The organism is Actinobacillus pleuropneumoniae (assembly GCF_003290385.1).
In the GTDB taxonomy this organism is placed as follows: domain Bacteria; phylum Pseudomonadota; class Gammaproteobacteria; order Enterobacterales; family Pasteurellaceae; genus Actinobacillus; species Actinobacillus lignieresii.
In genome coordinates, this window is record NZ_CP030753.1 from 1,845,482 (window position 1) to 1,903,152 (window position 57,671).

General features: G+C 40.9%; 56 protein-coding genes and 3 pseudogenes (1 of these 59 cut by a window edge). 12 read left to right on the plus strand and 47 right to left on the minus strand.

Annotated elements, in window-relative coordinates; genetic code table 11:
• Positions 1 to 229: 229 nt before the first annotated feature.
• Complete coding sequence (locus tag DRF63_RS08660; RefSeq protein ID WP_005598914.1) at positions 230 to 772, plus strand: RBBP9/YdeN family alpha/beta hydrolase; 543 nt, start codon at positions 230 to 232, stop codon at positions 770 to 772.
• Positions 773 to 815: 43 nt separating this feature from the next.
• On the opposite strand, the pseudogene DRF63_RS08665 reads toward DRF63_RS08660, so the two are convergent.
• From DRF63_RS08665 to lptM, 3 genes and pseudogenes are all read right to left on the minus strand, one after another.
• Positions 816 to 1,088: pseudogene (locus tag DRF63_RS08665) on the minus strand (NAD(P)H-binding protein); the annotation flags it as partial.
• Positions 1,055 to 1,455, minus strand: a pseudogene (locus tag DRF63_RS08670) (diaminopimelate decarboxylase family protein); the annotation flags it as partial. The pseudogenes DRF63_RS08670 and DRF63_RS08665, both read right to left, overlap by 34 nt.
• A gap of 65 nt (positions 1,456 to 1,520) precedes the next feature.
• Positions 1,521 to 1,634 (minus strand): LPS translocon maturation chaperone LptM, encoded by a 114-nt coding sequence (gene lptM / locus DRF63_RS08675; RefSeq protein WP_039709326.1) that lies wholly within the window; start codon positions 1,632 to 1,634, stop codon positions 1,521 to 1,523.
• Between the two features lie 641 nt (positions 1,635 to 2,275).
• Between lptM and DRF63_RS08680 the strand changes: the two genes are divergently transcribed.
• Entirely contained in the window at positions 2,276 to 2,455 is a 180-nt protein-coding gene (locus DRF63_RS08680; protein WP_039195556.1) for a hypothetical protein, read from the plus strand.
• A gap of 236 nt (positions 2,456 to 2,691) precedes the next feature.
• Here the strand turns inward: DRF63_RS08680 and DRF63_RS08685 are convergent, their stop codons facing one another.
• Genes DRF63_RS08685 through DRF63_RS08700 form a run of 4 tightly spaced genes read right to left on the minus strand, consistent with a single transcriptional unit; the run spans position 2,692 to position 9,908 of the window.
• Positions 2,692 to 3,735: an acyltransferase gene (locus DRF63_RS08685; protein ID WP_005598918.1), complete on the minus strand. Its 1,044-nt coding sequence runs from the start codon at positions 3,733 to 3,735 to the stop codon at positions 2,692 to 2,694.
• Positions 3,736 to 3,785: 50 nt separating this feature from the next.
• Positions 3,786 to 5,006 carry a hypothetical protein gene (locus tag DRF63_RS08690; protein WP_005598919.1) on the minus strand — a complete coding sequence of 407 codons (1,221 nt, stop codon included), beginning with the start codon at positions 5,004 to 5,006 and terminating at the stop codon, positions 3,786 to 3,788.
• Positions 5,007 to 5,041: 35 nt separating this feature from the next.
• Positions 5,042 to 8,785: a CDP-glycerol glycerophosphotransferase family protein gene (locus tag DRF63_RS08695; RefSeq protein ID WP_005598921.1), complete on the minus strand. Its 3,744-nt coding sequence runs from the start codon at positions 8,783 to 8,785 to the stop codon at positions 5,042 to 5,044.
• 10 nt (positions 8,786 to 8,795) lie between these two features.
• On the minus strand, positions 8,796 to 9,908 hold the full coding sequence (locus tag DRF63_RS08700) for a stealth family protein (protein ID WP_005598923.1): 1,113 nt from the start codon (positions 9,906 to 9,908) through the stop codon (positions 8,796 to 8,798).
• Between the two features lie 233 nt (positions 9,909 to 10,141).
• Between DRF63_RS08700 and DRF63_RS08705 the strand changes: the two genes are divergently transcribed.
• From DRF63_RS08705 to DRF63_RS08720, 4 genes are read left to right on the plus strand one after another with little or no spacing between them, the layout of a single operon-like run.
• Positions 10,142 to 11,326, plus strand: coding sequence for a polysaccharide biosynthesis/export family protein (locus DRF63_RS08705; RefSeq protein ID WP_043991904.1), 1,185 nt, complete (start codon positions 10,142 to 10,144; stop codon positions 11,324 to 11,326).
• 25 nt (positions 11,327 to 11,351) lie between these two features.
• On the plus strand, positions 11,352 to 12,509 hold the full coding sequence (locus DRF63_RS08710; RefSeq protein ID WP_005598927.1) for a capsule polysaccharide transporter: 1,158 nt from the start codon (positions 11,352 to 11,354) through the stop codon (positions 12,507 to 12,509).
• The gene (locus tag DRF63_RS08715; RefSeq protein WP_005598930.1) at positions 12,509 to 13,306 is read left to right on the plus strand and encodes an ABC transporter permease; all 798 of its coding nucleotides are present in this window, start codon (positions 12,509 to 12,511) and stop codon (positions 13,304 to 13,306) included. Before DRF63_RS08710 ends, DRF63_RS08715 begins: the two co-directional genes overlap by 1 nt.
• A complete protein-coding gene (locus DRF63_RS08720; RefSeq protein WP_005598933.1) occupies positions 13,303 to 13,953 on the plus strand; it encodes an ABC transporter ATP-binding protein in 651 nt (216 codons plus the stop codon). Before DRF63_RS08715 ends, DRF63_RS08720 begins: the two co-directional genes overlap by 4 nt.
• 58 nt (positions 13,954 to 14,011) lie before the next feature.
• Here DRF63_RS08720 and modF read toward each other — a convergent pair whose 3' ends face one another.
• The 3 genes from modF to DRF63_RS08735 all read right to left on the minus strand — a co-directional run bounded on the left by modF (position 14,012) and on the right by DRF63_RS08735 (position 17,625).
• A complete protein-coding gene (gene modF / locus DRF63_RS08725) occupies positions 14,012 to 15,469 on the minus strand; it encodes a molybdate ABC transporter ATP-binding protein ModF (RefSeq protein ID WP_005598935.1) in 1,458 nt (485 codons plus the stop codon).
• A gap of 92 nt (positions 15,470 to 15,561) precedes the next feature.
• Complete coding sequence (fmt, locus tag DRF63_RS08730) at positions 15,562 to 16,512, minus strand: methionyl-tRNA formyltransferase (protein ID WP_005598937.1); 951 nt, start codon at positions 16,510 to 16,512, stop codon at positions 15,562 to 15,564.
• Positions 16,513 to 16,674: 162 nt separating this feature from the next.
• Positions 16,675 to 17,625 carry a TAXI family TRAP transporter solute-binding subunit gene (locus DRF63_RS08735; RefSeq protein WP_012263301.1) on the minus strand — a complete coding sequence of 317 codons (951 nt, stop codon included), beginning with the start codon at positions 17,623 to 17,625 and terminating at the stop codon, positions 16,675 to 16,677.
• 152 nt (positions 17,626 to 17,777) lie between these two features.
• Here DRF63_RS08735 and DRF63_RS08740 point away from each other — a divergent pair, with 152 nt between their 5' ends.
• The 4 genes from DRF63_RS08740 (at position 17,778) to mscL (ending at position 20,998) form a co-directional block, all read left to right on the plus strand.
• Positions 17,778 to 18,404 (plus strand): YigZ family protein, encoded by a 627-nt coding sequence (locus DRF63_RS08740; RefSeq protein WP_005619629.1) that lies wholly within the window; start codon positions 17,778 to 17,780, stop codon positions 18,402 to 18,404.
• A gap of 80 nt (positions 18,405 to 18,484) precedes the next feature.
• Positions 18,485 to 19,963 carry a TrkH family potassium uptake protein gene (locus tag DRF63_RS08745; protein ID WP_005598944.1) on the plus strand — a complete coding sequence of 493 codons (1,479 nt, stop codon included), beginning with the start codon at positions 18,485 to 18,487 and terminating at the stop codon, positions 19,961 to 19,963.
• Positions 19,964 to 19,977: 14 nt separating this feature from the next.
• Positions 19,978 to 20,505: a menaquinone-dependent protoporphyrinogen IX dehydrogenase gene (gene hemG / locus DRF63_RS08750; RefSeq protein ID WP_005598945.1), complete on the plus strand. Its 528-nt coding sequence runs from the start codon at positions 19,978 to 19,980 to the stop codon at positions 20,503 to 20,505.
• Between the two features lie 103 nt (positions 20,506 to 20,608).
• Positions 20,609 to 20,998 (plus strand): large-conductance mechanosensitive channel protein MscL, encoded by a 390-nt coding sequence (gene mscL, locus DRF63_RS08755; protein WP_005620517.1) that lies wholly within the window; start codon positions 20,609 to 20,611, stop codon positions 20,996 to 20,998.
• Between the two features lie 129 nt (positions 20,999 to 21,127).
• Here the strand turns inward: mscL and lipA are convergent, their stop codons facing one another.
• From lipA to DRF63_RS08820, 13 genes and pseudogenes are all read right to left on the minus strand, one after another.
• A complete protein-coding gene (gene lipA / locus DRF63_RS08760; protein WP_005598949.1) occupies positions 21,128 to 22,120 on the minus strand; it encodes a lipoyl synthase in 993 nt (330 codons plus the stop codon).
• Positions 22,121 to 22,231: 111 nt separating this feature from the next.
• Positions 22,232 to 22,888: a lipoyl(octanoyl) transferase LipB gene (gene lipB / locus DRF63_RS08765; RefSeq protein ID WP_005598951.1), complete on the minus strand. Its 657-nt coding sequence runs from the start codon at positions 22,886 to 22,888 to the stop codon at positions 22,232 to 22,234.
• A 31-nt stretch (positions 22,889 to 22,919) separates the two neighbouring features.
• A complete protein-coding gene (gene ybeD / locus DRF63_RS08770; RefSeq protein ID WP_005598954.1) occupies positions 22,920 to 23,219 on the minus strand; it encodes a DUF493 family protein YbeD in 300 nt (99 codons plus the stop codon).
• Between the two features lie 133 nt (positions 23,220 to 23,352).
• A complete protein-coding gene (locus DRF63_RS08775; RefSeq protein ID WP_005598956.1) occupies positions 23,353 to 24,531 on the minus strand; it encodes a serine hydrolase in 1,179 nt (392 codons plus the stop codon).
• Positions 24,532 to 24,626: 95 nt separating this feature from the next.
• On the minus strand, positions 24,627 to 25,190 hold the full coding sequence (locus DRF63_RS08780) for a septal ring lytic transglycosylase RlpA family protein (protein WP_005620516.1): 564 nt from the start codon (positions 25,188 to 25,190) through the stop codon (positions 24,627 to 24,629).
• A 173-nt stretch (positions 25,191 to 25,363) separates the two neighbouring features.
• On the minus strand, positions 25,364 to 26,488 hold the full coding sequence (gene rodA / locus DRF63_RS08785) for a rod shape-determining protein RodA (RefSeq protein WP_005605551.1): 1,125 nt from the start codon (positions 26,486 to 26,488) through the stop codon (positions 25,364 to 25,366).
• The gene (gene mrdA / locus DRF63_RS08790; protein ID WP_005598963.1) at positions 26,481 to 28,442 is read right to left on the minus strand and encodes a penicillin-binding protein 2; all 1,962 of its coding nucleotides are present in this window, start codon (positions 28,440 to 28,442) and stop codon (positions 26,481 to 26,483) included. Before mrdA ends, rodA begins: the two co-directional genes overlap by 8 nt.
• 81 nt (positions 28,443 to 28,523) lie before the next feature.
• Positions 28,524 to 28,991, minus strand: coding sequence for a 23S rRNA (pseudouridine(1915)-N(3))-methyltransferase RlmH (gene rlmH, locus DRF63_RS08795; RefSeq protein WP_005598965.1), 468 nt, complete (start codon positions 28,989 to 28,991; stop codon positions 28,524 to 28,526).
• Positions 28,992 to 29,013: 22 nt separating this feature from the next.
• Positions 29,014 to 29,328: a ribosome silencing factor gene (gene rsfS / locus DRF63_RS08800; protein WP_005619625.1), complete on the minus strand. Its 315-nt coding sequence runs from the start codon at positions 29,326 to 29,328 to the stop codon at positions 29,014 to 29,016.
• Positions 29,329 to 29,553: 225 nt separating this feature from the next.
• Complete coding sequence (gene mutS, locus DRF63_RS08805; RefSeq protein ID WP_005598969.1) at positions 29,554 to 32,148, minus strand: DNA mismatch repair protein MutS; 2,595 nt, start codon at positions 32,146 to 32,148, stop codon at positions 29,554 to 29,556.
• A 165-nt stretch (positions 32,149 to 32,313) separates the two neighbouring features.
• Positions 32,314 to 33,063: pseudogene (locus tag DRF63_RS08810) on the minus strand (amino acid ABC transporter ATP-binding protein).
• Positions 33,064 to 33,084: 21 nt separating this feature from the next.
• Entirely contained in the window at positions 33,085 to 33,801 is a 717-nt protein-coding gene (locus DRF63_RS08815) for an amino acid ABC transporter permease (protein ID WP_005598975.1), read from the minus strand.
• A gap of 148 nt (positions 33,802 to 33,949) precedes the next feature.
• The gene (locus DRF63_RS08820) at positions 33,950 to 35,248 is read right to left on the minus strand and encodes an L-cysteine desulfidase family protein (protein WP_005598977.1); all 1,299 of its coding nucleotides are present in this window, start codon (positions 35,246 to 35,248) and stop codon (positions 33,950 to 33,952) included.
• Between the two features lie 271 nt (positions 35,249 to 35,519).
• Here DRF63_RS08820 and DRF63_RS08825 point away from each other — a divergent pair, with 271 nt between their 5' ends.
• Positions 35,520 to 36,014 (plus strand): hemerythrin domain-containing protein, encoded by a 495-nt coding sequence (locus tag DRF63_RS08825; RefSeq protein WP_005598980.1) that lies wholly within the window; start codon positions 35,520 to 35,522, stop codon positions 36,012 to 36,014.
• Positions 36,015 to 36,092: 78 nt separating this feature from the next.
• On the opposite strand, the gene DRF63_RS08830 is transcribed toward DRF63_RS08825, so the two are convergent.
• From DRF63_RS08830 to DRF63_RS08915, 18 genes are all read right to left on the minus strand, one after another.
• A complete protein-coding gene (locus DRF63_RS08830) occupies positions 36,093 to 36,422 on the minus strand; it encodes a DMT family transporter (RefSeq protein WP_043991906.1) in 330 nt (109 codons plus the stop codon).
• An 87-nt stretch (positions 36,423 to 36,509) separates the two neighbouring features.
• Positions 36,510 to 36,800, minus strand: coding sequence for a YfcZ/YiiS family protein (locus tag DRF63_RS08835; RefSeq protein ID WP_005598984.1), 291 nt, complete (start codon positions 36,798 to 36,800; stop codon positions 36,510 to 36,512).
• A 153-nt stretch (positions 36,801 to 36,953) separates the two neighbouring features.
• On the minus strand, positions 36,954 to 37,586 hold the full coding sequence (locus DRF63_RS08840; protein WP_005598986.1) for a tellurite resistance TerB family protein: 633 nt from the start codon (positions 37,584 to 37,586) through the stop codon (positions 36,954 to 36,956).
• Between the two features lie 172 nt (positions 37,587 to 37,758).
• A complete protein-coding gene (locus DRF63_RS08845; protein WP_005598989.1) occupies positions 37,759 to 38,052 on the minus strand; it encodes a putative quinol monooxygenase in 294 nt (97 codons plus the stop codon).
• Between the two features lie 15 nt (positions 38,053 to 38,067).
• Entirely contained in the window at positions 38,068 to 38,880 is an 813-nt protein-coding gene (locus DRF63_RS08850; RefSeq protein ID WP_005598991.1) for an urease accessory protein UreD, read from the minus strand.
• A gap of 168 nt (positions 38,881 to 39,048) precedes the next feature.
• Complete coding sequence (gene ureG, locus DRF63_RS08855) at positions 39,049 to 39,684, minus strand: urease accessory protein UreG (protein ID WP_005598992.1); 636 nt, start codon at positions 39,682 to 39,684, stop codon at positions 39,049 to 39,051.
• A gap of 20 nt (positions 39,685 to 39,704) precedes the next feature.
• On the minus strand, positions 39,705 to 40,388 hold the full coding sequence (locus DRF63_RS08860) for an urease accessory protein UreF (protein WP_005598994.1): 684 nt from the start codon (positions 40,386 to 40,388) through the stop codon (positions 39,705 to 39,707).
• Positions 40,389 to 40,399: 11 nt separating this feature from the next.
• Positions 40,400 to 40,963 carry an urease accessory protein UreE gene (gene ureE, locus DRF63_RS08865; RefSeq protein ID WP_042655078.1) on the minus strand — a complete coding sequence of 188 codons (564 nt, stop codon included), beginning with the start codon at positions 40,961 to 40,963 and terminating at the stop codon, positions 40,400 to 40,402.
• Positions 40,964 to 41,093: 130 nt separating this feature from the next.
• Complete coding sequence (locus tag DRF63_RS08870; protein ID WP_043991907.1) at positions 41,094 to 41,711, minus strand: glutathione S-transferase; 618 nt, start codon at positions 41,709 to 41,711, stop codon at positions 41,094 to 41,096.
• A gap of 123 nt (positions 41,712 to 41,834) precedes the next feature.
• On the minus strand, positions 41,835 to 43,553 hold the full coding sequence (gene ureC / locus DRF63_RS08875; protein ID WP_005598999.1) for an urease subunit alpha: 1,719 nt from the start codon (positions 43,551 to 43,553) through the stop codon (positions 41,835 to 41,837).
• 11 nt (positions 43,554 to 43,564) lie between these two features.
• A complete protein-coding gene (ureB, locus tag DRF63_RS08880) occupies positions 43,565 to 43,870 on the minus strand; it encodes an urease subunit beta (protein WP_005599002.1) in 306 nt (101 codons plus the stop codon).
• A 189-nt stretch (positions 43,871 to 44,059) separates the two neighbouring features.
• A complete protein-coding gene (gene ureA / locus DRF63_RS08885) occupies positions 44,060 to 44,362 on the minus strand; it encodes an urease subunit gamma (protein ID WP_005599005.1) in 303 nt (100 codons plus the stop codon).
• A 71-nt stretch (positions 44,363 to 44,433) separates the two neighbouring features.
• Positions 44,434 to 45,336, minus strand: coding sequence for an urea transporter (locus DRF63_RS08890; RefSeq protein WP_005599006.1), 903 nt, complete (start codon positions 45,334 to 45,336; stop codon positions 44,434 to 44,436).
• A gap of 37 nt (positions 45,337 to 45,373) precedes the next feature.
• On the minus strand, positions 45,374 to 46,003 hold the full coding sequence (locus tag DRF63_RS08895) for an energy-coupling factor ABC transporter ATP-binding protein (protein ID WP_005599008.1): 630 nt from the start codon (positions 46,001 to 46,003) through the stop codon (positions 45,374 to 45,376).
• 22 nt (positions 46,004 to 46,025) lie between these two features.
• Positions 46,026 to 46,643 (minus strand): energy-coupling factor transporter transmembrane component T family protein, encoded by a 618-nt coding sequence (locus DRF63_RS08900; protein WP_005599011.1) that lies wholly within the window; start codon positions 46,641 to 46,643, stop codon positions 46,026 to 46,028.
• Between the two features lie 6 nt (positions 46,644 to 46,649).
• A complete protein-coding gene (gene cbiM / locus DRF63_RS08905) occupies positions 46,650 to 47,258 on the minus strand; it encodes a cobalt transporter CbiM (protein ID WP_005599013.1) in 609 nt (202 codons plus the stop codon).
• Positions 47,259 to 47,672 (minus strand): hypothetical protein, encoded by a 414-nt coding sequence (locus DRF63_RS08910; RefSeq protein ID WP_005599015.1) that lies wholly within the window; start codon positions 47,670 to 47,672, stop codon positions 47,259 to 47,261.
• Positions 47,673 to 47,740: 68 nt separating this feature from the next.
• Complete coding sequence (locus DRF63_RS08915; protein WP_005599017.1) at positions 47,741 to 48,427, minus strand: DUF4198 domain-containing protein; 687 nt, start codon at positions 48,425 to 48,427, stop codon at positions 47,741 to 47,743.
• Between the two features lie 201 nt (positions 48,428 to 48,628).
• Between DRF63_RS08915 and DRF63_RS08920 the strand changes: the two genes are divergently transcribed.
• Positions 48,629 to 49,528 (plus strand): LysR family transcriptional regulator, encoded by a 900-nt coding sequence (locus DRF63_RS08920; protein WP_005599019.1) that lies wholly within the window; start codon positions 48,629 to 48,631, stop codon positions 49,526 to 49,528.
• A gap of 78 nt (positions 49,529 to 49,606) precedes the next feature.
• Here DRF63_RS08920 and DRF63_RS08925 read toward each other — a convergent pair whose 3' ends face one another.
• From DRF63_RS08925 to glmS, 6 genes are all read right to left on the minus strand, one after another.
• Positions 49,607 to 50,068 (minus strand): nuclear transport factor 2 family protein, encoded by a 462-nt coding sequence (locus tag DRF63_RS08925; protein WP_005599021.1) that lies wholly within the window; start codon positions 50,066 to 50,068, stop codon positions 49,607 to 49,609.
• A gap of 227 nt (positions 50,069 to 50,295) precedes the next feature.
• A complete protein-coding gene (locus DRF63_RS08930) occupies positions 50,296 to 52,161 on the minus strand; it encodes an SLC13 family permease (RefSeq protein WP_005599022.1) in 1,866 nt (621 codons plus the stop codon).
• 60 nt (positions 52,162 to 52,221) lie between these two features.
• On the minus strand, positions 52,222 to 52,746 hold the full coding sequence (locus DRF63_RS08935; protein WP_005599023.1) for an MltR family transcriptional regulator: 525 nt from the start codon (positions 52,744 to 52,746) through the stop codon (positions 52,222 to 52,224).
• Positions 52,746 to 53,885 (minus strand): mannitol-1-phosphate 5-dehydrogenase, encoded by a 1,140-nt coding sequence (locus DRF63_RS08940; RefSeq protein ID WP_005599024.1) that lies wholly within the window; start codon positions 53,883 to 53,885, stop codon positions 52,746 to 52,748. Before DRF63_RS08940 ends, DRF63_RS08935 begins: the two co-directional genes overlap by 1 nt.
• Positions 53,886 to 53,971: 86 nt before the next feature.
• On the minus strand, positions 53,972 to 55,873 hold the full coding sequence (locus tag DRF63_RS08945; protein WP_005599025.1) for a PTS mannitol transporter subunit IICBA: 1,902 nt from the start codon (positions 55,871 to 55,873) through the stop codon (positions 53,972 to 53,974).
• 303 nt (positions 55,874 to 56,176) lie between these two features.
• Positions 56,177 to 57,671, minus strand: the 3' portion of a protein-coding gene (gene glmS, locus DRF63_RS08950) for a glutamine--fructose-6-phosphate transaminase (isomerizing) (RefSeq protein ID WP_005599026.1). 338 nt of this gene lie beyond the right edge of the window; 1,495 of the gene's 1,833 nt are visible here — the last part of the coding sequence; its start codon lies beyond the right edge, outside the window; the stop codon is at positions 56,177 to 56,179.

Consider the following 57,671-nt stretch of genomic DNA (forward strand, 5'->3'; position numbering starts at 1 on the left):
TGGACACCTCTACTTTATCTCGTTTCAAATAGTAAAATGATATTTCATAAGTTGCGCTTAGTTAGAAATGAAGTCAACTAAACCCATAAAATAAAAGTTTTTTATAATCAATAAGTTATAAAAATTTTTGTCAATTTGTGACGGAGATCTCACTTTTCAAGGCTGATTTTTTAGGCTAAATTAACCGTGAAGCAAACGTTTTCGAAATAAAAATAAAGCAGAGGAAAGAATGAAAAAAGTATATGTAACGCACGGTTATACGGCGAACCCGACAAGAAATTGGTTTCCGTGGCTTAAAAACGAATTGGAAAAATTAGGATGGGAATGTGAATGTTTAGCGATGCCGAATTCCGATCAGCCGAATCCGCAAGCATGGCTGGAACATCACCAAAATACACTTCAATTAGATGAAAATACCTTACTCATCGGACATAGTTTGGGCTGCATTGCGTTACTGAATTATCTTGCGGTAACGCAGCAAAAAGTAAAAACGGCAATTTTTGTTTCCGGCTTTTATGAGAAATTACCAACTTTGCCGGAATTAGATAGCTTTGCAGATTTTTATGCAAATCAGACCGCTTGTTTACCGCAAAAGTCTTACGTCATATCTGCATTAAATGATGTTGTCGTTCCCCATTCGTTCAGCGATCGATTAGCGCAATACTTACAAGCGGATTATATTCGCTTGGCAACGGGCGGGCATTTTATCGATCGAGAGGGAGTAACGGAATTACCGGTTTTATTGGAACTGTTAAAACAAATTTTGAAATAGGCACAAGCGGATGGCTTGTGCCAAAGTGAAAGGGATTGTGAAGTTAGGCACAGACTGAGAAGATTTTATAGTTTGTGTTTTCACTGTTAAGTATGGACAAGACCGCATTGGCTAATGCTTTACGGCTCATATAACTGCCGGGCAGTTCAGCCGCATTTTCAATTAAACGAAAGGTTTCGCCTTCGTCCGTATTCAGCCCGCACGGGCGGAGAATCGTCCAATTTAGCGCACTTTCACGCAGTAGGTTTTCCGCCTGTGTTTTTTCTCGTAACGCTTCTCCCAGTACTTGTTTCCCTCGTTCGTTACGCTTACCCCAAATTTATTTTCTTTTAAACCGGTGGAAATATAAGGGTGAGTATGTGCATCCACATCCGGATTTACACGCAATGAAATCGGTGCGATTTTACCTAATTGACCGGCAACTTCATTAATGCGGTGTAACTCGGCGATGGATTCGATATTAAAACAACGAATGCCGACTTCCAATGCACGTTGAATTTCGCTATGTGATTTTGCCACACCGGAAAATACCACTTTGCTCGGCTCGCCGCCGGCGGCAAGTACACGTTCAAGTTCGCCTTGCGACACAATATCAAAGCCCGAACCGAGGCGTGCCAATGACGCTCAAGCGTAGCACGAGAATAGATATAAGCCGGTGTACCGTATTGATTGATGACTTGTATTTACAAAAAATCGGATAAATCCGACCGCTTGTTATACGTAGATTTTGAATTACCGTGGTTAGCAATTATTTTGTTTGTTGTTGAGCCGGTTGCTGCTCGGGAAAATAGAGCGGGCCTTTTACACCGCAGGCAGCCAACCCGAACGATGCGATTAACACCGCCAAAAGTAATTTTTTCATCATAAATCCTTGAGAGTAAATCGTCCGTTGATTCTAAAACAAATTGCGGTAATGAAAAAGTAAAAAAGCCGTTTCGCCTGTTTTTAAATAATCACCCAACAGCCACGCACGGCAAGCCGTACGTGGTTACGATCAGCCTACGGCTGAGTGAGCCATGCTGTGGCTCCAAATTTCTTTACGATGGCGCTCGTCTTCGACGAATGTTTTTATTTTCCTTATATATCGATCATTCACCTGAATCTATTGAGAGACCAAAGCTATTCGAAAGATCATAGCTTGTTAATATCTAAAGGAAATCCCCCTCTTTAGTAAAGAGGGGATAGGGGAGATTTGGCAGAATTAAATAACGAAGAAAATAACAGCTTAATGTCTAAAAAACGAAAAAATAAATTTGATTAAGATAATGTTAAATTGAGTGGAGTATATAAATATTGAATGGATTTTAAATAAGATTAAATATAAAAGGCTTATTTTAAACAGACAATTTAGACATAATTTCTTATTCTTTGTTCATTAAAAATAGTAATAATGTGGTCTAATTTCAATTATACAAATTAATAATAAAATGAAGTTGCATATTACTTAATCTAAAGTTGTGTGCATTTTAGTCATTGTTGTATTGCTACATTAAGGAGCATTTTATGAAGAAAACATTTTTATCAAAAGCACTTATCGCAATTGCTGCGTGTTCAGTCTTTTTCTCTGCTACTGCTGCAAATGCAGAAGCAGGTAAGTGGAGAAAAACAGGCTTCCACTTTCTCGGATTATATCAATATTGCTATACCGCATATCCTTATGATTGTATGTGGTTACGCCCATAATAAACCCTAATTTTATATAAGAGTATGAATAAAATAAGCGGTCTATTATTGTCTGAGGTGCTTGAATAGGATGATAAACATTGATTTTTCTAGCTTGTAGTAAGCCGCTTATTTTTTCATAAGATATCTTAGTCACATCTGTCGGGATAAATTGATTATTCATAATAACTCACTTTAAGGAGATCATGAGTTATAAAAATTAACTCATGATGTATAATAATTAAAAATATAACCTATTACTCTGTTTCCATAGTATTTTTACAGTAGTTTTTCTGTCTTCTTTCTTCTTCGGAATACACAACCTCTTCGCTCATATTCAAGAGTAATGGTCTTTCCCAAAAAATATCTTTTTTTACCACTTTTGCGGGGGTACCCGCTATAACACAATTATTAGGAAACTTGTTTCGTACAATTGAGCCTGCTCCGATAACTGAGCCGGAGCCTATTGCCGAGCCAGATAAAATTGTTGCTCCATATCCAATCCAAACATGGTCGCCTATTTGAATATCTTTAGACATATTAACTCGTTTGCCTGTGTTTACATCGTAAATTGGATGAGCATCATCAGTACGAATTTGATTATTTGTTGCAAACATACAGTCTTCACCTATAGTTAGTTGAGTATTTTCTGCAACAGTAATATAAACAGGATTTGTGCTACTAGAGTTCTTACCAATTTTTAAGGTGCAGCCAAAACCTAACCGCCAATGCCCTACCATTCTTACATTCTCATCAATTATAATAGTATTATTATTACCTCGGCATTCTATAAATGTATTTTTTAAATTTGCTTTTGGGGAAATAAGAATTTTATTGTTTGATCCTAAAAATTGGAAATGTACGTTGACTAACCCTATAGGTGCTGAAATTTTATTATCCATATCATCATAATAGTCTCCTGAAATAACGTTCTTTTGTTTTGTATTTTGTATTAGGATATTTTTTAGGTAATCTTCGGCATTTTTAACTAAAATATAGAATATCTCACATGATTCATTTAAGGAATAGTTTTCTATATTATGGAAGAATACATTATTTCTTTCTGACAGTCTAAAGTTAGGTATTATTTCATTTATGTCTTTTAATTCTTCTTTATCTCGTCTATATAAATAAATTATTTTGTCTTTAATATTTAAACTTATTGCTAGGTTATATTTATCTTTTGAATGAGGTGAGTTGATTATTTTCTCCCAATAAATGGATTGTTCTTGATATATTTTTATATCATACTCAACTGGTAATTCATTCTTTATCTTTTTATATATTTCTTTAATATTCATTATATTCTCCGTAAAATAAAAGCTAGACTAAGGTTAGCCTAGCTTTATTGTTATTTTTCAAAATAAACAATGTTATTTACTACATGTAATGTACATTTGTTATTCGTCATGATCTTATTTAACTTTGTTGTCAGTGGCAAGCAAGCTGATTTATCCGATAAGTTAATGTTAATATATACACTATATTTACCTGGAGGAATATCAGAAATATCAATACCTTTATATTGATATGTGGTAAACCAACCCTTATCATAAATAACTAGATTTTCTCCATCAAACAGCTCTCTTGTTAATTGCGGTTTATGTGTCTTAGCCAAGTTTTTAACAATATTATTCCTTTCTGATTTAAAAATTAACTGATATTCCACATCAGAATATTCTACCAAATCATAACCTCTTAAGATTGCAACTCCATCAACAAATAGCAAATTATCTTTAATTTCTGCCTTACGTAGATCGATAAATGGCTCTCCAGTTATTTCTTTTGGAGGGAGAGGTTGAATACCAAAGAAATTGACTTCGCCGTTATTAAATCTAGGAGTAGCTTCAGAGGCTAAGGAATAATAAATTCCTAATAATAATGCTGTATGATGAGATTTAATTTGATTATGCTCTCTTGCAAAACAAGAAAATGTTTTTAATAAATTAAAGTTACTGTATTTTCTTAAGTCATTAAGAATAGTTACAATTTCAGTTGGAAATTGAATGTCTGATTCTGATGTTAATAAGTAAATGTTTCGATCTAATTTTTTATCTTGTTTTAACTTTTGAGTAATTAATTTATCTAAATGAGAAACTCTTGTTGGTGTAATTTTTCCCATCATGTGTTCTGCTACGTGTTTCCAATGCTTAACTACATAACTACCTATTTTTGTTTGAGGTACAGTTGCAACGATATTGGCTACAGGCAATTTCAGCCCATAATATAGAGCTGCAGATCCTCCCTTTGAAAACCCTGTAACAGTTATATTATCGAAAGTTAATCCTAATTCATTTACTTTATGATAAATAAATTCCGTAACGGCATCTTCTACGGAAAAAAGCATATTAACACATAAATAATAAGAATACATTCCTTCGAAGTTATCATTAATCCAAATTACATTTGCGGGACAATCGTTTAAGGCATTTCCAAAATCATAATTTCCAGGTGTACTATTTAAAAATCCTGAAAAAACAAAAATTAGATGTTTAAAATCGAATTTATTTTTCTTTTCCTTGTAAATAATAGAAACACCATTACTTGCTTTATATGTTTGCTCTTTTAGCATAAATGTCCTTAAAAGCCCCTTGAGGGGCTATATATTTAGATGAATTTTTCAAAAAAGATAGAAAGATTTTGTTGCTTATTTTTGTTAGGGAAGATAGAAATTATTCCTCTATAACAATATTTAGATAGATCAATATCTTCATATAATAGGGCTGTTTCAGCAATTAATTCCCAATATTCATAGGGATGTTCTTCAGTCGGTTTTATATGATTCTGATAAACATATGCAATATCTCCTAATCTATAATGAGCAAGCATTAATGGATAATTGAATTTTTCTTTATCTTGTAATGCCCAATTGCTAGCATATTTAACTAATTTTTTCCATAACTGATTTTTAACAAGAAAGGAAACATATTCTTTTTTAAAGAAAGTTCGATCTTTAAACTTCTCACTTAGAGAACTTTCTACTAATTTTTCAAATTCCTTAGTGTTATTTCCTTTAAGTAAGGAAAGAGCATATTCCTCTAAACTCTCTGCAGGTAGATTGTCAAGTTCTTTAGCAAAGCATTTATTAAGTTGATCAATACATTTTGTATAATTTCGTCTTGCATATGCTAGGTGTGCTATTTCGATTCGAGACAATGGAAATGCAGCAGAGTGTCTCTCAAATGCAACTAAACAATTATGTGAGGAGGTAAAGTCATTTAATTGACAGTAAGCTCGAGCAAGCAATAGCTCAGGCAAATATAAATCTAAGTCTTTTTTACTTAACTCAGAGAGCTTACTTTCAAGTAATGAGATTACGCTAATCCAATCTTGGTTTGCAAAAGCAACCCAAGCTTTGAAAAGGTACTTTTTATTTTTATCAATAATTTTTGATAACTTATTTGCTGTTTTTTGAGTACCTTTTGCATTATGTAAATAGGCATTAGCTTTTAATGATAATACTAGTAATTGTTCATTTGAAAGTATGATTCCTTTTAAATGATTTAACACATCTTGCCATGCTAATTTTTGAGAACATATAGTGGCTTGTAGGACTGCTTTTTCTTGTTGATTTAATAAAGGAGAAGCTAGTAGTACTTGCATTTTCTCTTTATTGTTTGAAGCTATCACTGCTTCAAATAACACACTCTTAGCAAATGAATGATTAGGTATTTCTGCTAATAAAGCTTCAGCACGAGAGATAACTAAATTCCAGTCTTGAGCTTTGTAAGCAGATTCTAAAGCATTTAAGATAATATTTTTATTAATATCTTTATCCGGCATATCTAAGTTAATAATAGCTTCATAAACACGTTGGCAATTATTCGTATCCCGATATTTAAATGTTTTTTGTATACGAGATTGATAAATATTTATGTAATCATTTTCACCGTTTACGAATTTATCTAGGTGAATAAATAAATCATCTAATGTTTCAGCTACAGGACCAAATCCATCTTTCTCGTATTCAAAGTATCCTTGTTGATATGTATGAATTCCAGATCTAAATTCCTCTTTATCAAATTGGTAATAGATTGTTTGTTTTCCTAGAAATGCCATTTCAAATGCAATAGATGAATAGTCCGTAATCAATAGATTTGATTGTTGGAATAAACTTTGCATACTTTCTCTTGATATTGCACTTTTCCACACATCAATATATTGGGGGATGTTAAACTCATTTAAATATGGTTCAATATTAGGGTGTGGTGCAAAAATAACTTTATATCCTAAATTTTTAATTAAATTTTTTAATTCCTGACTATGTAATAAATTATACCAAGCTTTAGCATAATTTGTTGTCATAAAGGCTTTATTTAGCTCGCGTGTATTGGCTCCTTTTCCAATTTGAGTCCCCATAATATAATGTCGCCATGTAGGTACGATGAGAATTGTCTTAGCTCCTTTTATATTTCCAGATAGTAATTTATCATGGCGAGGAAATCCTGTTAAAAATGTTTCCTTTTTACCAATTTTATATTTATTTAGTTCTTCTACTATTGAGTTATATTCAGGAATAGTCGCCGTAATTACTCCAGATAAATTCTTTTTAGTATTGAACCATTGAGATAAATCATCTTTAGTTATACCATGCTGTAAAAATATAAATTTTTTACTAAAATCATAATTGTCGCCAAAATAATTATTAATATGAGCCTCTAAATGGCTACTAATAATTTTACTTGCTTTTTCTAATCGTCTTTCATATTCAATAGAGCCAAATTCAACTAAATTAAATTTATCTTTTTTCAATCTTTGCCAGTCAATTGAGCTCTTATTCAAAACAAAGTAACATCTTTGCTCAGGATGATGAGTCTGCATATAACGGTAGAAATGTTCAGCATTATCATCTGCTTTTGTTTCTCTATCCATTAAAAGCCAACTGCCATCGGTTAAATATTTAGCTTGCGGTGTAAATGCTGATAAGATTTTATTAATAGAAATACCTTTACTGAAAAGAGTACCTTTAACAGATATTCTCATCATTAGACCATTTAAAGAAATAGTTAAAATATCATCCTCTTTTTCAAAAGGAATCCAGCTTCTTTTTTCATAGGTAAATAATTTCTCATTAAAAGTATTTGTTACTGTTTTTTGGTAAACAGGTAATGTATCTCTACCATTTAACCTAAAGGAATTACAATCATCAAAATAAGTAAAGTAACTAATAAGAATTTGCTTTTTCTCACGGTCAATATTTTCTATATATGCAATTTGAAAAGGAGGTCTTTGATTTTTAAATGCTCCAATCATACCTACTTTATGAAAGAACCAAGCTCCTGCAATATTAAATTGCATAATATTTTCTACATCAATATATTCGAATACTTTATCATAGAGTTGATAAAATTTAGCTTGATCTTTTTCAGATAGGAATCTTATTTTTTCTGGTCTATTTAATAGATATTGAATATACCAATACATATCATAAAGAGCCGTTTTTTGAATGTTATTAGGAACATATGATAGTTTGTTATGGTATTTCTGTAACATTGGAATAAAACCATACTCTAGTACGTTTTTATATTTCTCAGGCTTTTGCCAAGAAGTATCTAAAGTTGAAGTACCATCTTCACGTTTTCGATAAAAATAGACAGGTTTCTTTAAAAATAAAGCATTATAGTGTTGTAATTCGAATAAATAATCAGAAATAAATTTACCATCTTCAAAATTTGGTTTTACTCTATTATCAAATAATAGTTGATTACCTTGTATTACAGAGGTTCTAAAGAAACTTGTTGCTACAGATAAGTTTAAATTATTATTAAGATCTTTAATTGATAAACAATTAACATCTTTTTCAAATCTAAATTTTAAAGGATGTTTATCAGTAATAATTTCTTTCTTTTCCATAAAAAATAATAGATTACATACAATCATTGCAATATTTTTATGTTCTGATAACTTTTTATCTACTTCTAAGAAATAATTTAGGCTAAGAAAATCATCTGGATCAATAAAGGTAACCCATTCTGTTTGTACGTATTTTAGTCCTAAATTACGAGCAGAGGCTTGCCCACCATTTTCTTTATAATAATAGTGGATATTATTTGGATATTTTTTTTGCCATTTTTTGATGATGTTTGCTGATGAATCTTTTGAGCCGTCATCAACTAAGATAATCTGTATGTGTTTTTTAAATGATAAATTTTGTTTAACGATACTATCAAAGAAATCATCAAGATATTTTTCTACATTATATACAGCGGAAACAATCGTAAATTGATGTTTTCCTTCATATTTAACAGGTAAATGTTTTTTTATTTTTATAGAATGTTTGAAATACATATCACTAAAAAACAACTTAGGATCACGCAGTAATTTTCTAAATTTACGTTTTACTTTATTCATTATATTATCCTTAACTGTAATAGGAGTTTAAAAAAGAAAACAATTGATTTTGATAGTTGTTAATACTTTTTTGACTATTAAAATCATTTGCGCAAAATGAATTAGGCTGTTCGCCTATGTTTTTTTTATTTAAAAGTTTTTTATATTGTGTAAGTGCATTTGGAGATCTAATATTAAAATAATAACAAATATCTATTTTAGGCATTGCTTTCCCTTCGAAATACATTAACCAAGGAATAAGAAAGTTTGCAAAATTTAAATCGTTATTTGTTCTTAATTTATTGGGTAAAAATCCAAGAATTTCTTTCTCATAACGCCGCCATGCCAATTCATACATACTTTTTTTCAATGGGATATAAGTGTGTACAAGTGGTGAGTCAATATTTGTATTGTAATATTTGTTTAGTAAGCGAATACTATATTCCGAAGCAGAAAGAGTCGGTGTAATAGTTCCTCTGTTACGCATTTGAGTGAGGCTTTTTTCCGACATAAATATAGAGGCAATACCATTTGCTTGGAAAAAGTGTTCAGCTTGTAGTTCTCGTGCAATAAAAACATCATCATTAAAATAGATAAAATTCTCGCTTAAATTAGGAATTTTATGTAAAAATGCTTCAATAACATGGGAATTAAACGTTGGAAGATATTCTTTATCTATAATATCTTGATGATCGATTAGTGTAATTTTTTCTTGTCTCGTCTCATCCAGCCACTTTGGCTTTTGATTATCTGTTATAATAAATATATGCCTAACCCAAGGCATATATTTAAGTACAGCATGTACTGAATAATATAATTCATTATGATCTTCAAATCGGGCGATATCCGTTGCATATAGAGCGGATTTCGCTTGATAATTTGGTGCATATTGGGAATATTTAGCTTGCCATGAAGGATCAGAACCATCTACCCAAGTAAATACCACATCAATATTAGTTTGTTGCAACGTATTCTTTTGGATAATCTTATCTAATTTTTGGTTTGCTTCTATTAAGTTAGCTTCTTCAGATTCTGAGAAGGGAAGTTCCGTATTTTTTATAGGGTACTTTTTATTTAGAAAATCCCTAAAAAAAATATGTGGATTTTTTAGTAACTTAGAAAATTTTCTATTCATTTTGTTCATTATATTATCAATTATATTTTATGTAAATCTTGGATTATAATGCTTATCTGTTGAACCCTCCTCTCTATTTACTTTCTTTACAAATGATGTTTTTTTATACGCATTATTGCTTTTTTGTAAATTTTTTATATTTAATTTCTCTTGATTAGGTAACTTATTAAAATCAATCTTTATGTGGATTTTAAGACATACCTATATAGTTGTTATTCCTTAATATATTGAAGAGAAATTAGATGAAACTCATCAAACTTAGATTACTCCTTTCTTTGGGGCTGGTTGCTAGTTTGGCTGCCTGCTCAAGCTTACCCACTTCAGGCCCTAGCCATAGTGCGATCTTAGAGGCTAATTCACAAAGTTCGGATAAACCCTTACCGGAAGTAAATGTGGTGGAACTGGATAACGGTTTAGTTCAACAGTTGTATCAAACTCAGCAAAGCCAACAATTTTCCGGATTTTTAGGCACAGTAGGCAGCGCGGGCTATGCCGGTGCGGTCAATGTGGGTGATGTACTTGAAATATCAATTTGGGAAGCTCCGCCGGCGGTGCTGTTTGGCGGTACTTTTAGTTCTGAGGGACAAGGTAGCGGGCATTTAACGCAATTACCGGCACAAATGGTTAATCAAAACGGTACGGTTACCGTGCCGTTCGTGGGTAACATTCGTGTCGCAGGCAAAACACCGGAAGCGATTCAGTCTCAAATTATTGGAGCACTACAGCGCAAAGCGAATCATCCGCAAGCATTAGTCAAAATTGCGAATAATAACTCTGCTGATGTTACGGTTATTCGTCAAGGCAATAGTATTCGTATGCCATTAACCGCTAATAATGAACGTGTATTAGATGCGGTTGCTGCAGTAGGCGGAACAACGGAAAACATTGAAGATGTGACGGTCAAGCTAACCCGTGGTTCTGAAGTAAAAACACTCGCATTCGAAACGTTAATTTCCGATCCGGCACAAAATATTATGTTACGTGCTGGCGATGTTGTTTCACTGCTAAACACACCTTATAGTTTTACCGGTTTAGGTGCGGTGGGTAACAACCAGCAAATGAAATTCTCAAGTAAAGGAATTACGCTTGCCGAAGCTATCGGTAAGATGGGCGGTTTAATTGATACTCGTTCGGATCCGAGAGGGGTTTTCGTATTCCGTCACGTGCCTTTTGCACAATTGAGTTTGGAACAACAAGCACAATGGCAAGCTAAAGGCTACGCTATAGGAATGGATGTACCAACGGTTTATCGTGTGAACTTACTTGAGCCGCAATCCATGTTTTTATTACAGCGTTTCCCAATGCAAGATAAAGATATTGTGTATGTTTCAAATGCGCCGTTGTCTGAATTCCAAAAATTCTTGAGAATGATTTTCTCGATTACTTCGCCGGTTACCAGTACGACCAATGCCGTTCGTGCCTATTAATATATTGAATGTATAAGGACAAAAGATGGAAACACCTATTGCTACCAGTCCAGCAGAAAAACTACAGAAACCGATTAAACAGAAAAAAAGTTGGTTAAAAAAGCTTAATCCGTTATTTTGGGTAACTGTAGCGATTCCGACGGTATTATCAGCCTTTTATTTCGGTTCTGTTGCTTCCGATATTTATATTTCGGAATCAAGCTTCGTTGTAAGATCTCCTAAAAATCAGACCGCTTTAACCGGTGTCGGGGCCTTATTACAAGGTTCCGGATTTTCTCGTGCTCAAGATGATACTTATACCGTACAAGAATATATGCATTCTCGTACGGCATTAGAACAGTTAATGAAAGACCTACCAATACGTGAATACTATGAGAATCAAGGCGATATTATCGCTCGCTTTAATGGATTTGGTTTAAATAATAGTAAAGAAGCGTTTTACAAATATTTCCGAGATCGCTTAAGTGTTGATTTCGATTCTGTATCCGGTATTGCCAGCTTACGTATTCGTGCTTTTAATGCAGAAGAGGGACAACAAATTAATCAAAAATTACTTGCCGAAGGTGAAACACTCATCAACCGTTTAAACGAACGTGCAAGAAAAGATACCATTTCATTTGCGGAACAAGCGGTTAAGGAAGCGGAAAATAATGTAAATGCAACGGCAAGCGACTTAAGTAAATACCGTATCAAAAATAAAATCTTTGATTTACCGGCACAATCCGGCGTACAACTTTCATTAATTTCCAGCTTAAAAAGCGAATTGATTCGTGTAGAAACACAATTGGCTCAATTGCAATCTATTACACCGGACAACCCGCAAGTTGATGCATTGCTTATGCGCCAAAAAAGTTTACGTAAGGAAATCGATGAGCAATCAAAACAGCTTTCCAGTAACAGTAATAGCTCTATTGCTATTCAAACTGCCGATTACCAACGCTTAGTACTTGCAAACGAGCTGGCACAGCAACAATTGACCGCAGCATTAACCTCATTACAAAATACGAAAAATGAAGCGGATCGCCAGCAACTTTATTTAGAAGTAATCAGTCAGCCAAGCAAACCGGACTGGGCGGAAGAGCCTTATCGCTTATATAATATTTTAGCGACATTCTTTATCGGTCTGATGCTTTATGGTGTATTAAGTTTATTAATTGCAAGCGTAAGAGAGCACAAAAACTAATGCAATACGGTGATCAAACAACTTTCCGCCAATCTCTCGCCATTCAAGGGAGAGTAATCGGTGCATTACTCATGCGGGAAATTATTACGCGTTACGGACGAAAAAATTTGGGTTTTTTATGGCTGTTTGTTGAGCCGCTATTACTCACTTTATTTATCGTTTTGATGTGGAAATTTATCCGAGCGGATCGCGTTTCCGATTTAAATATTATTGCTTTTGTGATTACCGGTTATCCAATGGCAATGATGTGGCGTAATGCATCAAACCGCACTATCGGTGCAATTTCCGGTAACTTGAGTCTTCTTTATCATCGTAATGTTCGCGTATTAGATACCTTACTGGCTCGTGTCATACTTGAGGTAGCGGGTGCAACGATTGCCCAAATCATTATTATGGCATTAGTCATTTTATTAGGCTGGATAGAAATGCCGAAAGATACGTTTTATATGGTTATGGCGTGGGTATTAATGGCATTTTTTGCATTAGGATTAGGCTTGATTATTTGTTCTATTGCACAAAAATTTGAAGCATTTGGCAAAATCTGGGGAACATTAAGCTTTGTTCTTTTACCTCTTTCAGGCGCATTTTTCTTTGTGCATGCGCTACCAAGCCAAGCTCAACAATATGCAACCTTAATACCGATGATTCACGGCACGGAAATGTTTCGTCACGGTTATTTTGGCGACAGTGTTATCACATATGAAAGTATAAGCTATCTCGTAATATGTGATGTAGCCATGTTACTTTTTGGGCTCATTATGGTAAAAAACTTCAGTAAAGGAATCGAACCGCAATGATTAGCGTAAAAAATGTGAGTAAAGATTACTATACTCGAAGCGGTAAAAAAACCGTATTGCAAGATATTAATTTTGAGCTGAAAAAAGGCGAGAAAATCGGTATTTTAGGGCGTAACGGTGCAGGGAAATCAACGCTAATCCGTTTGTTAAGTGGTGTTGAGCCGCCAACATCAGGTACTATCGAACGTAATATGTCGATATCTTGGCCGCTCGCTTTCAGCGGGGCGTTCCAAGGCAGTTTAACCGGTATGGATAATTTACGCTTTATTTGCCGTATATATAATGCGGATATTGAATACGTTAAAGCCTTTACCGAAGAATTTTCCGAATTGGGTGATTATTTATATGAGCCGGTTAAGAAATATTCCTCCGGCATGAAAGCCCGACTTGCCTTTGCTTTGTCGCTTTCGGTAGAGTTTGATTGCTACTTAATTGATGAGGTAATTGCGGTAGGTGACTCTCGCTTTGCGGCAAAATGTAAACATGAATTATTTGAAAAGCGCAAAGATCGTTCGATTATTTTGGTTTCGCATAGTCCGTCAGCAATGAAGTCTTATTGCGATAATGCAATGGTATTAGATAAAGGGATTATGTATAAATTTGAGAATATGGACGAGGCTTATAAGTTCTATAATTCAACGCTTTAAAGTCCCACACATCCCCCCTCTTTACTAAAGAGGGGGATTTCCTTTAAAGGTCAAAAACCTAATTTAACGCCGTCTGCACATAACGGTAACCACCGTTAGTTTGCGGAACAAATTCAAATAAATGGGTGATACAATTTGGGGCGTCCGCATCTTGGTGCGAAACAAATAGCAACTGGGTTTGACTATTAGTCACAAGCTGTTCGATAAATTGTTTAACCAATTTGCGGTTTACACCGTCCAAACCTTGCAGCGGTTCGTCTAAAATCAGAATCGGCGGGTGTTTTACCATAGCACGAGTAATCAATAATAACCGTTGTTGCCCCCACGAAAGTGAACGGAACGGTTTTTTCGCCAGATTGGCTAAATGCAAGCGTTCCAGCCATTCCATTGCTTTTAGCTGTAAGGCACTCGGTACTTGTTGATAAACGCCGATTGAATCAAAAAAGCCGGATAAAATCACGTCTAACGCAGAGCAATTCACCCGATAATCCATATGTAATTGGCTGCTCACATAGCCGATATTTTTCTTTATATCCCAAATCGTTTCGCCCGAACCACGCTGACGACCGAATAAATGCACATAATTAGCGTAAGATTGCGGATGATCGCCGGCAATAATAGAAAGTAAGGTCGATTTTCCTGCTCCGTTCGGGCCTTTAATCCACCAATGTTGTTTTGGGGCAACCGTCCAAGTTAGATCATCAATAATCGTTTTTTCGCCGTAACGGATCATTACGTTTTTCAGTTCAAACGGATTAGTATTCGGTGGGAGTTGAATCAGCGGTGTGGCACTCTCCGGCAACGGTGCATTCACATTCTGTTCTGCAAATTTTAGCTGAGAATAGACCGCTTGTTGTTCAATCTCTTGACGTTCGCCTTGTAAAATCAGTTGTAAGTTATCCAGTAAAGCAATATGTGTGGCACAGTCGGGAATATCATTAAAACGGTTGGAAATCAGTACCACCGCCATTTGCTTACCGAGTTGTGCCATCACTTCCTGCCAATAAGTGACCGAGGCTTGGTCTAACCCTTCAAAAGGCTCATCTAAAATCAATAAATCCGGTTCGCTGACTAACATTTGGCAAAATAACACTTTGCGGCTTTCGCCGGTGGAGAGCTGAATAAACGGGCGATCTAATAACGGCTGGATACGTAATTTAGCCGCATATTCCTCGCATAATTGCGTTCTTTCGCTACCGTTTAAGATAATTTGACGGGCGGTTAAACCGAAATCATCCGGTGAAACCATATCGTTGTTACGGTGTTTAAAGATTTGCTCGATGATTTTTTGTTGCTGCTCGAAGGAAAGTAAAGCGATATGCTGGAAACTATTTTGATATTCACCCGAATATAACGAAAGTGAATTATGTAGCGCTTGGGCGAAAGCGGTTTTGCCCGAGCCGTTACCGCCGACAATCACCCAGAAATCGTGAGTATTGATTTCCAGTGATTCAATCGAGAGTTTATTGTGTTGAGCAAGGGAAAATAAGGCGTTCTGGATGTTGATATTTGGCATGTTGTGTTCCTGTTATGACGGAAAACACAACGCCAATGGAATAATGATTAGGCGTGTGCGTTATGTTTTCCGTATCCGATAGTTTTTATTTGTTAGAGTTGTTTTCCCACTGCAAACCAATCGGCACGCCCGTTAAGGAAGTCTTGTACGGACATCGGTTTTTTGCCGGAAGGTTGTAACTGAGTAATATTTAACACGCCTTCTTGTGTTGCAATTTGAATCCCGTTTTTATCCGCTTGTAAGACCGTACCTGCCGCTTTAGCTTGATGCGGTAACACATTCGCTTGATACACTTTCACGCTTTGCTCTACACCGTCCACCTCTAATGTGAGAAAGCTAATAGGCCATGGGTTAAATGCACGAATATTACGTTCCAGCTGACAAGCGGTTAAATTCCAGTCTAATTTTGCTTCTTCTTTTGAAAGTTTTTCCGCATAGTTGGAAAGCGCTTCATCTTGTTTTTCCGCTTTAAACGCTTGGCTTTCTAACCCGTTTAACACCTCTAATAACGCCGGCGGTGCAAGTTCGGCTAATTTGGCATATAACGAAGCGGAGGTTTCGTCTGCGGCAATCGGTGTGGTAACTTTATGTAACATATCGCCGGTATCTAAGCCGATATCCATTTGCATAATGGTCACGCCGGTTTCCTGATCGCCCGCCCAAATCGAGCGTTGAATCGGTGCCGCTCCACGCCAGCGTGGTAACAGCGAACCGTGCACATTTAAACAACCGTATTTCGGCGCATTCAGTACCGCTTCCGGTAAGATTAAACCGTAAGCCACTACAACCATTACATCGGCATTCAGTGCTTTTAATTCCGCTTGTGCGTCTTCTTTACGTAAAGATTTTGGTTGATATACCGGAATATTATGTTGTTCGGCTAATTGTTTAACCGGGCTGGCTTGCAGTTTTTTACCTCTGCCGGCAGGTTTGTCCGGTTGGGTATAAACTGCAATCACATTATGTTCTGAATCTAATAATGCTTGTAAGTGTTGTGCGGCAAAATCAGGTGTGCCGGCAAAAATAATATTAAGTTTTGACATAATTTTTCGTTGATAAGTGAATGGATAATGGAATTGTAACAGAAGAAATACGGCAACTGTGTTTGGTGATAAAGATTTTTAATCGCGAAATACGCAGGTTACATAGAAGATAGCGCCCGTCAAAGACAAGCGCCATCAAGGAAATATGTTCAGAGAAGGTAATTACAACCAACCACGCTCTTTATAATATTTCACAGCACCGGAATGGAGCGGAGCGGATAGCGCATTTTTGACCATTTCCGTTTCGGATAAATGAGCAAATGCCGGATGTGATTTTTTAAAGCGATCAAAGTTTTCAAATACCGCTTTTACTACTCGGTAAACCTGTTCTTCACTCACATCGCTTGATGTGACTAAAGTTGCATAAACCCCGAAAGAATCGACCGCTTGTTCGACATTTTTATAAACTTTAGCCGGAATTGTCGCTTTTGCGTAATAGCCTTGCTCCGCCACCAGTTTACCGACCACTTCATCAGCCACCGGAATCAAGCGAATATCGCAACTGTTGGCGGTTTCTTTGAGTGCGGCATTTGGGTGACCGACATTATAACTAATCGCATCCACATCTTTTTCGCATAATGCGTTACCCATTTCAGCCGGCGTGAGTTTTAACACTTCTTTGAAATTCGCTTCCGTCCAACCTTTGGTTTTTAGTAACACGTTCATCGTTGCTTGCGTACCGGAGCCATCCACGCCGACATTCACTTTTTTACCTTGTAAATCATCGACCGATTGAATAGCGGAATCATTGCGTACTACTAAGGTAAACGGCTCGGGATAAATCGAGAAAATCGCACGTAGTTTGTCGTTCTTTTTGCCTTCAAACGAACTGGTGCCATGGTAAGCGTGATACTGCCAATCCGACTGGACAATCCCCATATCTAACTGACCGTTGGCAATTTTATTCAGATTATCAACCGAGGCATCGCTGGCAAGCGGTTTACAAGCGGTGTGATTTTCACTGCGATTGACAAATTGGCAAATCGCATTGCCGGTCACAAAATAAAGTCCGCTGTCACTACCGGTACCTAATTTTAGCGGTGTCGGTTCGGCTTGAACGATACCGGCGAGTAACAGACCGCTCAAAAGGGAAAGTTTATAAGATATTTTCATAGAGAACCCCTCAAAATAACATTGTGTTTGCGCTTTGAAGATATACTTTTTCGTACAATATATGCAACTTTTTTCTACATTTTTTATAAACAAGCGGTCTATTTTTGCAAATTCGGGTATCATCATCAATTTATGCAGCATTCGGCGAAGTTATGGAATATTTTATCCCGCAAGAAACCGTCATTTTTGAAGAAGAAATTAAGAAAAGCCGCTTTATTACCTATCTTTGCCACACGGACGGGATGGAACAGGCAAAAGCCTTTTGGGCTGAAATCAAAGCATTACATCCGCACGCACGCCACTGGTGCTGGGCGACGGTTGCCGGCACGCCGACCGATTCGCAACAATACGGTTTCTCGGATGACGGCGAGCCGTCGGGAACCGCCGGTAAACCGATGTTAAATTATTTACTCGGTTCGGGATTAGGAGAAATTACCGCTGTTGTCGTGCGTTATTACGGCGGTATTCTGTTAGGTACGGGAGGTTTGGTCAAAGCCTACGGCGGCGGCGTACAACAAGCCTTGTTACAAGTTGAGAAACAACGTAAGGTATTACGCCAAAATTACCGTCTTGTGTGTGAATACGATCAATTTAATACGCTGCAACATTTAATCGCCGAACATGATATTGTGTTGCTCGAACAGCAATTTAGCGAAAAAATTCACTTAACTTTAGCAGTCAATCCGAACGAACTTGAACGCTTTAGCCAACAAATTACTCAACGTTTTGCCGGAAAACTTGTTCTAATCGATGCTGAAAACCTTGCGAATCATTCATAACAAGCGACTTTTTTGCTAAAATCTCACGACATTTAACCGCTTACTCTCGGGCAAAAGAACCCGATTCATCTGAGGTCTTTGTGCAATTCTTATCAATTCTTCGTATTGTCGGCATTCTTGTGATGAGCTTTTCATTTACGATGCTCTTACCTGCCTTCGTCGCGCTTATTTATGGCGACGGCGGCGGACGGGAATTCCTACAATCGTTTTTACTGACGTTTAGCGTCGGGACTCTACTCTGGTGGTTTAGCCGTAACCAAAAAAATGAACTGCGCTCGCGAGAAGGTTTTTTAATCGTGGTACTGTTCTGGGTGGTATTAGGTTCGCTCGGGGCGGTGCCGTTTATTATTTTAGAACATCCCGATCTGAATTTTAGCGAATCGATTTTCGAATCTTTTTCCGGGCTGACCACAACCGGTGCGACCGTGATTACCGGTTTAGACGATTTGCCGAAAGCGATTCTTTTTTACCGCCAATTTTTACAATGGCTAGGCGGTATGGGGATCATCGTATTGGCGATTGCGATTATTCCGCTTATCGGTTTAGGTAAACTCTACCGTGCGGAAATGCCGGGGCCGTTAAAAGACCAAAAAATGCGCCCTCGTATCGCCGAAATCTCTAAATTGCTGTGGCAAATTTACCTTAGCTTAACCGTTTTATGCGCACTTGCGTTTAAAATTGCGGGAATGAGTTGGTTTGATGCGATTTGTCATAGCTTTGCCACTATTTCGATTGGCGGTTTTTCTACGCACGACGCCAGCATCGGTTATTTTGACAGCATTGTGATTAATAGCATTACCGCCGTATTTTTACTGATTTCATCAATTAACTTCGGCTTACATTTTGCCTTAATCGATCAATTGAAAGATAAAAATAACAAACAAACCGGCAATATATTCAAACGACTCTATTGGAAAGACTATGAGTTTCGTTCATTTGCCGTGATCCAATTAAGCCTGTTTTTGATTTGTTTTGCCATTTTAAGTATTTATAACTATTTTGATAATGCCGAAATCACCTTCCAACACGCGTTGTTTCAATCGGTATCGATTTCAACCACCGCAGGTTTTACCACCAATGATTTTAGCCAATGGCCGTCTTTTTTACCGATCTTATTAGTGATGGCATCCTTTATCGGCGGTTGTGCCGGCTCGACCGGCGGCGGATTAAAAGTGATTCGGGTAATGTTGTTATACTTACAAGCAAACCGAGAAATTCACCGTTTCGTCCACCCTAATTCGGTTAAACCGATCAAACTCGGTGCGCATATTTTCTCGGAGCGTATCGAAGAAGGTATTTGGGCTTTCTTTTCCGCTTATATTTTTGTGTTCGTAATGTGTTGGTTCGGCACCATTGCCTTCGGTATGGAAACGTTTGACGCCTTTAATGCGGTGGTTGCATCACTGAACAATCTCGGCCCTGCCTTAGGTAACGTCAGCAGTAACTTTACCCAAGTGCCGGACGGTGCCAAATGGGTACTCACTATCGCGATGGTATGCGGGCGTTTAGAAGTGTTTACTCTCTTAGTTATTTTAAGTCCGGTATTCTGGAAAGATTAACATGGAATAAATCAATGAAAACTCTCATTCTCTATTTTACGACCGACGGTCAAACCAAACGTATTGCGGAAAAAATAGCGCAAGAAATCACTCACGAAACGGAACTGCTTTCTCTACAAACGCAAGCGGTCGATTTTGCCGAAAAATTGGCAAACGCCGATCAAATTGTTATCGGCGCATCAATTCGTTACGGCCATTTCAATGACTTGGTCTATCAGTTTATCGAACGACATCATCAAGTGTTAAATCAAAAACCTTCCGCATTTTTTAGCGTAAATTTAACCGCTCGCAAAGCGAATCGCAAAACGCCGGAAACCAATGTTTATACCCGTAAGTTTCTCGCTAAAATTAAGTGGAAACCGACTCAAGTGGAAGTGATTGCCGGTGCGTTGTTATATCCTCGCTATACGTTATTCGACCGTCTGTGTATCCAGTTAATTATGAAACTGACTAAAGGCGAAACGGATGCGAGTAAAGAATACGAATACACCGATTGGCAACAAGTCAGCCGATTCGGTCAAAGACTGAACGAAGTGGAATAGTGTAAATTTAGTTAAAAGTGTTAATAGGATATTACCGTTTGTTTTATAATTAACCGATTAATGCCTAATAGTGGGTATAAATTTCAATGAAAAAGGAAAAGCAATGAGCATTTTAAAAGAATTCCGTGAATTTGCGGTAAAAGGTAACGTAGTCGATATGGCTGTCGGTGTGATCATCGGCGGTGCATTCGGTAAAATCGTCTCTTCATTAGTCAGCGATGTAGTAATGCCGCCTATCGGTTGGTTAATCGGCGGCGTAGATTTTAAAGATCTCGCTATCGAAATCGCACCGGCAAAAGAAGGTGCCGAAGCGGTAATGTTAAAATACGGTGCGTTTATTCAAAACGTATTTGATTTCTTAATTATCGCTATCGCCGTATTCGGTATGGTAAAAGTAATCAACAAAATTAAAAAACCGGCGGAAGCCGCACCGGCTGAACCGACAGCGGAAGAAAAATTATTAACTGAAATTCGTGATTTATTGAAAAAATAATTCGAATAAAAAAGAGGGAGCGGAAGCTCGCCTTACCTAAGGAAAATAAATGGCGAGCTTATGCTCGCCATTTTGCTATCAACTTATACGAAAAGAGAAAGCGGTCGGCTTTCTCTTTCTTTTTGCAATTTATTTGACTAATTCGCCTTTCGCTTGTAAATCGGCGTGATAGGAAGAACGTACAAACGGACCGCAAGCGGCATGCTCAAAGCCCATTCTTTCCGCTTCGCTACGGAACATATCAAATTCTTCCGGCGGTACATAACGTTCCACTTTTAAATGGTGACGGCTAGGTTGTAAATATTGACCGATCGTCAGCATGGTTACGCCGTGGTCGCGCAAGTCTTGCATCACTTCTAAAATTTCTTCGTTGGTTTCGCCAAGCCCTACCATTAAACCCGATTTGGTCGGAATATTCGGAAATTCTTGTTTGAAGATTTTAAGTAATTCAAGCGACCATTTGTAGTCCGCACCCGGGCGTACTTCACGGTATAAACGCGGCACATTCTCAAGATTGTGGTTGAATACGTCCGGCGGATTTTGTTTTAAAATTTCGACCGCTTGTTCTACACGGCCACGGAAATCCGGCACTAGAATCTCCACTTTACATTCCGGATTCAAGGCTTTGATTTCACGTACTGTCGCCGCAAAGTGCGCCGCTCCGCGGTCAGCTAAATCGTCACGATCCACCGAAGTGATTACCACATATTTTAGTTTCATATCTTGCACGGTTTCCGCCACTTTACGCGGTTCTTCCGGATCTAGCGGTAGCGGTTTACCGTGTGCAACGTCACAGAACGGACAACGACGCGTACAGATTGCACCCATAATCATAAAGGTTGCCGTACCGTGGTTAAAACATTCGTGTAAATTAGGACAAGACGCTTCTTCACAAACGGAGTGTAAGCCGTGACGGCGCATACCGTGTTTGATACTGTCGATTTTCGCCGAAGCCGCCGGTAATTTAATTTTCATCCAACTCGGTTTCGGTAATAGCTCTTGATCGGGGTCGATATTACGTACTTGAATTACCGATGTTTTGGCAGCATCGCGATATTTCACGCCACGCTCCATTTTAAACGCTTCCATTTTTTTAGGCTTAGTACCTGTCGCAGTTGTCATTAAGTTCTATCCTTCTCTATGCAATGTTAAAGGGCGGAGATAACTCCGCCCCGACACACAGATATTATAATTCTGATGATTTGCTCTTAACGGGCAAATATTGACTACACATTATTTGTTAATAATTTGTTGTGCATTATACCCTAAAATGTTGTAAAAGTGCGCAACTAATTTAGGGGAAACTAAATCGCATTGAGCTTCCGATTCGGCAATATAATCTTTTAATTGGGTCATTTCTAATCCGGCATAACCGCACGGATTAATATTTCTAAACGGCGTTAAATCCATATTCACATTAAACGCCAAACCGTGAAACGAACGCCCTTGACGAATACGCAACCCTAACGAACAGATTTTCTTACCGTTAATATACACGCCCGGCGCATCCGGCTTCGGATAACCCTCAATCCCATAATCCGCTAAAGTTTTTACTACGCACTGCTCCAAAGCAGTTACCAAATCTCGTACCGAAACGTCTTTGCCTTGTGCTTTTAAACGCTTAATATCAATCAACACATACATGACCTGCTGACCTTCGCCGTGGTAGGTAATTTGCCCGCCGCGATCGGTTTGCACCACAGGAATATTGGTCGGATTGAGTAAATGTTCCGGCTTACCGGCAGAACCTTGAGTAAACACCGAGGGATGCTGTACTAACCAAATTTCATCCGCAGTATTTTCATTACGATTATCGGTAAAATCTTGCATTTGATGCCAGATTTCTTCATAAGGCTGCACACCAAGTTGGCGAACAATAAGTTGATTCATCAGATTATCTCCGTTCGGAATGAGTGACTTATTATAAGACCATTCTCACGCCTGAAATTTTAGCAAGCTCGACATAAAGCGTTTCGACTTGGTCGATATGCTCGGCAATAATGTCGATGGAAACCGAATTATAAGTGCCTTTTGAGCTACGTTGTTGGCGCGGGTTATAATCGCCTTTCGCATGAATTTGCGTGATTGCCACCACATCATCCACTAAATCTTCACGATGCGTACCCACCACTTTAAAAGTGAATGAACACGGAAATTCTAATAAATCTTTTAATTTTGCCTGTGGTAAGTCTTGTAGGTTTACTGTTCTTGATTGGGTCATATTTATATCCTTTTCTCTTTTATACTATTAAGACTAAGCGGTATGATCTTGCAAGAACTTTGCGAAATCATACCGCTTGTATATTACTCGTCCGAATATGGGGACGATTTTAAACATTACAAGTTAGCCGAGATTAGTCAAATAAACTCTTAACGGTTAATACCACCCAATCCCATGCTTTACCGAAAATACCCGCTTCAGGTACGTCTTGTAACACTTGCAGATCGCTGCTTGCAACATCTTTACCGTCCAATTGGTAAATCACTTTACCGATAACCTGACCTTTCGCTAAAGGCGCTTCAAGGTTTTTACGTTCCAACTCGTAACGAGCTTTTAATTCGGACGCCTTACCTTTCGGTACGGTCACAAAGCTGTCTTGAATTGAACCGAGTTGGACTTTATCCGCTTCGCCGTAGTAAACGCTCTGTTCGGAAACCGCTTGTCCCGCTTGTAACGATTTTACCGTTTCAAAGTTTGCAAAACCCCATTGCAGGAGTTTTTTACTTTCGACTTCACGGCCTTTATACGTCGGTACGCCCATTACCACCGAAATTAAACGGGTGTTGTTATTCGTTGCGGATGCGACTAAATTATAACCGGCTTGACTGGTGTGACCTGTTTTCATACCGTCCACATTAATCGTTTTATCCCAAAGCAAACCGTTACGGTTCGGCTGTGCTTTTTTAATGTTGTATTTAAATTCTTTTTCGGCATAAATTTTATATTCTTCCGGCTGATCACGAATAACATGCACACCGATAATCGCCATATCGCGTGCAGATGAATATTGATTCGGATCATCCAAACCGTGTACGGTCGTAAAATTGGTATTTTTCAAACCGAATTGCTGACCGAACTTGTTCATTTGGTCGATAAAGGCTTGTTGCGAGCCGGAAGTATGTTCCGCCAACGCCACCGCCGCATCATTACCCGATACGATAATTAAACCGCGCATTAAATCGGCAACCGAAACTTGCGTGTTTAAATCCAAGAACATTAATGATGATCCCGGGAATTTTTGCGCCCAAGAATTCTCGGTAACCGTCACCATATCGCTGTTTTTTACTTTACCTTGTTTAAGGGCGTCCCCCACTACATAACTGGTCATCATTTTGGTCAATGATGCCGGATATTGACGTTGATCCGGATTTAAACTTGCCAATACATTACCCGAATTATAGTCCATTAAAATATAGGTCTGTGCATTTAATTGCGGTGCGGAAATACCGAAATCCACATTTGCGTCTGCGATCGCAAATTGAGAAACGGCTAAAGCGCAAAGGCTTACGGATTTTAATAACGTTCTTTTCATAAAAGCATCCAATTCTTTGGGGGAAACAACAGGTGATATAAAGCAAACAAGGGCTTGTTGAAACTCAACAAACCCTGATGCGAGATATAAAATATTTAAATATCTTCTTCGCTCGCTACAGAAGTAGCTTTTTTATTTAGCACGGCTAATTTCACGTGTGCCGTACCGGAACTGTACATACCCAATTGACGTGCTGCGGCTTTCGATAAATCCACTACACGGGCATGCGCATAAGGTCCGCGATCGTTTACGCGAACGACAACCGAACGACCATTACGGGTATTGGTTACTTCGACTAAAGTACCGAAAGGTAACGTTTTGTGTGCCGCGGTCATTGCCGAATTGCTAAATCTTTCGCCGTTTGCGGTACGGCGTCCGTTAAATTTATCTGCATAGTAACTTGCAACACCAGACTGATAGTGGCTACGAGTAGTATGTTTATGTTGTTCTTTAAGCGATCTTTTTTTAACTAATGCGATTTTATTCGCTCTCGCTTTCGCTGTTAAAGCAGCGTTTTTTACTGATTTTTTTGCAGTTTTAGCAATAAGATACTTCTTTACTGCGCTAGGTTTTGCGTTTTTGGTTGCTGCAACAGAATTCAATGATCCGAATGTTAAGAATCCAGCTAACAACAGGGTTACCATTTTACTTAATCGCATAAGTTTTCCTCATTTAGATATCGTACTGTGTAACGATGTGTTTTGCCCACAAAACAGGATTGTCTTGTGGTGGCTGTTAATCTTTCTTTTGATAGATAACTGCTCTTGTATGTGCTTTTTGATACCGCAAAAAAGCAAAAGTTCAAGCCCTATATCAGCCTGTAGAGCCTGACTTAAAGTTTACTATACGGGTTGTTACCGCTGATACGCTTACGATGCACATAAGCGGACATCATCAACCCGAACGCAGCCATTAGGGTCACATAGGAGGTTCCCCCATAGCTAAACAGCGGTAAGGGTACACCAACTACCGGTAAAATACCACTCACCATACCAATGTTTACAAATACATAAACAAAGAATAGCAGCGATGTACCGCCTGAAATCAAACGTCCGAAGGCGGAATCGCTCTTAGCGCCGATTACTAATCCTCTGGCGATAATAAACAAATAAATCGCCAATAGGATTAAAATCCCGATCATACCGTGTTCTTCGCCCAGTACGGCAAAAATAAAATCGGTATGCGGCTCGGGTAAAAATTCCAGCTGCGATTGCGTGCCTTCCATCCAACCTTTACCGTTAATTCCGCCGGAACCGATGGCAATTTTCGATTGAATAATATGATAGCCGGCACCCAACGGGTCTTTTTCCGGATCAATTAAGGTCATTACACGGGTTTTCTGATAGTCGTGCATTAAGAAAAACCACATAATCGGAATAAAACCGGCTAAGAAAATCACACCGGCACTAATTAATTTCCAACTTAATCCGGCTAAAAACAGCACGAAAATACCGGCGGCACAAACTAAAATCGACGTACCTAAGTCCGGTTGCGCCGCCACTAATAAAGTCGGCACAATAATGATTCCCAACGCAATAAAGGTATCTTTCAAGCTTGGCGGTAACGCTCGTTTTGCCAAATAAGTCGCTACCATCAGCGGCACGGACAGTTTGGCGATTTCCGACGGCTGAAATCGAACAAAGCCCAAATTTAACCAACGTTGCGCACCTTTACTGGTTTCACCGATTAAATCCACCAAAATCAGCATGACAATACAAACGAGGTAGAGATAAGGCGAAATTCGTTCATAAAAACGAGGCGGAATCATTGCCATAAGAAGCATTAAACCCAAGCCGAGCGAAACTTGAATAATACGGTTGGTAAACATTTTTTCACTCGCACCGCTGGCACTATACAGCACAATCAAACCGTAACCGGTAATCGCCAACAAGCCGAGCAACAGCCATACGTCAAGGGAAAAAATCTTCCAAAAAAATTTTCTGATTCCGCTACTCATTATTTGCCTGTCCCTCTTCAAGCGGTTGAATTTGCTCGATATTTTGCAACGGTTCTGATGTTCCCATCGGTTCTTTTAAGGTTTTTCTTAACGCAAAATCCATCACTTGGCGAGCCACCGGCGCTGCATTAGAGCCGCCGCCGCCCGCATTTTCTAAAATAATCGCTACCGAAACTTTCGGCTCTTCATACGGCGCATAACTGATAAACCACGCATGGTCGTGCAGCTCTTTTTTCAGCGCATTTTTATTGTACTTACCGCCGTTTAAGTTAAACACCTGCGCCGTACCGCTTTTACCCGCCGCTCGATAAAACGAACCGCCGGCTTTGCGCCCCGTACCGTTTGCCGCATTAATTACGTTGTACATTCCGAATTTCGCCACTTGCCAAAAACGCTCGGGCACGTCTTGAATATCTTCATATAACAGCGGATCTTTGTAAGGCTCGGTTTTATCACTGCCGATGACTTCCATCATCAAATGCGGCGTGTTTACACGACCGTTATTAATTAAGATCGCTTGTGCTTTTGCCACTTGTAACGGTGTTGCAATCCAGTAACCTTGACCGATCCCTACCGGAATCGTATCACCTTGTACCCACGGTTTTTTATGACGGCGTTGTTTCCACTCACGATTCGGATATACACCGGCGGATTCTTCAAAAATATCAATCCCCGTTTTCTGTCCGAAGCCGAATTTACGCATCCACTCCGACATTTTATCGATACCGGTATCATAAGCGAGCTGATAGAAGAACGTATCGGAAGACTCGGTAATCGCTTTATTCACATTAGTCGAACCGTGACCGCCTTTTTTCCAATCTCGGTAACGTTGTGTCGTCCCCGGTAAAATCCAAAAACCCGGGTCATAAATCGCATTTTGCGGCGTAATTTTGCCTTCCGCCAATCCCATTACCGCATAAAACGGTTTCACTGTCGAAGCCGGCGGATAAGTTCCCTGTGTCGCTCGACTATATAACGGACGAGCCGGATTTTCCAATAAGCGTTTATAATCCGCTCCCGATACGCCGCCGACAAATAAATTATTGTCGTAGCTCGGGTTGGTAACCATCGCCAATACGCTGCTGTCACGCGGGTCAAGCACCACCACCGAACCTTTTTGATCACCGAGTAAATTCTGAATATATTGCTGCAATTCCACATCAATGGTTAAACGAATACTACTGCCCGCTACACCCGGTTGATCACGCAATTTGCGAATCACTTTGCCTCGGTTATTGATTTCCACTTCTTCAAAGCCGGTCTGTCCGTGTAATTGGTCTTCATAATATTTCTCAATGCCCAATTTACCCATATCGTGCGAGCCGGCATAATTACCGAACTTACCCTCTTCTTCGAGCTTTTTCTTATCTCTTTCGTTGATTTTCGCCACATAACCGAGAATATGGGTCAAGGTTTCGCCGTAAGGATAATTACGTTTGTAATACGCCTGTACGTCTAAACTCGGGAAACGATATTGATTTACCGCAAAACGCGCCATTTGTTCCTCGTTTAAATTGCCTTTTAACAAAATCGGCGTATAGCGAGAAGTACGTTTCTTCTCTTTGCGGAACGCTTCCACATCTTCGTCGGTCAGCCCGACCACATCACGCAATTCAACTAACGTTTCTTCTAGGTTTTCGGTTTTTTCAGGAATGATATAAAGCCCGAAATAGGTAATGTTTTCGGCTAATACTTTACCGTTGCGGTCGTAGATCAAGCCGCGAGTCGGCGGAACAGGTAATAGTTTGATACGGTTCCCGTTGGAACGCGTTTGGTAGTCGTCATAATTTACCACTTGTAAATGATACAGGTTGGTTAATAACACGCCCGTAAGCACCAATACTCCAAGAAATGCGACCAGTGCACGACGGGCAAACAGATTGCTCTCCGCTTGTCCGTCCCGCACTTTTTCACGAGGTTTTGGATTGGTTAATTTTCCGAGTTTACCAAACATTGTTTATCTCATTTTGTTCTCTAGCGAACGGAACAAGCGGTCAAAATTTCGGCATTTTTACCATGTCCGTTCGAGATCAAGCTATTCTCGATGATAAGGATGATTTGTCGTAAGTGACCACGCACGATATAAACTTTCAGCAACAATTACGCGCACCATCGGATGCGGTAAGGTTAGCGGCGAAAGAGACCAGCTTTGTTCCGCAGCGGCTTTACATTCCGGCGAAAGTCCTTCCGGCCCGCCGATCAATAAGCATACGTCTCGCCCGTCATTTTTCCACGCCTCCAATTGGCTCGCCAATTGTTCGGTTGTCCACGGCTTGCCCGGAATATCCAAGGTCACAACTTTGCCTTTACCGGCGGCGGCTAACATCGCTTTGCCTTCTTGTTCTAAAATGCGTTTAATATCCGCATTTTTGCCGCGTTTACCGGCGGGAATCTCAATCAGCTCAAACGGCATATCTTTCGGGAAACGGCGTTGGTACTCTTCAAAACCGACCTTTACCCAATCCGGCATTTTTTGCCCGACCGCAATTAATTGTATTTTCATTGTGCCACCACGAAAATGACGATTATGCCCACAGTTTTTCTAATTGATACATTTCACGGGCATCCGCTTGTAATAAATGCACAATCGCTTGACCGAAATCGACCACAATCCAATCGGCGACCGCTTTACCTTCTTCGCCAAATACTTCAAAGCCCGCTTGTTTTGCTTCCGCACTTAAACGATCGGCGGTTGAAGCCACGTGACGTACCGAAGTACCGGTTGCGATAATCATGGTATCGGTAATGCTCGATTTACCACGCACGTCAATCGCTAAAATATCTTGCGCTTTTAAATCATCTAAAGTTTTCGTTAAAAATTCGACTAAATTCTGTTCCACGTTCGGTTCTCTTTCAAATTTACTAAAAATACAAACGCTAAATTTTAACACAAATTCGTTACAATATAACAAATAGACAAAAGTAAAGCGGTCGTATTTGCAAATTTTTTTACCAATACGACCGCTTGTATTTAATCGGCTTAAAGCTGTGCCATTTGTTCTCGTTTTACTCCATACGAGCCGTATGGCGCTAACTTATTCGAGCCACGTTGTGGCTCTCTCCCTTTAAGCCATTAATTTCTTCAAACGATATAACGCTTCCAACGCTTGGCGAGGGGTGAGTTCATCGGGGTCGATGCTCATTAATGCTTTTTCCAGTTCGCTTTGTTGTGCAACAAGCGGTTGAATTTGCGGCGTTTCTTGCAAATCCGCAGCGAATAATAAATCGCCTTGCGGGTTATCGTGCGCTTCTTTGGTTTGTAATGAGATCTCTTCCAAATGCGCTAAACGCTGTTTCGCCAATTGAATCACCTGTTTCGGTACGCCGGCAAGCGCCGCTACTGCTAAACCATAACTTTTACTTGCCGCACCTTCTTGTACGCTGTGCATAAACACGATGGAATCCTGATGTTCTCGGGCATCTAAATGCACGTTCGCAACGCCTTTTAACTGACTTGGTAAACTGGTCAGCTCAAAATAGTGCGTCGCAAATAAGGTGAGCGATTGGGTTTTCTTGGCTAACCATTCGGCACACGCCCACGCCAGCGATAAACCGTCATAAGTTGAAGTACCACGCCCGATTTCATCGATCAGCACTAAGCTGTTTTCGGTTGCCTGATGTAGAATATTCGCCATTTCGGTCATTTCCACCATAAAGGTCGAACGGCCGGAGGCTAAATCGTCACTTGCGCCGATACGGGTAAAAATTCGGTCTAACGCACCGATTTCGGCACTGTCCGCCGGTACAAAACTGCCGATATATGCCATTAAGCTGATCAATGCGATTTGACGCATATAGGTACTTTTACCGCCCATATTCGGGCCGGTTACCACCAATAAATGACGTTGTGCGTTTAAGAATACCGGATTGGCAATAAACGGATCTTTTAACACTTGTTCCACCACCGGATGGCGACCACCTTTGATATTCACACCTCGTTGTAAGCTGAACGTCGGACGCACATAGTTCAAACTTTCCGCACGTTCTGCAAGATTGGTCAGTACGTCTAATTCGGATAACGCCATCGCCGCTAATTGCATTTCGCCCAAGCGCGGCATCAGTAAATCGAACAACTCATCATAAAGTTGCTTTTCTAACGCCAATGACGCACCTTTTGCTTTCAGCACCTTATCTTCATAAGTTTTCAGCTCGGGAATAATATAACGCTCGGCATTTTTCAGAGTTTGGCGGCGCACGTAGTGCATAGGGGCTTTATGCGCTTGCCCTTGGCTAATTTGAATATAGTAGCCGTGTACTGCATTAAAGCCGATTTTTAGCGTATCAATACCGGTTGCTTCTCTTTCTCGAATTTCGAGATTTTCCAAATATTGCGTTGCACCGGCAGAAAGCTCTCGCCATTCGTCCAACTCCGCATTGTAACCTTCTGCAATCACACCGCCGTCACGAATTAATTGTGGAGGCGTTTCAATAATCGCACGCTCAAGCAGTGCGTGTAATTCGCTGAAATCGCCTATTTGTGCCACAAGTGCATCAAGCGAAGCGGTCAAATTTTTCGCATTTTTTGCAATATCAGGCAATTGAGCCAAGGCGGTACGCAAACGGGTTAAATCACGCGGGCGAGCCGAGCGCAATGCAACACGTGCAAGGATTCGCTCCATATCGCCAACGTTTTGGAGTAACGGCTGAAGCGGTTCGATACGTTGTTCTTTTTGCAAAGTGTCAATTATATCTTGACGCTTTTTCAGTTTTTCTAGGTCACGAATCGGTTGATGAATCCAGCGTTTCAGCAAACGGCTGCCCATTGGCGTAACGCATTTATCTAAAACTGCCGCTAAAGTATTTTCCGTTCCGCCGGCTAAATTTTGGGTAAGTTCTAAGTTACGGCGAGTTGCCGCATCTAACAAAACGGTATCGCTATTTTGCGCCAGATGAATACTGTTGATGTGCGGTAAGGCGGTACGTTGCGTTTCTTGTGCATAATGCAAAACACAACCTGCCGCACATAATGCCACCACGGCTTTTTCCACCCCAAAACCGGCTAAACTTTGCGTACCGAATTGGCGATTTAATAAATTAATCGCCGTGACTAACTCAAACTCCCACACCGGACGGCGACGTAAGCCTTTATAATTATTTAAAATTTCAGCGGCGGAAAAATCTTCCGCATAGAGAATCTCCGCCGGTAGTAAGCGTTGTAATTCGGCAGCGAGCGCTTCTTTATTTGGTAATTCGGTAATTAAAAAACGTCCGGAAGTCATATCTAGCGTAGCAATCGCAAACACGCCTTTTTCTTCATAAATCGCTGCGACTAAATTGTCCTGACGTTCCGGTAATAACGCTTCATCACTTACGGTACCGGGGGTAACGATACGTACCACTTTACGTTCAACCGGCCCTTTACTGGTTGCCGGATCGCCAATTTGCTCACAAATCGCCACCGATTCGCCCAATGAAACCAATTTAGCTAAATAGCCTTCTACCGCATGATAAGGCACACCCGCCATCGGAATCGGCTCGCCTGCCGATGCGCCGCGCTTGGTCAAAGAAATATCTAACAACGCCGCCGCTTTTTTAGCATCGTCATAAAATAATTCGTAAAAATCGCCCATACGATAAAACAACAAAATATCAGGATTTTGCGCTTTAAGTTGCAAATATTGCGCCATCATCGGCGTGTGCTTAGAAAGATCTTGAGTCATGGCTTCGCAGTTAAGTTAGTCAAAATTGGCAATTAGTGTAACAGATTGAGGGAGTGGAAAAAACTGCGGGGCGTAAAAGGAATAATTCGGAGAATAATAAAAAGAATGAAACAAGCGGTCTAAATTTGCAAAATTTTTGCTAATTTAACCCGCTTATCAGAAGGTTTAATCCGCACGAATTTGATGTAAGAAGCGTTTAGTGCGTTCGTGTTGCGGATTCTGGAAAAGTTGTGCCGGAGAGCCTTGCTCGACAATTTCACCGCCGTCCATCACGACCACCACATCCGCCACATCTAATGCGAACTTGATTTCATGCGTAACCACCACCATTGTCCAGCCTTCTAGCGCCAACTCTTTCATGGTAGTCAACACATCTTGCACCAATTCCGGATCAAGTGCCGAAGTCGGTTCGTCAAATAACATCAGTTCCGGCTGAATCGCTAACGCACGTGCAATGCCGACACGCTGTTGCTGACCGCCGGATAATTGGAACGGGTAAAGCTGTGCTTTATCGGATAAACCGACTTTTGCCAATAATTTCTCGGCTTCCGCTTTGGCTTGTTCTGGCTTTTTGCCTTGCACAAATACCGGACCTTCCATCACATTTTCCAATGCGGTTTTGTGTGGAAATAAGTTGTAATTTTGGAACACCATCCCCGATTTACGGCGTAAAGAAAGAATCTGTTTTTTGATATTTTTTGCCGAAAAATCCACGCTTAACGGCTCTGAACCGTCAAACGTGATTGTGCCTTACTCCGGCATTTCCAGCGCATTTAAACAGCGTAAAAACGTAGTTTTACCGGAACCGGACGGCCCAAGAATGACCACCACCTGACCTTTTTTAATTTCCAGATCGATGCCTCGTAAAATCGTGTTGTCGCCAAAGGTTTTATGAATATTGCTAATTTTGATCATTTTGTTTTCCGTGATTAACCATTATTTCGCCACAAAGCGGTTAAAGCGGCGTTCGAGTTTTGCTTGAATCAAGAAAAGTACCCAGCAGAAACACCAGTAAATTAAACCCGCCTCAATATATACCGGCAAGAAGTCGTAGGACATATTCGCCATTTGTTGTGCGACACGGAACATTTCCGTTACGGTTACCACAGAAGCCAATGAAGTATCTTTAAACAAACCGATAAAAGTATTACTTAACGGCGGTATAACGACTCGAATCGCTTGCGGTGCAATAATCCGGCGGAAGGTTTGCATATAAGTCATACAGATGGTATAACCGGCCTCCCATTGCCCTTTCGGTACCGAAGAAATTGCCGCGCGTACGGTTTCCGAACCGTATGCTCCGATATTCAGAGAGAAACCGATAATCGCCGCCGGAATAGGATCAATATACACACCGATCGCCGGTAAGCCGTAAAACACTACCGAGATTTGCACCAACATCGGCGTGCCTCGGATAATCGAGATATATACTTTAACAATCGCAAGAGCAATGCGATGCAGCATACCGTTTACCGGCGTCACCCGAATTAAAGCAACACCGACTGCAATCGCCATCCCGATAATAAAAGAAGCGATTGCTAGCGGAATCGAAACTAAGACCGCCGCTTCAACCATGGGGAAAAAGGCATCCATCACCAATTTCACACGCGCTTCATCCATAAATGGAATTTGCAGTAACAAATTTTCTAACACAGACTGTCCTAATAAAAATTAATTTGACCAAATTCTAAGGGATATAAATGGAAATGTACACGTCTAGACGGCTAAATAAAAAAATAAGCGGTAAAATTTACTAAATTTTTGGTAAATTCTACCGCTTGTCGCTTTTTAAATTCCTAAATTACAGGCTTTTCGGCTTGCTCACCATAATCTCAATCACTTGGCGATCAGTATATTGCATACTGCGGGAAGCTATCGCACAAAGGTTGTTGATCGAACGGTCGATTTGGTGTTCGACAATCCCTTCGTTGCCGGTGACTTGCGTATCGTCCAACGCCATTAAAATCGATTTATAGCTCGAACTGACACTGGTTGAAACTTTCATCGCACAGCTATTTGCCGCACCGTCACAAATAATGCCGCTGATGTCGCCGATCATACTGCTGATTGCCATACTGATCGCTTCAAATTTACCGGTTAATAACCATGCGACGCCGGCACAGCTGCCCATTGCCGCCGTAGTGACCGCACATAACGCCGAGAGTTTCGGTAATTTGCTATGAATATAAATCGCCATTAAATGCGAAAGAAATAAAGCACGAATCAGCTGTTCTTCGCCGGCGGCTACATGGCGAGCAACTACCACCACCGGCATTGTGGCGGTAATCCCTTGGTTGCCGGAACCCGAATTACTCATTGCCGGTAAATTTGCGCCGCCCATGCGTGCATCGCTGGCAGCGGTAGTTTCAATCACGATACGATTAAGCAAATCATCGCTAATTAATCCTTTACCAATTTGTTTTTGCAAGGTACGCCCGATATGTAAACCGTAATCTTGATTCAGCCCTTCTTGTGAAAGCGCACTATTTAAAATTGCCGCCTGTTGAATAAAGCGAATCTTCTCCAACTCCACATTTAAAGAAAAATCATAAATATCTTTTGCATTTAAATTTGCGAAAACATTTTCCGCATTTTCACTTTCTACTACGCAAGGCTTGGAAAACAGTAATTCGCCGTTTTTCTCAATATAAATCACATTGGTATGATGAGCGGCGATACGTACTTTCACTTGCTGATCGGCATTAAACAGTGTGGCTTCGGAATAGAGAATATGTTCGGTATCGGAAATGCTCACTTCGATTTTATGATCGTTGATCATTTGTTTCGCCAGTGCCACTTGCTCGGCAGTAATTTGTTTTAATACTTCTAATCCACCCTTCGGATCGCCACCAATCGCCCCGATTGCCGCCGCCATGGTTAGCCCTACCGTTCCAGTACCGGGTACGGTTACCCCCATACCGTTTTTCATTAAATTCGGCGATACTTTAGCCTCGATCCGATCCGGTAATGCGCCTAAATATTGACGAGCAACCGCCGCTGCTAACGCCAAAGAAACAGGTTCGGTACAACCCAGTGCCGGTACAACTTCTTGTTGTACGGTGGCAATAATCGCTTGTTCTAATTCCGATTTAAACTTCATTGAGTGTTATCCTTAATTATTAATGCGTGATATTGTTATTATAAAAATTTATCGAAATAAAATTTTACTAAAAAAGCCGTATTATACGCCACCGTTTAATCGGATGATTTTCATTCATTATTATCCGTTTTAAGTTTTAGCTAAAAATCGGCGGAAAATGACCGCTTTTTGATTTAGGTCTAATCGCTACCCCGTCTTGATTATAGAGCCGTCTCATTTCCAAATTTATAATTCCGACTAATTTAATCAACTATATTATTAGGAGTTTACGATGTCCGTTTTAACTGATAAAGATTGGCGTACTGCACCGCTTGGCGAAATTATTGATTTTATTATCCCTCGTTTTCACGATACACATCGCAATCAATTGCCAACGCTGATTGAATTGGCGGAAAAAGTGGAATCCGTTCACGCAGATAGTGCTGATTGCCCGAAAGGTTTAGCGGAACTTATTCGTAAAGTTTATGCGGATTTAGTGAATCATATGATGAAGGAAGAACAAATTCTGTTCCCATTGATTAAAGCCGGCAGAGGAAAAATGGCGGCGGCACCGATTTCCGTGATGGAAGCCGAACACGATGAAGCCGGTAATGATGTCGAAGAGATGCAGAAACTGACCAATAACTTTACTCCGCCAGAAGGCGCTTGCACTTCGTGGCGCAATTTATATCAAGGCTTACAAGAATTTGCCGCCGATTTAGATGCGCACGTAGATTTGGAAAATAATAATTTATTCCCTCGTGCGTTAGCCGGCGACCAGCCTTAAGCAAAAACAAGCGGTTGATTTTGAAGAAAAATTTGCAAAATTCTTGTGAAAATCAACCGCTTGTATCACATTTCAAAATTAAGTAGATGCTTTTGAGAATAAGTTAATTACTAGCACGCCGGCAATAATCATTCCCATACCGATAAAGCCCGCCAAATCCGGTTTTTGCCCGAAAGCGAAATATGCCACAATGGCGGTCAGTACGATACCGACACCCGACCACACAGCATAAACAATACCAATCGGCAATGTTTTGGTAATCACCGACAATAAATATAACGCTATCACAAAAGCGCCGATCGCCACTACGGTCGGTAGCGGTTTGCTAAAACCTTCGCTTGCCTTAATGCAATTACTGCCAATCACTTCAATAACAATCGCAAAGCCTAGTAAAACCCAAGGATTCATCAATTTCTCCGAAAACAAAAGCGGTTGGATTTTGCTCATTTTTTGCAAATTTTCAGCAAAATCCAACCGCTTTTCAAATTAATAAAATTAGATTGCGCGTGTACCTAATTGGAAAATTACCACTTCCGCTTGGCAACTAAAACGGAAATTCGCATCCAGTAAAAAACCGCCCTCTACCGCTTTAATTTCACTGGTGATTTCACACGGTTCGCTTTCCGTATCGCGTGCTTTTTGGGTTAATTTCACAAGTGCTTGTTCCGCTTCCGCTTGTGTTTCATATACTTTTGCAAATTTCGCATCTCGTTCACTATTATCAATGATTGAGCCGACATCAAAAGTGTTACAACCCACACATTCAACCGGTTTATCTGATTTCATAAAAACCCCTATAAATTATAAGTTAATCACCCTGTTACTCTAATACTAAAGCGAGTTTGAATCAACCGAGCTTTATGCTGTTGTTGATTTACAATAAAAAAACGGTCGTAAATTCCGGTGAAAATACGACCGCTTATTGATATATATTAGAAATTAGAAGCCAGCTTGTTGTTCTAGCTGTTCTACTAACGCATCGTCTAAGCCGAGAGCTTCGGCAAGGTCGGCGAGGAAGACGATTTCTTTACGAGCTAAATCGGCACATACCACGCGAGCGGCTAAATAAACTTGCGCCGCTAATGCCGGATTGTTACCGACTTGCGCCGCAATTTGTTGTACGGTTGCCGGCTGGTACATCGCTTGTTCAATCCATTGATGAAGTTCCGGATCTTGTCCCGCTTCGCCTAAAATGGCTTGTCTTTCTTCGTCAGAAATCGCACCGTCAGAAGCCGCGGCAGCAATCATTGCTTGTAAAATCACTTGGCTGCTTGCTTGGGCATTTTGTTCGGTCACCGCAAAATTTTCTTCACTCACCGGAGCGGCTTGCGTTTGATTTTGCTGATATTTTTGATAAGCCTGATAAGCAAGGCTGCCGATTGCCGCCAGTGACCCTAATTTGGCTAAGCCTGAACCGCCGTTACGTCCGAAGATCATCGAAAGAATGCCGATTGCCGCCGCACCGCCGCCGATTTTGGCGACTTTATCGGTTGTGGTATTGCCGTTCATCGCATTTTTTGCCGATTCTTGTGCAACGCTTAACACTTGATTTAAAATTTTGCTGAAATCCATAGGGTTTCTCCAATAAGATTGAGGGTAAATACGCTTAGCGAACTAAGTGCCTATTTGTACGTCAAATTAGCAATAAGTTCCGTTGTTTGCCAAGCAAATTTACCTATCATTTAAAACGCAAGCGGTCGTAAATTCCGATGAAAATACGACCGCTTGTCTAACAACTTAGAATTTATTTCACTTCCAGTAAATCCACGATATTAATCGCAATCGGCTGGCTTAACAGCTCGGCAAATTGAGCGCCGGCATCAATAAAATGTACTTGCTGGGTATGTAATGCCAAATCTTGTTGCGATTGCCATTGTTCCACAAAAGTATAAACATTCGGCTGACCTTGCACCGCACCGCAGCCGTAAGAAATACAACCTTGGTCGTTAAGCGAAGCACGAATTAAGTTTTGTGCCAATGCTTCAAATTCTGCGATTTTATCCGCTTTTACATGGCATACTGCATAAACTGCGATCATAATTGCTCTCCTAAATTAAACAATATTGGACTGAGCTTTTAAAACTTGCCCAATCCGCTCAAATAAATGTTGAATGATATCCGCTCGATGTGCAAGCACTCGAACCATCAATCCGCCTTCATTCAACTGCGAAACGCCAATCAGCATATTTTTTTGCTCAGCGGCTAAAGCTTGTAATTCGCTTACCATTGCCTTAATTTCGACAGCATTTTTTGCCAAATTAACATAAGTGAGAGAGCCTTGATGTGAAAAATCTTCCATTTGGCTCAATGACGTCAATGCCATTTTTGCCGGTAGCCACTGAATACGGTCGGCAATAATCGGTCGATTTTGGTAAGAAATTCGCAAATAGGACGCAAAATGACGGAAAGCAAATCGCTCGCCGTTTAACACTCGCCCAATCGCCACAATCTCGCCGTAAATTAGCTCGGACTGCTCGCTCATCTCAATTTCGGTGGTTTGCTTAAAACTACTGTCTTTATGTAACACCAACGGATGCGGAAGATAAAACAAGCGGCTATTTTTGCCCAATTTTATGCAAGTTTTTTGCGTAGCGTAATCGCCCTCATTCATTGATTGCACACGAGTAAACGCCTGCGTATTCAACGAAAGTGCGGTATCGTCCGCCAGCGAAATCTCAATATCAAGTAGATCACTTGCCAACAAACCGGGCGAGGACGACATTTGCATCGCATTCAAACCGTTTTGCCAAGCATCATCATAAGCAGGCAAGGTCATCACTTTAAACGGCGGCGACACAAAATATTGATCGAGCTGCGTTTTGCCCTGTGAGGTTAATTTTGTTGAGAGTAAAAGTTTGCTTTGCATATTGCAGTCTATTTTTAAAATCTCCCCCAACCCCTCTTTACAAAAGAGGGGGGATGAAAACTAGAGAAAAGTAGGGATCGCCCAATCCCCCTCTAATACGTTCCCCCTCTTTAGTAAAGAGGAGATAGGGGAGATTTGTGCGATGCTCAACCGATTATTTTTTGAAAATTAACGAACTAAAGACGCCGGATCTTCAATATTTTTTAACAATGCGTATTTTTCGATCCAACCGATCACGCCATCAAGGTTTTCGTTCTTCATCAAGTTAGTGAAAATAAACGGCTGACCGTTACGCATACGGCGAGCATCTCGCTCCATCACGCTTAAATCCGCTCCCACAAAAGGTGCTAAGTCAGTTTTATTAATCACTAATAAATCCGAACGAGAGATACCCGGTCCGCCTTTACGTGGAATTTTCTCGCCTTGTGCCACGTCAATCACGAAAATCGTTACATCCGCTAAATCCGGGCTAAAAGTTGCCGAAAGGTTATCGCCGCCCGATTCAATAAAAATTAACTCAACTTCAGGGAAACGAGCCACCATTTCGTCCACCGCTTCAAGGTTCATCGAAGCGTCTTCACGAATTGCCGTATGCGGACAACCGCCGGTTTCTACACCCATAATGCGTTCAGGCGGAAGCAAACTGTTTTTAGTTAAAAACTCCGCATCTTCTTGGGTGTAAATGTCGTTAGTAATAACCGCAACACTGTATTTGCTTGCGATTTCACGAGTTAAACGTTCGATTAACGCGGTTTTCCCCGCTCCCACAGGGCCTGCCACCCCGATTTTGATATATTTACGCATTGGTTTTCCTATTATTCAAATTAAGACATATAAAGTCTTGTATAAAGCTGTTCGTGTTGCATTGAGCGAATATCGCTTGCCAGCGTTGCCGCACCAAGCCAGTCGAGGTCAGGATTTAGGCTATTTTCGACCGCTTGTGCCAGTGGTGTGCGTAGTGCAAATAAAATATCTTGCCCGTCCATTTGGCTTAACGGTACCAGTTTCACGCCGTTAGTCACCACCCCGACCGCCGCATTGTAGTAAAACGCATAGAGCGTTTCGGCTTTATCAAGATTCATCGCCTGTGCGACCATCGCAAACACAATCGGGAAATAACCCTGACAACGTTTTTCACTGACTGCCTGTTGAAATTCGCTCAGTAACGGGTGATTTTCATAACGAATAAAAATCTTCAGCAATCGTACACCTAATTTATAACTGCCCTCTCGACTCTCACGAGCGATTTTACTGGCGGCAAGCTCTTGATCTAACGCCAACAAGCGGTCTAAATCGTGGTTTGCCATTGCATCAAATGCCAGTGATAAATACGCACCGTCATTGTAAATCCAGTTCTGCATCAGCTGGGTTTGAACATACTCTTCAAGACTTGCTCGACTGTTCACTTTGCCTTGTTGTACAAAGGTTTCCAAGCCATTGGAATGATTAAAGCCGCCGATCGGCAATGTAGGATCGACTAAGTGTAACAACGCCCCTAACTGCCCCATCCGGGCGAAATCTAGTGCTTGTGCCAATTTCCGTCTCCGTGATGATGATAGCCGTGATGATCGTGCGAATGGCTATGCCCGTGTGAATGTCCGTGTCCCTGCGCCGAGTTTGCTCGCAACGCTTGGCTTAAACGACGTTCTGCTTTTTGCGGTCCAAATCCGGCCGCTTGTAGCCATTCAAACATTGGTTTGTCGTATGGAAGCGTCACTTCATCGCCGTCTAAAAATAATGGCGAATGTTTGTTACCGATTTCATAGCACGCACGTGCCATTTCCGGTAAAGTTTTCGGTGAAAGCACAATGACCTCAGACGGCAAAATTTCAATCGCAATCACCAGGCTCTCGCTCACAAAAACTACATCATCGTGCTTCAAACGTTGCCCTTCTTTCAGTAAACGAAACGCCACTTCACGTCCTGATTTCGACGTTTTACGTAATATATTGCGTTCACTTTCATACCATTGCAATTCAACAGTGTCGATTTGTTGATTGGTAATTTTGCCTGAAGCTTTTAGCTCGGCAAGATTGCCTAAAATATCTTCCATGACTGGGAGGATTGGGTTAAGGATTTGCATAATTGTATTTTTCATTATTTTCCTAGCACGAGCCGTGCTAGGTTCGTTAATCCAAGCCACGTTGTGGCTTTTTTGTATTGAGCCACAACGTGGCTCTGATTAGCTAACCGCATACGGCTCGTATGCGGTATTACACGTGTGGTTTTGTCTCCGCCAACACTGCATATTTGCCATTCATTTCTTCTGCCCAAGCGGTCAAATTCGGGTGATTTTTTGCAAGATCGTAGCCGAGTTTTTCGGCACGGAATTGCAACCAATCAATTAAACAAACCGCTGTGATTGTGCCGATATTGAGTTCTGTACCAAACGGTTCAATCGCTTTTTCAAGCTGTGGAAATGATCGGATATTACGTTCCATTAACTGTTCTTGACGGCTTGTCCACCATTCGTTTTCAGGGCGAAGTAAACGTTCCGCCATAATCGGTACGGTGTTTTCTAAAATACCGTCCGCTAAATTGTGTAGAGCCAATGCAGCCCAACGAAATTTACCGCTTTCCGGGAAAAGTTTTGGTTGGTCGCCTTTTTGATCAAGATATTCGCAAATCAGTTGGCTGCCGAATAACCAGTTGCCGCAATTACGCTGTAAAGCCGGTACACGTCCAAGCGGATTGTCTTGGTTATGCGGCGAATTTGGATCAAATGACGAACTAATTTTTAACAGCTCGGTTTTAGCTTCTAATTGTTGATGTTTTAGCGTAACTAACACTTTACGCACGAAAGGACTAGTGGTGGAATACCAGAGTTTCATTATTTAAATCTCCCCTACCCCCTCTTTACAAAAGAGGGGAACTGATTTTAATGAAGAATGAAGATCTTAATGCTTCCCCCCAACTATACCCCTCTTTTGTAAAGAGGGGCTGGGGAGATTTTGCTAGAACAAGAAATAACGCTGTGCAAGCGGCACTTTGGTAGCAGGTTCGCAAGTAATATGCTCGCCGTCCACACGTACTTCGTAGCGTTCCGTATCTACGGTAATTTCAGGCGTTGCATTGTTGTGAACGAGGTCTTTTTTACCTACATCACGACAACCTTTTACCGCGAGGGTTTCTTTCTGAATGCCGTATTGGGCTTTGATGTTCGCATCCACGCTCGCTTGTGAAACGAAATAAACCGCACTTTCGGTATTCGCTTTCGCATTCGCCCCAAACATTGGGCGGTAGAATACCGGTTGTGGCGTTGGGATTGAAGCGTTCGGGTCACCCATTTTAGCAAAGCTGATAAAGCCTTTTTTCATCACAAATTCCGGTTTTACGCCGAAGAATTGCGGCTTCCACAATACGATGTCGGCTAGTTTACCCACTTCAAGCGAGCCGACGTATTGGCTGATACCGTGAGCAATTGCCGGATTAATCGTGTATTTCGCAATATAGCGTTTAATACGGAAGTTGTCGTTACCTTCATCGCCCAATGCGCCACGCTGCGCTTTCATTTTATCTGCCGTTTGCCACGTACGAGTCACTACTTCGCCGACACGTCCCATTGCTTGAGAGTCTGAACTCATAATCGAGAACACGCCCATATCGTGCAGAATGTCTTCCGCCGCAATTGTTTCGGGACGGATACGGCTATCCGCAAATGCCACATCTTCCGGCACTCGTTTATCTAAGTGGTGACAAACCATTAGCATATCCAAATGCTCGTCAATCGTGTTCACGGTAAACGGACGGGTCGGATTGGTGGAAGCCGGCAATACGTTCGGGTACATCGCCGCTTTAATAATATCCGGTGCGTGACCGCCGCCGGCACCTTCGGTGTGGAAGGTGTGAATCACACGTCCGTTAATCGCTTTCATCGTGTCTTCTAAGAAGCCACTTTCGTTGAGCGTATCGGTGTGAATCGCTACTTGCACGTCCATCTCGTCCGCCACTTTTAACGCTGCGTCAATCACTGCCGGTGTTGCCCCCCAGTCTTCGTGGATTTTTAAGCCTAACGCACCGGCAACCACTTGTTCTTTAAGCGGTTCGAGCATAGAACAGTTACCTTTGCCGAAAAAGCCGATATTGACCGGTAACGCTTCGCAAGCTTGGAACATTCTTTCGATATTAAATTTACCCGGTGTACAGGTGGTGGCATGCGTGCCGTCCGCCGGGCCTGAACCACCGCCGATCATCGTAGTAATGCCGTTTTCGATAGCGTGTTGTGCCTGTTGCGGGCAGATCCAGTGAATGTGAGTATCGATACCGCCGGCGGTCGCAATTAAATGTGCGCCGTTATGTACTTCGGTGCTTGCGCCGATAATCATATTTGGCGTAACGTTATCCATCGTATCCGGATTACCCGCCTGACCGATACCGACAATGCGTCCGTCACGAATCCCGATATCCGCTTTGATAATGCCTAATTTTGCGTCGATAATCATCACATTAGTGAGGGCAAAATCCAATACGTTCGGATTATCACGGGTAGCGGTGCTTGATTGTGCCATACCGTCACGCACCGATTTACCGCCGCCGAATTTACACTCATCGCCTTTGGTTAAAAAATCTTGTTCAATTGTCGCCCATAAATCGGTGTCGCCTAAACGGACTTTATCACCGACTGTCGGGCCGTAAGTCGCTACATACTGACTGCGTGGGATTGTTAATGCCATTTTCTTACTCCCTATAATTTGCCGTCGATTTCGTTATGGAAACCGTAAATCACTTTATTACCACCAAACTCAACCAGTTCCACTTCTTTCGCTTCGCCGGGCTCAAAACGTACCGCATTGCCTGACGGCACATTTAAACGCATACCGCGCGCCTGTAAGCGGTCAAATTTTAGGGCGTGATTGGTTTCAAAAAAATGGTAGTGCGAACCGACTTGGATCGGACGGTCACCGCTGTTTACGACTTCTAATTTGACGGTTTTGCGACCCACATTCGCTTGTACATCACCGTCCGCTAATTGGTATTCTCCGGGGATCATTTTTTATTCCTTATTTGTTTACTTTCTCCCCTTGAGAGAGAGGCAGCAGAAAATTGCGTCAGACAATTTTGTGCAGAGAGAGGGGAATTTGCAAAATATTGCGATTTTACACCGCTTTCCCCTCTCCCTGATTTTTCATCTATACGAAGAAAAATCTGTCCCTCTCCCACAAGGGGCGAGGGTTTATTTTTATCTAATAGGGTTATGTACGGTCACCAATTTTGTGCCGTCCGGAAATGTCGCTTCGATTTGAACTTCGTGTACCATTTCCGCAATACCTTCCATCACATCATCCACCGTCAGTAACGTTGCGCCGTATTGCATCACTTCCGCCACCGACATTCCGTCACGTGCCGCTTCCTGTAAGTGGCTGGCGATATAAGCGATTGCTTCCGGATAATTCAATTTTACGCCTCGAGCTTTACGTTTTGCCGCCAGCTCACCGGCAAGAAACAACATCAGTTTTTCTTGTTCTCTTGAAGTTAAATGCATTTTGTACCTTCTTTTTGTTTGTGTTTGTAAAATTTTTCTGAAAATAGACCGCTTGCTTATGACCGTTTTGACTAAGGATTCAGCAATCTGACTAATTTGTTTTTATCGAAAGCGGCTTTATCCAGCTTGGATTTAACCGCCAATAATAACCAACTGGCGATAATAAAACCGATGGTATAACTCGGTATGCCTAAACTTGAAATACTAAATTGGATTAAGACCGCTAACAGCGATCCTAAAATAATATAAACAAAGTTACGGAAACGATCGCCGGCAAAAGCGCAAGCGACGAGAATCGGAGAGAAACCGTAAATACCGTTTGCGAGTTGGTTCGGTTGAACGGTTAATAACTGGTTGGCAAAGGAAGTGCCTATGGTTGCGGCGGCTAAACCGTACATGGCAGCCATCGGAGAATTAATCGAGATGGCAAGAAAAAGTAAAATACCGGTAATGATACTGGAGCCGAAATTGACTTCCGCCCAAGCGTAAAACGGCTCGCCGATTGCCTGTAGCGTATTCGTATTATCCGCTAATGCGGGTGTGGTCTGAGAGAGATCAAAGAAATGATATTTAGCAATAGCCCCACAAAAAATCCAGCAGGTAAATACGAAGGGGAAAGTAAAAGCGATTTTATTCCGTTTGGTAAATTCTCGCATAATCAGGGTTGCTACGATAGACGCCGATACCGCGTTTAGCCAAATCATCGGGTTGCTTGCATCCACTAAGCCGAAAGTAAACATCACACACATAAACGCAAGACTGGCATTAAAACCGTATAATCCCTGTTCAATCTGCCGTTGAGGATATTTAAGCAAAGATGCCGTATATGTGCCGATTAATGCACCGAGAAAACACCCCACACCGAGCGTCCAATGACTAAAAAACATGGCGATGACGATCACCAAACCGGACAAACCGTTTTCTTGTAAAAAGATTTGCCCTACCCCGGTAAGGGTGGATTTAAGCAGCTTCATTTTTCATTCCCGTGTGTTTGCACCACTATTTTGTGGTTTATTTTGTTAAATAAAGCGTATCTGTTGCGAGTGTTCGACAAAAGGTTTGATCATGTGAAGCAATTAACATCGGCAATTTTAATTGTTTGAGTAAAGCGGTTAATTTTTCACAATTTTTTGCATCAAGCCCGTTTGTCGGCTCATCAAGTAATAACATTTTAGGTTGCATCGCCAATACGCCGGCTAATGCGGTAAAATTTTTTTCTCCGCCGGAGAGTAAATTGACCGGACGGTCTTTTAGGTGAGCAATACCGATTTGTTCCAACTGCGTAAGGGCGATATGATAGGCTTCCGCTCTTGTGTAGCCTTGATTTAATACGCCGAACGCCACATCGTCCAATACCGTAGGGCCGAATAGTTGATCTTCCGCATTCTGGAAACACAAGCCGATCGTTCCTCTAAACGGCACAAAATCTTTTTCAATTTTACACCTTTTGCCGAATAAAGATATCTCTCCCGATTGAATGGGTACGAATCCCAATAAAGAAAGCAGTAATGTCGATTTACCCGCACCGATTTCACCTTGTAGAAATAAACACTGTTGAGCTTCGAGGGTAAAACTGAGGTTTTCGATAATAGGCTGTTGATTACGGCAAATCGTAAGATTGCGGACTGTCAGTATATTCATTTATGTATTCTTATTTGCAGGGCTATTTTTCACCAAATTTAAATCCGCGGGCTTTTAAAGCGATTTCGGCTTTTTCCGCCCTTACCATCGCATGAATCAATAATAGCGATACCTTTTGGGCGATAATCATCAAGGTTCTCATATTGCATTTCGGCTGATAGCCTCTAGCGCGCATCGCCATATCCATTTTACCGTTCAGTTCGGATAATAATGCGATATAGCGTATCGTCAATACAAAGAGATGAATAAACTTGCTTGGTAACGGCAATTTACCGATTGCCTGTACTAAAACGGTATCCGTTATATTAAATAGCCCCAGCCACATGACCAAGACAATTAAATTCATACGTAAAGAGATTAATAACGCCAACTCAAACCCTTTTTGGTGCCATTCGATGCCGTTTGAACCTATATGCCAACTCAAAGTAAGCAATATCAGTAATGTGAAAAGATTAAACTTCAGCCAACGAAGACACAAGGTTTTCAGCGAATACTGCGCGTAAAAATGCAACCCGATCAGCAAAATCGCCGTGCAAGCGGTCAGAATAAATAAAATATTTACGGAATGCAGCGCACTAATCGCTAACCCTGCGACAAAGATATAAATTAAACGCCAATGTGGTTGCAATAATACCGTCATGACTAATTAATCGAAATGTAAGGCGGAAGGCATCATTTTGGTGAGCGTCAATACAACCCCCACGCTTACGATACTATCGACAACAAAAATAGGTAAATGAGAAACAATAAGCAAGCCGATCAAATCGGTATAAGCCTTACCGCCGTCGAACGCTAACACCAACGAAGCCAAAAATGCCGCCCCGCCGACTCCGATAGTTCCCACGCAAATACCCGTAAAGATCAGGTAATTGCGTGATAAATTTCGTTTCAGTGAATTGCGGAAAAGATAATGAACCAGTAATGCAGGTAATGCCATAATGCATAAATTTACGCCGAGTACGGAGAATCCGCCGAACGAAAACAACAAAACCTGCAATAAAAGCGCAATTAAAAAAGCGGGAAATACCGTCCACCCAAGAAATAATCCCGCCATCCCATTGAGGATAAGGTGAACGCTTCCTATCCCGACCGGCACGTGAATCGTCCCCGCCACAAAAAATGCCGAGGCAAACAAAGCGGTTAATGATAAGCGGCGGTAATCTAACTTACGCAGACCGATTGCCACTCCCGCCAGTGCGATTACCGCACCGGTAATCAGGGTTGTGGAATGTAAAACACCTTCAGACAAATGCACTTACTGCTTTTCCCTTTTCGCTTTTAATAACGCAAAAAGACCGAATAAACCGAAGATATAACCGATTCCGCCTAAAATATCGTGTAAATAGATTTTATCTTTTAATTTATGTAAGTCTTCACGCAATAACTCGAATTCGGATCTTCCCATCGCACGTTTCGCGATATTATCCGCAACTCTCTCCGCTCTATGACCTTCAGGCCCGTCAATCACGACTTTAAACGGCCCGGTGGTCGTTACCGGAAGGACAAAATGCCCCGACGAATCGGTTTTACCCGAAACGATAGGCAGCTCCGGATTGTCCCCCATACCGAGCTGATAGGCTTCTACATAAGTTTCCGCCGCGGGAGATTGATCGGAATAATATGCCCTGCCGGTAATTTCATCGCCGTCATATTGTGCAAAAAGATACAAATTATGCGCTATTGCTTGAAATGAAAACAGCGATAAAACGAGGACCAATAAATATCGAACGACTTTCATCATTTCACATCAAACGTCAGCATATATTCAATTGAACGTTCGGTATAATCCGGATGTTCAACCCCTTTTTCTTCAAATTCCGCCCAAACTTTATTAAATCCCGCAACAGGGGTAAATTGAGCGATACCTTGTGCATTCGTAAGCTCAAACGGCTTATCTTCACCGCTGCCGACTTTAATGCCGGAAACCGGTTTTCCTTTATGTAAGACTAAAACGGATAACGGCTTACCCGCTTCCGGTTTGGCTTGAGGTACTAATTCGTAATCCATATTATGCGATTTAGTCGCTTGTTCGTTCCAAGTTAAAATCGCTTTGCCGAGTTTAACCGGATTGAGGCTTAATACGGCGCTAGGCGCTTCTTTTTTAGTTTTTTCGATATATTTACCGCTAGGTAATTTTGACCATACGCCGTTATCAAATTGGAGGAAAACGATAGGATAAACATCCGCTTTAAAATAAGCTTCGCCGTTTTGGAATTGGTAGGTTGCAGCTTCGAGAGAACCGTCGCTTTTAAGTAACTGAATGGATTTTAATTTATGTTCCGGATAACTTTCCGTGGTTTCATGCCCGAATTTTACCACATATTCATCTTTATTCTTTGTCGGCTCTAACCATACATTATGTGCTTGAACAAACGATGTCATCAAAAAACCGCTTAATAAGATTGTCATTTTTGCAAATCTCATTACACAATACTCCTTTTAAATTTTCTTAAAATATCGGCATTATTCTTGCCTTATTCAGTCTATAACAATTTTACTGAGCGTTCAAATAAATAGCCATAATGCTTTAAGGTTACTTCTTGCTCCGTTGTAAAAGATCGCTTTACGGTTGCATCATTTTTGAGAAAATGAATAATAACGAAAAAACGGATCAACTCGGACAATATGTTAAATAAACTGGACGCACTAAAATATTTCTGTACCGCCGCTCAAACGCTTAACTTTAGAGAAGCAGCCAATCAATTGGCGGTTTCTCCGCCGGTTATTAGCCGAGCCGTAAATGAGCTTGAATCGGAGCTAGGCGAACAATTGTTTAAACGTACGACGCGTAACATTACCCTAACCAATTTCGGCGAAGAATTTTTATTACAGGCGGAACAATTACTGAGAGACAGTGAGAAATTATTCGGCTTAGGCAAGAAAAAACAAAACGATATGGCGGGCGTCGTGCGTATCACGCTACCGAAATTACGTGATCAGGAGGAAATTCTATTTGAGTTACTGCAAGCGCTGGAGCCCTATCCGGAATTAGTGATTGACTGGCGGGTTGATGCCGCGCGTTTAGATAACGTTAAACATCGAATCGATATCGGTATCCGAGCCGGTCATGACCCCGATCCTAATTTTATTATTCGTCCTTTAACCAAAATGCACGAGATTTTCGTTGCCTCCCCCGCTTTTATTCAGCGTTGGGGCATGCCGAAAAATCTGGACGATATGCAACGAAACTTCCCCATCAGCAGCTTATTAAACGCCAATACCGGACGGCCTTGGGAAATTTATCTTAACGAGCATCAAGTGCTTGTTCCGCAAAAAATCGGTTTTATTACGACGGACTTATACTGCGAGCTTCAGGCGGCGTTAGCTGGCAGAACCATTACTCATATCGGGAATACGGTATGTAAACCTTATCTAGAAAGCGGTCAGTTGATTCAACTTTTTCCCGAACAGCAGTCCGAATTATGGCAACTGTATTTATATCGCCCGTATCAAGCGGTAACATCGCCGAGAGTACTTAAAGTTTTTGATCTGCTGACCGAGATTATGCAACGTCGTTATAGCTAACAAGAAAAAAGCGGTCAAATTTTGCAAAAAAATTGCAATCTCTGACCGCCAAGGTGAACACTGTTCTCTTTGAACGGATTAAACGTTTGCCGGCTTAATCACAATTTTAGTAATTTGTAATTTATCGCCGTTTTGTTTGGTATCAATATTAAATTTTACGTTCCAACTTCCTTTGTTATCCCACATATCGCCCAAAATACGTGCGGTAACCAGTAATTCGCTATAACCCTTCGATTTGATTTTCGACTCGGTAATCGCGCAATATTTTAAACCGCCTTCTTGAATGTTTTTAATCCATTCTTGTTTGGTTAATGTATCCTGTTTAAGCGTGACTAATTTAAAATCGTCGGCTAAAAGATTTTGCAACGTTTCAAAATTCGGATTGACCAATGCGTTATTCAGTTCTTCATAAGCATGGATCACTTTTTCTTGTTGTTCCTGTTTTGCTTCCGCATTCGTAATAACCGGTAAACTTGCGGTAAAACTCAGGGCAATGCCCAAAAATAACGATAAAAAAATTCGTGTAAAAGTTAATTTCATTTGATTCCTCAAATATCTCTCTTCTCATTTCTTGAGTGATATTATAGGGTAATCATTATTAATGATAAGAGCATATTTCATTAATTAACTATTAACAAAAAAGAAATAATCTTTTGGTTAGTTTTGTGTACAAAGCAAGACAAAAGACTGTTTATCCGGAAAATGGCAAGCGGTCGTTTTTACAAAAAAATCGGTAAAAACAACCGCTTGCAGTTTAAAGAAGAGGATTAAAGCGGAAATAATAACGGCACAATCAAGACCGTGGCAAACATCACTAAAATCGTAAACGGTACGCCGACTTTGACGAAATCCATAAAGCGATAGCCCGCCGGCGCAATCACCATTGTATTTACCGGGGAAGAAATCGGTGTCATAAATGCGGCGGAAGAAGCGATAGTAATCACCATCACCAACGCAATCGGCGAATAGCCCAACTGTCTTGCCACTTCAATTGCAATCGGAGCCATTAGAATCGCCGTCGCCGTATTCGAGATAAATAAGCCGACTATCGCAGTCAAAGCAAATAATCCGATTAAAATAAAAATATAAGAGGTTTCGGAACCGCCGGTAAGTCGAATAAATTCCTCTACCATCAACGCCACACCGCCGGTTTTTTGCATCGCGGTCGAAAACGGCATCATACCGACAATTAATAAAAGCGTTGGAAAATGAATCGAATCATAAGCGCTTTTCATATCAATACAGCGAAATTTACCGAGCAATAAACAGCAAATCAATGCGGCGATCACATTCGGCACGATACCCGAGATCATTAAAACGACCATCAATAATACCGAAAACAGTGCGTAAGGCGCTTGACTGGTGGACGGCGCAATCTGTTTGCCCTCTTTCGGCATACCGAGCAGAAATAAGTCTTTATTATATTTTTCCAACGCAACGATTTTTTGCCATACGCCCATTACCAACAGCACATCGCCCGCTTTAACCGGTTCTTTTAACAAATTATCTTGTAAAATCCGGTTTTCTCGTTTAATCCCAACTACGCTTAAACCGTAAGTCGGGCGGAAATTCAATTCCTGTACCTTTTTATCGATACTTTCCGTTTCCGGCATCACGACAAATTCCGCCATGCCGACCGATTTGGAATGTGTTGAGAAATATTCGCCTTTCAACTCTACCGGTTGTAAGTGACATTCTTCGCATAACATCGCAAAAATATCTTCGTCAATGCCAATATCCATCAACAAAATATCTTTTTCTTGCAATTGGTCGTTACCGAACGCCGCCATAATTTGCGAGCGAAAATTTTTATAGCGTTGGATGGCAATCACATTCATGCGATACAGCGAGCGCAGTTTCAGCTCATCCATGGTTTTACCGATAAACGGCGAACCTTCTTGCAAGATCACCATTTTGGCTCGTCCGTGCAGCTGATATTGCTCAATTAAGTGCGACATACTGTTATCGTCTTTGGTAAGTACCGGCGTTTCACCGTTATCCAACCAACGGCGAGCGATCAACATATATAAAATACCAAGCACTAACACCATCATACCGATAGGAGTAAAGCTAAAGAAACCGAATCCTTGATAACCGGCTTTAATCAGCTCCGAATGCGTCACAAGGTTTGGTGCGGTCGCAATTAAGGTCATCATACCGCTGATTAAACCGGCAATACTGAGCGGCATCATCATACGGCGAGGCGAAATATTCATTTCGGCACAAATCGCCAACGCAACCGGTATAAAAATAGCCACAATTCCGGTCGAACTCATAAATGCGCCCAACAATCCGATCGACAGCATCATCAACACCAATACTTTGGTTTCGCTTGAACCCGCCGCCCGCATTAGCCAATCGCTGATTTGATACGCCACACCGGTACGGGCAAGCGCCTCGCCCACCACATATAACAGAGCTAATAACACAATGTTCGGATCGCTTAAGCCCGCAAAGATTTCTTGCGTCGTTAAAATGCCGCTGACGCTAAAGGCAAGCATTACCAACAATGCGATAATATCCATACGTAATTTGTTTTGGATAAATAGCACAACGGCAACGATAAGAATCGCCAACACCCAAAATAGCGGATGTTGTAAAAAAGAAGGTAAATAATTAAGAAGAGTCTGCATTCAATTCTCCTTATCCGGTAGGCTTTGTTATTATACCTTTTATATTATAAAAAAAGCCCTTTATAAAGGGCTTTCTACATTTAACTTCTCGTTAATTTCAGTAATGGCAAGAATCAAACTGGATCGCATCACACGTTCCAAACGAATTTGTTGCATTTGATATAACATTGAATCTTTATTTTCTACCGACGAAGCAAATTTCAACAGATCCGCAACCGGGCTGAGATCAATGTGATGAAGATCTTTGGCGAATTGTACGATTGCCGGATGGGAAAACGGTAATTCCTCCACCTCATCGCTTAATTGCTGTTTCACTTCGATAAAAAGCGAAATATCTTCAAAAACGGCGGCGGAAATCACCCCCAAACCCAATAATAACTTTAGACGAACAGTCAATTCCGCAAGCGGTCCTTGATGTTCAAACAAGGAATCGACCACCGACTTTAAAGCAAAGTCGGTTTTACGAAATACTCTTTGAATAAGCCGTTCAATATTTTGCGCAAACTGATTCACTGAAAGTGCAAAGAACCCTCGTAAAGAGGGAACTTCGCTTAATTGTTCGATAAAATTATCTGAATATGGCATTAGTTATATAACGCAACAACTTGATCAATCACCTCTTGGTTTGTTAAACCGGTATATTTCTCAACTGCCGCAGCTACTCCGTTATCTGCAATAAATTGTGCTAATTCGACCGCTTGCGGGTCTTCTTCATTACGATATTGTAGAGCCATTACCACACCATTTACGAGGTTTTTATGCGGTAAACCGTATTCCAACGTGCCTAAAAGCGGTTTAATTAAACGATCGTTCGGGCTAAGTTTACGAATCGGCTCACGACCGACACGGTTTACATCATCGTTTAAGTACGGGTTCGCAAAACGTTTTAAGATTTTTTCGATATAAGCGGCGTGCGCTTGCGGGTCAAAATTATAACGTTTAATTAATACCGCACCGCTTTCTTCCATGGTCGCTTTTACCGCCGCTTTCACACTGTCGATAGCAATCGCTTCTTTAATCCATTTCACACCGGCTTGTTTGCCTAAATAAGCAGAAATTAAATGACCGGTATTTAACGTAAATAGTTTACGCTCTACAAATGCCATTAAATTATCGGTTAATTCCATACCTTTAATATCCGGAATTTGACCTTTGAATTGGGTTTTATCTACAATCCATTCGCTAAACTCTTCTACCGTCACTTCTAACGGATCCGCTTCGTTTAATTCCGCCGGCGGTACGATTCTATCTACCGCAGAATCGACAAAACCGACAAACTTTTCAATTTCCGCCTGTTGAGAAGCGGTTAAATTTTCAAAAATTTTTGCTTTAAAGAAACTCGTCCCACGCACCATATTTTCACAGGCAATGATATTTAACGGTTGGGTATTACCCGCTTCTAAACGTGCCGCTAACGCTTTGGCAAACAACGGTGCGATAAAACCTAAAACATTCGGACCGACCGCAGTCGTAATCAGCTCAACGCTTTTCACTTGTTCGATTACTGCCTCTTCATCTTTTGAGTTGATCGCCGCAATATTTTTCACCACTTCGACACGGCTCGCATCGCCTACGATTTTTACGCCGTATTGTTTATTTTGGTTAATTTGATCAATCTGCGTTTGATTGATGTCGGCAAAGGTGACGAAAACACCCGAGTCCGCCAACAATTTACCGATAAAACCACGACCGATATTACCTGCACCAAAATGTAATGCGTTCATTCTATGTTCCTCTTTAATTTGTAAAATATTTGAAAAATCCGACCGCTTGTAAGCGAAAATCCCCCACTTACGTGGGGGAACTTGAATTATTCGCCTTTTAATAAGCGTAATACTTTTTGCGGATCATCGGTTAAAGTGAGAATTTCCATGGTTTTCTCATCGTCTAACGCATTGGTAATCGCACTCACCACTTGGATATGTTCGTTATTACGAGCCGCGATACCGATCACTAATTTCGCTACGCCGTCTTCTTCATCAGTAAAACGTACGCCTTCACGATATTGGCAGAATACGATACCGGTTTTTAAGACTTTATCTTTTGCCGCAATCGTACCGTGCGGAACCGCAATCCCTTCGCCTAAGTAAGTGGAAACTTGTTGCTCACGCTCAAACATTGCCGGAATATAATCTTCTTCCGCAAAACCCAATTTAACTAATTGCTCACCGGCAAATTGAATCGCTTCTTCTTTAGTACGCGCAGTTAGATTTAAGAAGATTTGTGCTTCAGTAACGTTTAAACCGGTACTTGCTGTTTCCGCTTGCGGAGCAGTTTCTACTTGTGTCGCTTTTTCCACCGGAGCAGTATTGGTATTAAGTTTTGCTACTAGACTGTCATAGAATGCGCCGTCTAAGAAGTTATTTAAGGACAAATGTTGTGCGCTCGGTACTTGTTTTTGCGCACGAGCGGTTAAGTCTTTGTGGGTTACCACTAATTGTGCGTTTTGCGGTAAATCGTTGATCGCAATATTTTGCACTTCAATATTCAAACCTGCCGCTTGTACTTTTTTACGTAACATACTTGCACCCATTGCACTTGAGCCCATACCGGCATCACAAGATACATAGATTTTACGTACATTACTAAAATCGCCTGCAACCGCTGTGTTAGCTGCTACCGCACCGCCTTTGCTTTGCGCTTTCATCGCCGCCATTTCCACTTGTGCGCTTTCTAACGCATCTTCTTCAGAACCGTCATCTTTTTGCATTTTAAGTAACACAGAAGCAATGACAAAAGTTACCGCACAAGAAAGAATCACCGAAGCGACTACCGCTAAATGCGCACCTGCCGGTGTCATTGCCAATACCGCAATGATTGAACCCGGAGAAGCCGGAGAAACTAAACCGCCGCCTAATAATGTATTGGTTAATACGCCTGTCGCACCGCCTGCAATTACCGCAAGGATTAAACGAGGATTCATTAAGACATACGGGAAGTAAATTTCATGAATACCGCCGAAGAAGTGAATGATTGATGCGGAACTTGCGGTATTTTTCGCAGAACCTTTACCGAATAACATATAGGCAATCAAAATCCCTAAACCCGGACCCGGATTCGCTTCAATTAAGAAGAAGATAGATTTACCTAATTCTGAAGATTCTTGAATACCAAGTGGCGAGAAGATACCGTGGTTGATTGCGTTATTTAAGAATAAGATTTTCGCCGGCTCAACAATCACAGAAGTTAACGCAAGTAAGTTAGCATCCACTAACGCTCTTACACCTGTCGCTAATAAATCTGAAAGTGAAGTCACCACGCCACCGATAAAGCTAAATGAAAGGAGTGCTAATAACATACCGATAATACCGGCAGAGAAATTATTCACTAACATCTCAAAACCACTTTTCACTTTACCTTCGATCGCTTTATCGAATGTTTTAATTGCCCAGCCGCCAAGCGGGCCAACAATCATCGCACCTAAGAACATCGGGATTTCTGAACCGACAATGATACCCATAGTGGTAATCGCACCGACTACCGCACCACGTTCGCCGCCGGCTAAGCGACCGCCGCTATAACCGATTAAAAGCGGTAATAGATAGCTGATCATCGGGCCGACAAGTTTTGCAAAGCTTTCGTTCGGTAACCAACCGGTCGGAATAAATAATGCGGTAATAAAACCCCAAGCGATGAATGCTCCGATATTCGGCATCACCATATTTGATAAGAAACGCCCAAAACTTTGGACTTTCACTTTTAAATTAGACATAACTGCTCCTAGAACAACAGTGTGTGAATTAAATAAATAAGATTGAATAATCTGGCGCATAAATTAGCACCGGAAAGCAAAGTCTCAAAAATATTTATTTAAAAAATGTGAAGACGATCACATTAATTTTTTAGTTAAAATTTTATAAATGTGACATAGATCACATTTATAAAAACAACTATCTAAAAATTGTGATATAGATCACATTTTCTCTGCAAGCGGTTAAATTTCTGTATTTTTTAGCAAAAGCCATAAACAAAAAAGCCTCCGAATTCTCGGAGGCTTTAGATATGAAAGAAATGATTACTCTACGGTTACCGCTTTCGCTAAGTTACGAGGCTGATCCACATCGGTACCTTTAATTAAAGCGATGTGATATGAAAGTAATTGTAACGGCACGGTATAGAAAATCGGTGCGGTTACTTCATCAACTTTAGGCATTAAAATCGTTTTAAAACCTTCCGCTTCAGCAAAGCCGGCATCATGATCCGCAAATACGTATAACTGACCGCCGCGCGCACGTACTTCTTCAATATTTGATTTCACTTTTTCAAGTAAATCGTTTTCCGGTGCAACGACTACAACCGGCATTTCGCTATCGATTAACGCTAACGGACCGTGTTTTAATTCGCCCGCCGCATAGGCTTCCGCGTGAATGTATGAAATTTCTTTTAATTTCAATGCGGATTCCATTGCAATCGGATAGTATTCGCCGCGACCTAAGAATAAAGTATGGTGTTTATCCGCAAAATCTTCCGATAATTTTTCGATTTGTTTATCGAACACTAACGCACTTTCAATCTGTGCCGGTAAACGTTGTAGCGATTGAATAATATGGTGTTCTTGCTCTTCGGATACCGTGCCTTTTAAGCGACCGATCGCCACATTTAATAACAACATACAAGTTAATTGCGTTGTAAATGCTTTTGTCGATGCCACACCGATTTCAACACCCGCTTTAGTCATAAATGCGAAATCGGATTCACGTACAAGTGAAGAACTCGCTACGTTACAAATCGTCATCGCAGACATATAACCGGATTCTTTCGCTAAACGTAATGCCGCTAAAGTATCCGCCGTCTCACCTGATTGTGAAAGAGTTAATAATAAGCTGTTCGGACGTGTTACGAATTTACGATAACGGAACTCAGAGGCAATTTCAACGTCACAGCTCACACCTGCGATTGCTTCAAACCAATAACGAGCAACCATACCCGCATTATAAGAAGTACCGCACGCAACGATTTGCACATGTTCAACTTTAGATAAGATTTCCGCCGCATTCGGACCAATCGCATCGATTTTCACTTTACCGTTTTCGATACGACCGTCTAAGGTGTTCATAATCGCAACCGGTTGTTCGAAAATTTCTTTCTGCATATAGTGACGATACTGACCTTTATCCGCCGCATCCGCTTCAAAGTTACCTTCGTGAATTTCACGTTCGACTTTTTGACCATCACGCGTATAAATATCAACAGTTTCACGGGTAATTTCCGCTACATCGCCTTCTTCAAGGTAAGCGAAACGGCGTGTTACGCTTAACAATGCTAACGGGTCTGACGCTAAGAAGTTCTCACCGATACCGTAACCGATAACTAACGGAGAACCTGAACGCGCAACAATCAAATGCTCCGGTTCGTCTTGATTCATTACTACCGTACCGTATGCACCACGAAGCTGAACCACGGTTTTTTGTACCGCTTCTAATAAAGATTTAGCCGAACGTAATTCCCATTCAACTAAGTGAGCGATAACTTCGGTATCCGTTTGTGATTGGAATACATAACCGCGCTCT

Excerpts from the sequence above, each read along its gene's own strand:
- DRF63_RS08660 (WP_005598914.1), top strand. The coding sequence starts at position 230 with ATGAAAAAAGTATATGTAACGCACGGTTATACGGCGAACCCGACAAGA.
- lptM (WP_039709326.1), bottom strand. The coding sequence starts at position 1,634 with ATGAAAAAATTACTTTTGGCGGTGTTAATCGCATCGTTCGGGTTGGCT.
- DRF63_RS08680 (WP_039195556.1), top strand. The coding sequence starts at position 2,276 with ATGAAGAAAACATTTTTATCAAAAGCACTTATCGCAATTGCTGCGTGT.
- DRF63_RS08685 (WP_005598918.1), bottom strand. The coding sequence starts at position 3,735 with ATGAATATTAAAGAAATATATAAAAAGATAAAGAATGAATTACCAGTT.
- DRF63_RS08690 (WP_005598919.1), bottom strand. The coding sequence starts at position 5,006 with ATGCTAAAAGAGCAAACATATAAAGCAAGTAATGGTGTTTCTATTATT.
- DRF63_RS08695 (WP_005598921.1), bottom strand. The coding sequence starts at position 8,785 with ATGAATAAAGTAAAACGTAAATTTAGAAAATTACTGCGTGATCCTAAG.
- DRF63_RS08700 (WP_005598923.1), bottom strand. The coding sequence starts at position 9,908 with ATGAACAAAATGAATAGAAAATTTTCTAAGTTACTAAAAAATCCACAT.
- DRF63_RS08705 (WP_043991904.1), top strand. The coding sequence starts at position 10,142 with ATGAAACTCATCAAACTTAGATTACTCCTTTCTTTGGGGCTGGTTGCT.
- DRF63_RS08710 (WP_005598927.1), top strand. The coding sequence starts at position 11,352 with ATGGAAACACCTATTGCTACCAGTCCAGCAGAAAAACTACAGAAACCG.
- DRF63_RS08715 (WP_005598930.1), top strand. The coding sequence starts at position 12,509 with ATGCAATACGGTGATCAAACAACTTTCCGCCAATCTCTCGCCATTCAA.
- DRF63_RS08720 (WP_005598933.1), top strand. The coding sequence starts at position 13,303 with ATGATTAGCGTAAAAAATGTGAGTAAAGATTACTATACTCGAAGCGGT.
- modF (WP_005598935.1), bottom strand. The coding sequence starts at position 15,469 with ATGCCAAATATCAACATCCAGAACGCCTTATTTTCCCTTGCTCAACAC.
- fmt (WP_005598937.1), bottom strand. The coding sequence starts at position 16,512 with ATGTCAAAACTTAATATTATTTTTGCCGGCACACCTGATTTTGCCGCA.
- DRF63_RS08735 (WP_012263301.1), bottom strand. The coding sequence starts at position 17,625 with ATGAAAATATCTTATAAACTTTCCCTTTTGAGCGGTCTGTTACTCGCC.
- DRF63_RS08740 (WP_005619629.1), top strand. The coding sequence starts at position 17,778 with ATGGAATATTTTATCCCGCAAGAAACCGTCATTTTTGAAGAAGAAATT.
- hemG (WP_005598945.1), top strand. The coding sequence starts at position 19,978 with ATGAAAACTCTCATTCTCTATTTTACGACCGACGGTCAAACCAAACGT.
- mscL (WP_005620517.1), top strand. The coding sequence starts at position 20,609 with ATGAGCATTTTAAAAGAATTCCGTGAATTTGCGGTAAAAGGTAACGTA.
- lipA (WP_005598949.1), bottom strand. The coding sequence starts at position 22,120 with ATGACAACTGCGACAGGTACTAAGCCTAAAAAAATGGAAGCGTTTAAA.
- lipB (WP_005598951.1), bottom strand. The coding sequence starts at position 22,888 with ATGAATCAACTTATTGTTCGCCAACTTGGTGTGCAGCCTTATGAAGAA.
- ybeD (WP_005598954.1), bottom strand. The coding sequence starts at position 23,219 with ATGACCCAATCAAGAACAGTAAACCTACAAGACTTACCACAGGCAAAA.
- DRF63_RS08775 (WP_005598956.1), bottom strand. The coding sequence starts at position 24,531 with ATGAAAAGAACGTTATTAAAATCCGTAAGCCTTTGCGCTTTAGCCGTT.
- DRF63_RS08780 (WP_005620516.1), bottom strand. The coding sequence starts at position 25,190 with ATGCGATTAAGTAAAATGGTAACCCTGTTGTTAGCTGGATTCTTAACA.
- rodA (WP_005605551.1), bottom strand. The coding sequence starts at position 26,488 with ATGAGTAGCGGAATCAGAAAATTTTTTTGGAAGATTTTTTCCCTTGAC.
- mrdA (WP_005598963.1), bottom strand. The coding sequence starts at position 28,442 with ATGTTTGGTAAACTCGGAAAATTAACCAATCCAAAACCTCGTGAAAAA.
- rlmH (WP_005598965.1), bottom strand. The coding sequence starts at position 28,991 with ATGAAAATACAATTAATTGCGGTCGGGCAAAAAATGCCGGATTGGGTA.
- mutS (WP_005598969.1), bottom strand. The coding sequence starts at position 32,148 with ATGACTCAAGATCTTTCTAAGCACACGCCGATGATGGCGCAATATTTG.
- DRF63_RS08820 (WP_005598977.1), bottom strand. The coding sequence starts at position 35,248 with ATGAAGTTTAAATCGGAATTAGAACAAGCGATTATTGCCACCGTACAA.
- DRF63_RS08825 (WP_005598980.1), top strand. The coding sequence starts at position 35,520 with ATGTCCGTTTTAACTGATAAAGATTGGCGTACTGCACCGCTTGGCGAA.
- DRF63_RS08830 (WP_043991906.1), bottom strand. The coding sequence starts at position 36,422 with ATGAATCCTTGGGTTTTACTAGGCTTTGCGATTGTTATTGAAGTGATT.
- DRF63_RS08835 (WP_005598984.1), bottom strand. The coding sequence starts at position 36,800 with ATGAAATCAGATAAACCGGTTGAATGTGTGGGTTGTAACACTTTTGAT.
- DRF63_RS08840 (WP_005598986.1), bottom strand. The coding sequence starts at position 37,586 with ATGGATTTCAGCAAAATTTTAAATCAAGTGTTAAGCGTTGCACAAGAA.
- DRF63_RS08845 (WP_005598989.1), bottom strand. The coding sequence starts at position 38,052 with ATGATCGCAGTTTATGCAGTATGCCATGTAAAAGCGGATAAAATCGCA.
- DRF63_RS08850 (WP_005598991.1), bottom strand. The coding sequence starts at position 38,880 with ATGCAAAGCAAACTTTTACTCTCAACAAAATTAACCTCACAGGGCAAA.
- ureG (WP_005598992.1), bottom strand. The coding sequence starts at position 39,684 with ATGCGTAAATATATCAAAATCGGGGTGGCAGGCCCTGTGGGAGCGGGG.
- DRF63_RS08860 (WP_005598994.1), bottom strand. The coding sequence starts at position 40,388 with ATGGGGCAGTTAGGGGCGTTGTTACACTTAGTCGATCCTACATTGCCG.
- ureE (WP_042655078.1), bottom strand. The coding sequence starts at position 40,963 with ATGCAAATCCTTAACCCAATCCTCCCAGTCATGGAAGATATTTTAGGC.
- DRF63_RS08870 (WP_043991907.1), bottom strand. The coding sequence starts at position 41,711 with ATGAAACTCTGGTATTCCACCACTAGTCCTTTCGTGCGTAAAGTGTTA.
- ureC (WP_005598999.1), bottom strand. The coding sequence starts at position 43,553 with ATGGCATTAACAATCCCACGCAGTCAGTATGTAGCGACTTACGGCCCG.
- ureB (WP_005599002.1), bottom strand. The coding sequence starts at position 43,870 with ATGATCCCCGGAGAATACCAATTAGCGGACGGTGATGTACAAGCGAAT.
- ureA (WP_005599005.1), bottom strand. The coding sequence starts at position 44,362 with ATGCATTTAACTTCAAGAGAACAAGAAAAACTGATGTTGTTTCTTGCC.
- DRF63_RS08890 (WP_005599006.1), bottom strand. The coding sequence starts at position 45,336 with ATGAAGCTGCTTAAATCCACCCTTACCGGGGTAGGGCAAATCTTTTTA.
- DRF63_RS08895 (WP_005599008.1), bottom strand. The coding sequence starts at position 46,003 with ATGAATATACTGACAGTCCGCAATCTTACGATTTGCCGTAATCAACAG.
- DRF63_RS08900 (WP_005599011.1), bottom strand. The coding sequence starts at position 46,643 with ATGACGGTATTATTGCAACCACATTGGCGTTTAATTTATATCTTTGTC.
- DRF63_RS08915 (WP_005599017.1), bottom strand. The coding sequence starts at position 48,427 with ATGAGATTTGCAAAAATGACAATCTTATTAAGCGGTTTTTTGATGACA.
- DRF63_RS08920 (WP_005599019.1), top strand. The coding sequence starts at position 48,629 with ATGTTAAATAAACTGGACGCACTAAAATATTTCTGTACCGCCGCTCAA.
- DRF63_RS08925 (WP_005599021.1), bottom strand. The coding sequence starts at position 50,068 with ATGAAATTAACTTTTACACGAATTTTTTTATCGTTATTTTTGGGCATT.
- DRF63_RS08930 (WP_005599022.1), bottom strand. The coding sequence starts at position 52,161 with ATGCAGACTCTTCTTAATTATTTACCTTCTTTTTTACAACATCCGCTA.
- DRF63_RS08935 (WP_005599023.1), bottom strand. The coding sequence starts at position 52,746 with ATGCCATATTCAGATAATTTTATCGAACAATTAAGCGAAGTTCCCTCT.
- DRF63_RS08940 (WP_005599024.1), bottom strand. The coding sequence starts at position 53,885 with ATGAACGCATTACATTTTGGTGCAGGTAATATCGGTCGTGGTTTTATC.
- DRF63_RS08945 (WP_005599025.1), bottom strand. The coding sequence starts at position 55,873 with ATGTCTAATTTAAAAGTGAAAGTCCAAAGTTTTGGGCGTTTCTTATCA.